The 57,197-nt window shown below is 56.8% G+C and carries 54 protein-coding genes and 1 tRNA gene (1 of these 55 running past the window's edge); 24 read left to right on the forward strand and 31 right to left on the reverse strand.

The window, feature by feature from the left end:
• From C5687_RS00005 to C5687_RS00015, 3 genes are all read right to left on the reverse strand, one after another.
• Positions 1–2,922, reverse strand: a 2,922-nt coding sequence (locus C5687_RS00005) for a PAAR domain-containing protein (RefSeq protein WP_104556184.1), incomplete at its 3' end; no start/stop codon positions are given.
• Between the two features lie 17 nt (positions 2,923–2,939).
• Positions 2,940–3,377 (reverse strand): DcrB-related protein, encoded by a 438-nt coding sequence (locus C5687_RS00010; protein ID WP_104556185.1) that lies wholly within the window; start codon positions 3,375–3,377, stop codon positions 2,940–2,942.
• Between the two features lie 117 nt (positions 3,378–3,494).
• Positions 3,495–4,385, reverse strand: a complete 891-nt coding sequence (locus C5687_RS00015; protein ID WP_104556186.1) for an oxidoreductase — start codon at positions 4,383–4,385, stop codon at positions 3,495–3,497.
• A gap of 105 nt (positions 4,386–4,490) precedes the next feature.
• Here C5687_RS00015 and C5687_RS00020 point away from each other — a divergent pair, with 105 nt between their 5' ends.
• Positions 4,491–5,612, forward strand: coding sequence for a YbdK family carboxylate-amine ligase (locus tag C5687_RS00020; RefSeq protein ID WP_104556187.1), 1,122 nt, complete (start codon positions 4,491–4,493; stop codon positions 5,610–5,612).
• 121 nt (positions 5,613–5,733) lie between these two features.
• On the forward strand, positions 5,734–5,982 hold the full coding sequence (locus tag C5687_RS00025) for a DUF1158 domain-containing protein (RefSeq protein WP_025759543.1): 249 nt from the start codon (positions 5,734–5,736) through the stop codon (positions 5,980–5,982).
• Between the two features lie 50 nt (positions 5,983–6,032).
• Here the strand turns inward: C5687_RS00025 and C5687_RS00030 are convergent, their stop codons facing one another.
• Positions 6,033–6,374, reverse strand: a complete 342-nt coding sequence (locus C5687_RS00030; RefSeq protein ID WP_010428317.1) for a RamA family antibiotic efflux transcriptional regulator — start codon at positions 6,372–6,374, stop codon at positions 6,033–6,035.
• Positions 6,375–6,406: 32 nt separating this feature from the next.
• Positions 6,407–7,510 carry an MBL fold metallo-hydrolase gene (locus tag C5687_RS00035; protein ID WP_104556188.1) on the reverse strand — a complete coding sequence of 368 codons (1,104 nt, stop codon included), beginning with the start codon at positions 7,508–7,510 and terminating at the stop codon, positions 6,407–6,409.
• A 190-nt stretch (positions 7,511–7,700) separates the two neighbouring features.
• On the opposite strand from C5687_RS00035, the gene C5687_RS00040 reads away from it, so the two are divergent.
• The 3 genes from C5687_RS00040 (at position 7,701) to nfsB (ending at position 9,423) form a co-directional block, all read left to right on the forward strand.
• The gene (locus C5687_RS00040) at positions 7,701–8,291 is read left to right on the forward strand and encodes a TetR/AcrR family transcriptional regulator (RefSeq protein ID WP_047957941.1); all 591 of its coding nucleotides are present in this window, start codon (positions 7,701–7,703) and stop codon (positions 8,289–8,291) included.
• The gene (locus C5687_RS00045) at positions 8,281–8,649 is read left to right on the forward strand and encodes an MmcQ/YjbR family DNA-binding protein (protein ID WP_025759537.1); all 369 of its coding nucleotides are present in this window, start codon (positions 8,281–8,283) and stop codon (positions 8,647–8,649) included. The genes C5687_RS00040 and C5687_RS00045 overlap by 11 nt, the downstream gene beginning before the upstream one ends.
• Before the next feature lie 120 nt (positions 8,650–8,769).
• The gene (nfsB, locus tag C5687_RS00050; RefSeq protein WP_095441112.1) at positions 8,770–9,423 is read left to right on the forward strand and encodes an oxygen-insensitive NAD(P)H nitroreductase; all 654 of its coding nucleotides are present in this window, start codon (positions 8,770–8,772) and stop codon (positions 9,421–9,423) included.
• A gap of 27 nt (positions 9,424–9,450) precedes the next feature.
• On the opposite strand, the gene C5687_RS00055 is transcribed toward nfsB, so the two are convergent.
• Together C5687_RS00055 and C5687_RS00060 are read right to left on the reverse strand one after the other, a co-directional pair.
• Positions 9,451–10,053, reverse strand: a complete 603-nt coding sequence (locus C5687_RS00055; RefSeq protein ID WP_045286098.1) for a hypothetical protein — start codon at positions 10,051–10,053, stop codon at positions 9,451–9,453.
• Between the two features lie 153 nt (positions 10,054–10,206).
• Positions 10,207–11,076: a helix-turn-helix transcriptional regulator gene (locus tag C5687_RS00060; protein WP_025759533.1), complete on the reverse strand. Its 870-nt coding sequence runs from the start codon at positions 11,074–11,076 to the stop codon at positions 10,207–10,209.
• A 107-nt stretch (positions 11,077–11,183) separates the two neighbouring features.
• On the opposite strand from C5687_RS00060, the gene C5687_RS00065 reads away from it, so the two are divergent.
• The gene (locus C5687_RS00065; RefSeq protein ID WP_104556189.1) at positions 11,184–12,620 is read left to right on the forward strand and encodes an MFS transporter; all 1,437 of its coding nucleotides are present in this window, start codon (positions 11,184–11,186) and stop codon (positions 12,618–12,620) included.
• Between the two features lie 64 nt (positions 12,621–12,684).
• Entirely contained in the window at positions 12,685–13,929 is a 1,245-nt protein-coding gene (locus C5687_RS00070) for a mechanosensitive ion channel family protein (protein ID WP_104556190.1), read from the forward strand.
• Here the strand turns inward: C5687_RS00070 and C5687_RS00075 are convergent, their stop codons facing one another.
• The 11 genes from C5687_RS00075 to C5687_RS00125 form a co-directional block, all read right to left on the reverse strand.
• Positions 13,930–14,901, reverse strand: a complete 972-nt coding sequence (locus C5687_RS00075; RefSeq protein ID WP_095441115.1) for a LacI family DNA-binding transcriptional regulator — start codon at positions 14,899–14,901, stop codon at positions 13,930–13,932. It abuts the gene before it with no gap.
• A gap of 75 nt (positions 14,902–14,976) precedes the next feature.
• Positions 14,977–16,119 carry a Gfo/Idh/MocA family protein gene (locus tag C5687_RS00080; RefSeq protein ID WP_104556191.1) on the reverse strand — a complete coding sequence of 381 codons (1,143 nt, stop codon included), beginning with the start codon at positions 16,117–16,119 and terminating at the stop codon, positions 14,977–14,979.
• Positions 16,112–17,137: a sugar phosphate isomerase/epimerase family protein gene (locus C5687_RS00085; RefSeq protein ID WP_104556192.1), complete on the reverse strand. Its 1,026-nt coding sequence runs from the start codon at positions 17,135–17,137 to the stop codon at positions 16,112–16,114. Before C5687_RS00085 ends, C5687_RS00080 begins: the two co-directional genes overlap by 8 nt.
• A 15-nt stretch (positions 17,138–17,152) precedes the next feature.
• Complete coding sequence (locus C5687_RS00090) at positions 17,153–18,391, reverse strand: MFS transporter (RefSeq protein WP_104556193.1); 1,239 nt, start codon at positions 18,389–18,391, stop codon at positions 17,153–17,155.
• Positions 18,392–18,620: 229 nt separating this feature from the next.
• Positions 18,621–20,009 (reverse strand): phenylalanine transporter, encoded by a 1,389-nt coding sequence (pheP, locus tag C5687_RS00095; RefSeq protein WP_025759524.1) that lies wholly within the window; start codon positions 20,007–20,009, stop codon positions 18,621–18,623.
• A gap of 102 nt (positions 20,010–20,111) precedes the next feature.
• A complete protein-coding gene (locus tag C5687_RS00100) occupies positions 20,112–22,085 on the reverse strand; it encodes a PhoX family protein (RefSeq protein ID WP_104556194.1) in 1,974 nt (657 codons plus the stop codon).
• A gap of 127 nt (positions 22,086–22,212) precedes the next feature.
• Positions 22,213–24,399: a TonB-dependent receptor gene (locus C5687_RS00105; protein ID WP_104556195.1), complete on the reverse strand. Its 2,187-nt coding sequence runs from the start codon at positions 24,397–24,399 to the stop codon at positions 22,213–22,215.
• A gap of 184 nt (positions 24,400–24,583) precedes the next feature.
• A complete protein-coding gene (gene yahO, locus C5687_RS00110) occupies positions 24,584–24,859 on the reverse strand; it encodes a DUF1471 family periplasmic protein YahO (protein WP_025759522.1) in 276 nt (91 codons plus the stop codon).
• A 150-nt stretch (positions 24,860–25,009) separates the two neighbouring features.
• On the reverse strand, positions 25,010–26,041 hold the full coding sequence (locus tag C5687_RS00115) for an ABC transporter ATP-binding protein (protein ID WP_104556196.1): 1,032 nt from the start codon (positions 26,039–26,041) through the stop codon (positions 25,010–25,012).
• Position 26,042: 1 nt separating this feature from the next.
• Positions 26,043–27,617 (reverse strand): ABC transporter permease, encoded by a 1,575-nt coding sequence (locus C5687_RS00120; RefSeq protein WP_162299933.1) that lies wholly within the window; start codon positions 27,615–27,617, stop codon positions 26,043–26,045.
• A gap of 25 nt (positions 27,618–27,642) precedes the next feature.
• On the reverse strand, positions 27,643–28,659 hold the full coding sequence (locus C5687_RS00125) for an iron ABC transporter substrate-binding protein (protein WP_104556198.1): 1,017 nt from the start codon (positions 28,657–28,659) through the stop codon (positions 27,643–27,645).
• 595 nt (positions 28,660–29,254) lie between these two features.
• On the opposite strand from C5687_RS00125, the gene C5687_RS00130 reads away from it, so the two are divergent.
• Both C5687_RS00130 and C5687_RS00135 read left to right on the forward strand, forming a co-directional pair.
• Entirely contained in the window at positions 29,255–29,563 is a 309-nt protein-coding gene (locus C5687_RS00130) for an RNase A-like domain-containing protein (protein ID WP_238380441.1), read from the forward strand.
• 3 nt (positions 29,564–29,566) lie between these two features.
• Complete coding sequence (locus tag C5687_RS00135; RefSeq protein WP_045286112.1) at positions 29,567–29,863, forward strand: contact-dependent growth inhibition system immunity protein; 297 nt, start codon at positions 29,567–29,569, stop codon at positions 29,861–29,863.
• An 88-nt stretch (positions 29,864–29,951) separates the two neighbouring features.
• Here the strand turns inward: C5687_RS00135 and C5687_RS24540 are convergent, their stop codons facing one another.
• On the reverse strand, positions 29,952–30,134 hold the full coding sequence (locus C5687_RS24540) for a hypothetical protein (protein WP_142977830.1): 183 nt from the start codon (positions 30,132–30,134) through the stop codon (positions 29,952–29,954).
• Positions 30,135–30,251: 117 nt separating this feature from the next.
• Positions 30,252–31,250 (reverse strand): aldo/keto reductase, encoded by a 999-nt coding sequence (locus tag C5687_RS00140; RefSeq protein ID WP_104556199.1) that lies wholly within the window; start codon positions 31,248–31,250, stop codon positions 30,252–30,254.
• 100 nt (positions 31,251–31,350) lie between these two features.
• Here C5687_RS00140 and C5687_RS00145 point away from each other — a divergent pair, with 100 nt between their 5' ends.
• A complete protein-coding gene (locus tag C5687_RS00145) occupies positions 31,351–32,262 on the forward strand; it encodes a LysR family transcriptional regulator (protein ID WP_045286113.1) in 912 nt (303 codons plus the stop codon).
• 2 nt (positions 32,263–32,264) lie between these two features.
• Here C5687_RS00145 and C5687_RS00150 read toward each other — a convergent pair.
• Positions 32,265–32,341: transfer RNA gene (locus tag C5687_RS00150), tRNA-Arg, on the reverse strand.
• A 279-nt stretch (positions 32,342–32,620) separates the two neighbouring features.
• Here C5687_RS00150 and C5687_RS00155 point away from each other — a divergent pair.
• The 3 genes from C5687_RS00155 (at position 32,621) to fimZ (ending at position 35,503) form a co-directional block, all read left to right on the forward strand.
• Complete coding sequence (locus C5687_RS00155) at positions 32,621–33,319, forward strand: EAL domain-containing protein (RefSeq protein WP_104556200.1); 699 nt, start codon at positions 32,621–32,623, stop codon at positions 33,317–33,319.
• 24 nt (positions 33,320–33,343) lie between these two features.
• Positions 33,344–34,060, forward strand: a complete 717-nt coding sequence (locus C5687_RS00160; protein ID WP_025756110.1) for a helix-turn-helix transcriptional regulator — start codon at positions 33,344–33,346, stop codon at positions 34,058–34,060.
• A gap of 810 nt (positions 34,061–34,870) precedes the next feature.
• Positions 34,871–35,503 (forward strand): fimbria biosynthesis transcriptional regulator FimZ, encoded by a 633-nt coding sequence (gene fimZ, locus C5687_RS00165; protein WP_025756111.1) that lies wholly within the window; start codon positions 34,871–34,873, stop codon positions 35,501–35,503.
• 51 nt (positions 35,504–35,554) lie between these two features.
• Here the strand turns inward: fimZ and sfmF are convergent, their stop codons facing one another.
• The 6 genes from sfmF to fimA all read right to left on the reverse strand — a co-directional run bounded on the left by sfmF (position 35,555) and on the right by fimA (position 41,590).
• Complete coding sequence (gene sfmF / locus C5687_RS00170; protein ID WP_025756112.1) at positions 35,555–36,079, reverse strand: fimbria assembly protein; 525 nt, start codon at positions 36,077–36,079, stop codon at positions 35,555–35,557.
• A gap of 9 nt (positions 36,080–36,088) precedes the next feature.
• Positions 36,089–37,093: a type 1 fimbria D-mannose specific adhesin FimH gene (gene fimH, locus C5687_RS00175; RefSeq protein WP_025756113.1), complete on the reverse strand. Its 1,005-nt coding sequence runs from the start codon at positions 37,091–37,093 to the stop codon at positions 36,089–36,091.
• A 13-nt stretch (positions 37,094–37,106) separates the two neighbouring features.
• On the reverse strand, positions 37,107–39,671 hold the full coding sequence (locus C5687_RS00180; RefSeq protein WP_104556201.1) for a fimbrial biogenesis usher protein: 2,565 nt from the start codon (positions 39,669–39,671) through the stop codon (positions 37,107–37,109).
• Between the two features lie 14 nt (positions 39,672–39,685).
• The gene (gene fimC, locus C5687_RS00185; RefSeq protein ID WP_045286673.1) at positions 39,686–40,378 is read right to left on the reverse strand and encodes a type 1 fimbria chaperone FimC; all 693 of its coding nucleotides are present in this window, start codon (positions 40,376–40,378) and stop codon (positions 39,686–39,688) included.
• A gap of 34 nt (positions 40,379–40,412) precedes the next feature.
• Entirely contained in the window at positions 40,413–40,958 is a 546-nt protein-coding gene (gene fimI / locus C5687_RS00190; protein ID WP_104556202.1) for a type 1 fimbrial protein subunit FimI, read from the reverse strand.
• Between the two features lie 68 nt (positions 40,959–41,026).
• Complete coding sequence (gene fimA / locus C5687_RS00195) at positions 41,027–41,590, reverse strand: type 1 fimbrial major subunit FimA (protein ID WP_025756117.1); 564 nt, start codon at positions 41,588–41,590, stop codon at positions 41,027–41,029.
• A gap of 310 nt (positions 41,591–41,900) precedes the next feature.
• Between fimA and folD the strand changes: the two genes are divergently transcribed.
• The 5 genes from folD to C5687_RS00220 all read left to right on the forward strand — a co-directional run bounded on the left by folD (position 41,901) and on the right by C5687_RS00220 (position 46,404).
• Positions 41,901–42,767, forward strand: coding sequence for a bifunctional methylenetetrahydrofolate dehydrogenase/methenyltetrahydrofolate cyclohydrolase FolD (gene folD, locus C5687_RS00200; RefSeq protein ID WP_047957921.1), 867 nt, complete (start codon positions 41,901–41,903; stop codon positions 42,765–42,767).
• 1 nt (position 42,768) lies between these two features.
• Positions 42,769–42,981 (forward strand): ribosome-associated protein YbcJ, encoded by a 213-nt coding sequence (gene ybcJ, locus C5687_RS00205; protein WP_045286674.1) that lies wholly within the window; start codon positions 42,769–42,771, stop codon positions 42,979–42,981.
• A 228-nt stretch (positions 42,982–43,209) separates the two neighbouring features.
• A complete protein-coding gene (locus C5687_RS00210; protein ID WP_025756120.1) occupies positions 43,210–44,709 on the forward strand; it encodes a PTS transporter subunit EIIC in 1,500 nt (499 codons plus the stop codon).
• An 83-nt stretch (positions 44,710–44,792) separates the two neighbouring features.
• Positions 44,793–45,809, forward strand: coding sequence for a Mal regulon transcriptional regulator MalI (gene malI, locus C5687_RS00215; protein ID WP_104556203.1), 1,017 nt, complete (start codon positions 44,793–44,795; stop codon positions 45,807–45,809).
• A gap of 73 nt (positions 45,810–45,882) precedes the next feature.
• The gene (locus C5687_RS00220) at positions 45,883–46,404 is read left to right on the forward strand and encodes a metal-dependent hydrolase (RefSeq protein ID WP_095452321.1); all 522 of its coding nucleotides are present in this window, start codon (positions 45,883–45,885) and stop codon (positions 46,402–46,404) included.
• A 92-nt stretch (positions 46,405–46,496) separates the two neighbouring features.
• On the opposite strand, the gene cysS is transcribed toward C5687_RS00220, so the two are convergent.
• Positions 46,497–47,882, reverse strand: coding sequence for a cysteine--tRNA ligase (gene cysS / locus C5687_RS00225; RefSeq protein WP_045286676.1), 1,386 nt, complete (start codon positions 47,880–47,882; stop codon positions 46,497–46,499).
• 174 nt (positions 47,883–48,056) lie between these two features.
• Here cysS and ppiB point away from each other — a divergent pair, with 174 nt between their 5' ends.
• The 5 genes from ppiB to mnmH all read left to right on the forward strand — a co-directional run bounded on the left by ppiB (position 48,057) and on the right by mnmH (position 52,125).
• Positions 48,057–48,551 (forward strand): peptidylprolyl isomerase B, encoded by a 495-nt coding sequence (ppiB, locus tag C5687_RS00230; RefSeq protein WP_025756124.1) that lies wholly within the window; start codon positions 48,057–48,059, stop codon positions 48,549–48,551.
• Positions 48,552–48,554: 3 nt separating this feature from the next.
• Positions 48,555–49,277, forward strand: a complete 723-nt coding sequence (gene lpxH / locus C5687_RS00235; RefSeq protein ID WP_059386526.1) for a UDP-2,3-diacylglucosamine diphosphatase — start codon at positions 48,555–48,557, stop codon at positions 49,275–49,277.
• Between the two features lie 119 nt (positions 49,278–49,396).
• Entirely contained in the window at positions 49,397–49,906 is a 510-nt protein-coding gene (gene purE / locus C5687_RS00245; RefSeq protein WP_025756126.1) for a 5-(carboxyamino)imidazole ribonucleotide mutase, read from the forward strand.
• A complete protein-coding gene (purK, locus tag C5687_RS00250; RefSeq protein WP_047957918.1) occupies positions 49,903–50,970 on the forward strand; it encodes a 5-(carboxyamino)imidazole ribonucleotide synthase in 1,068 nt (355 codons plus the stop codon). The genes purE and purK overlap by 4 nt, the downstream gene beginning before the upstream one ends.
• A gap of 84 nt (positions 50,971–51,054) precedes the next feature.
• Positions 51,055–52,125: a tRNA 2-selenouridine(34) synthase MnmH gene (gene mnmH / locus C5687_RS00255; protein ID WP_104556204.1), complete on the forward strand. Its 1,071-nt coding sequence runs from the start codon at positions 51,055–51,057 to the stop codon at positions 52,123–52,125.
• A gap of 125 nt (positions 52,126–52,250) precedes the next feature.
• Here mnmH and C5687_RS00260 read toward each other — a convergent pair whose 3' ends face one another.
• The 3 genes from C5687_RS00260 to ybbA form a co-directional block, all read right to left on the reverse strand.
• Entirely contained in the window at positions 52,251–53,396 is a 1,146-nt protein-coding gene (locus C5687_RS00260; protein WP_104556205.1) for a porin, read from the reverse strand.
• Positions 53,397–53,579: 183 nt separating this feature from the next.
• Positions 53,580–55,994 (reverse strand): putative ABC transporter permease subunit YbbP, encoded by a 2,415-nt coding sequence (gene ybbP / locus C5687_RS00265; RefSeq protein WP_104556206.1) that lies wholly within the window; start codon positions 55,992–55,994, stop codon positions 53,580–53,582.
• Positions 55,991–56,677 carry a putative ABC transporter ATP-binding protein YbbA gene (gene ybbA / locus C5687_RS00270; RefSeq protein ID WP_104556254.1) on the reverse strand — a complete coding sequence of 229 codons (687 nt, stop codon included), beginning with the start codon at positions 56,675–56,677 and terminating at the stop codon, positions 55,991–55,993. Before ybbA ends, ybbP begins: the two co-directional genes overlap by 4 nt.
• Between ybbA and tesA the strand changes: the two genes are divergently transcribed.
• Positions 56,645–57,197, forward strand: partial view of a multifunctional acyl-CoA thioesterase I/protease I/lysophospholipase L1 gene (gene tesA / locus C5687_RS00275; RefSeq protein ID WP_142977831.1) — the 5' portion only. Its footprint extends 74 nt past the window's final position; only the first 553 of its 627 coding nucleotides appear in the window; its start codon is at positions 56,645–56,647; its stop codon lies off the right edge, out of view. The two genes, ybbA and tesA, sit on opposite strands and share 33 nt — an antisense overlap.

The raw sequence follows: 57,197 nt of genomic DNA on the forward strand, positions 1-57,197 counted from the left end.
GAGGCGTTCCAGTAGCGCCTGCTCCGGCAGGGTCACGTCCGTACTTAGCTCACTGCGCTGCAGGGTGCGTCTGCCGAGGCTGTCATACTGACGGAGCTGCTCGCGCGCGCCCTGGGTGCGGCGCACCTCGCGGTGCAGACGGTCGCGGGTGAACTCAGTCACCAGCTGCTGCCCGAAGCGGATGGCGCTGACGTGGCCGGAGCCGTAGTGCAGCCACGCCAGCTTTTGCTCGCCGGGCAGGGTCAGGCCGGTCAGGTTGCTCAGGGCATCCCATTCGTAGCCCACCTTGCCGTTAATGCCGGATTCGCTCAGCACGCGCCCGGCGTCATCGTGGCGGTAAGCGATCTCATCGCTTTCGATACCCAGGGCAACGCCTTCGGCGGTTGGCGTGCGGCGGATGCGGGTAATCTGGCCGCTCAGGTCGCGGAAATAGCGGTACTCCGCGTGGCGCTGAGTGCGCCCGATCAGCAGCCCGCTGTCGTCATAGCTGAACTGCTGGACGCGACGGGCGATGCCGCCGTCGGCGGCAGGTCGGCCGTTTTCTTCGAGCGCGCAGAGGAACCCTCGCGCGTCCCATTCCATATGGCGCACGGTCTCGTCCGGGCGCGTTTCGCTGAGCGGGCGGCCCACGGCGTCGTAGGTGAAGCGGTATTCCGCCCCGTTGCCGTTATCGAGTCGCAGCAGGTTACCGCGCGGGTCGTAGCGCCACTGGCGCACGCGGCCAATACGGTCGGTGAGGCTGACCGGGAGGCCGAGCGCGTTATAGGCCCAGGTCACTTCACTTTCCAGCGGGTCGCGCCAGCCCGTGAGCTGGCCGCGTTCGTTCCACACCAGCGACTCGCGGCTGCCGTCCGGATGGATCACAGCGCTCAGCAGCCCGGCGCGGCTCCACTCCCGGCGCGTGATGTTCCCTTCCGCATCCTCGCTGGCAACCAGTTGCCCGAAACGGTCGTAGGTGAAGCGGGTGATGCTGCCGGAGCAGTCGGTGCGCTGCGTCAGCAGCCCCTGGTGGTTCCAGACCAGACGCACCACGCCGCCGATGGCGTCGGTGATGCTCTCCGGCAGGTTTTCTTCATCGTCGGGATAGCGATACGCGGTGGTGCTACCGGCCGGATCGGTTTCCGCCAGCAGGCGACCGCGAAGGTCGTAGATGGCCTGCGATGAGGTGCCGTCCGGGTATACCGTGCGGGTGATGCGGTCGGTCAGGCGATGCCAGTGATACTCCGTGCGGCGGCCCGCCGGGTCCGTCTCGCTGGTCATGCGACCGTATTTGTCCCACGTGCTGCGGCGCATCGCCCCGCCCGGCAGAATAACGTCGCAGAGCTCGCCGTCGCGGTAGACAAACGTCGTCTGGCGACCGTCGTAATCCGTGAAGCGGGCAACGTTGTCGTCGTCATCCACCAGCCAGTGCGCCTGCGCGCCATCTTCGCGGGTCGCACGGCGGGTGCCGTTTTCAAAATCGTATTCGAACGTCAGCTGTTCGCCGCCGCTGTGGCGGAAGCCGACCACGCGCGGCAGGCCGTCAATCTCCCGCCAGCGGTATTCGCTCAGCAGGCCGTTGGCGTCCTCGTGGGCGCTCATCAGCCCGTCCTGCCAGCTAAAGCGTCGGCGCACGCTACCGCCCCGGCCGGTCACACAGACCAGCTGGCGCTGTTCATCATAATCGTAACTGACCAGACAGATCTCGTCATCCAGCCAGGCGCCGAGGAGCCTGTCACGATCGTAGCGGCAGACCACGCGCTGGCCCGCGCTGTCGGTCAGGGCATGCAGGGTATTATCCGCATTCCACTCGAAGAGGATATCGTTGCCGCAGGGTTCAGAGATGCGCTGGAGCAGCGACGGGGCATCTTCCTTAAGCGGCGCATAGTGCCAGCGCTCGCCGCTGACGTCATACACCGACCAGCTGTCGTCCTGGTGATGTTCAAGCCAGTTCTTTTCACTTTCGCAGTAGGAGCGCAGCCCTTTCGGCACCTTCGGGAAGGCGACGTAATCGCCGGACGGCGCGCGCCACACCAGGCCGTCCTGATACGCCTCCAGGCGGCTTTCCCAGAACAGGCTCCAGCCGCGGCCCAGCACGCTGTCGCCGGGGTTGCCGCTGCGCCAGTAGCGCTGCCAGCGCACTGGCAGACGGGAAGGCAGGACGAAGTCCAGCTCGTCATCCCCGCTGAGAAACTTCTGTCCGCTGACGATATCCACCGGGCGGGCGATAATCCCCGCGGCCGCCACGCCGGTCATCAGCGTGCCGGCGCGACAGGCGATACGGGCCAGCTTGTTGATGCCGGGGATTTTGCCCAGCAGCTTAGAGAGCGCCCCGACTTTGCCAGCGGCCCCGCCCCAGCCGCCGATAAGCCCGGCGAACAGCAGGGTCAGATCGGAGACTTTATAGAGCCACTCGGGCACTTCAGACTGAATGGGCAGGGTTTGCTGCGGGTCGCCGCCGATAATGACGTTATTCGAACCGGTCATGACCTTCGCGTCGCAGGTGGTGCGATCCCCGATGCGGGAGGCTGGCTGGCTGTTAATGGAGACGCGCTTGGAGCCTTCGGCCATCTGCTGCGAGCCGTCGTCAGAACAGTCGACGGTGCTATCGGTGGCAAGCGCGGCGGGTTTACCGTTGATAAACACGTTCGGGGAGCCGGAGGTGATGACGCCTTTCTTCGTCATGCTGGATGCCCCGGCGTCCGCGATGCTGTCCCGGGCGGCGGTCGCCAGCTCCCCGGTGTAATACCCCACGGCCAGGCTGGCGCCGACGAGCAGGACGCCCACGCCAAGACAGGATGCGCCGAGACCGGCAATAAACATGGCCCCCGCCAGAATGCCCCCGGCGGCGGCAATCAGGCCACCGACAATCGTTCCGGCAATCATCCCGGCCAGCGCACCGGAGTGGCCGATATCATCACCTACGCGTGCTGCTTCAAACATAACAACGGTCCCTGAAGTTAATGGTGGAAGCGGAAGCTCCTGAGAAGTTCGCCAAACAGCGCGCTGTCGGCATCGCCCGGCGTGCGGGTGCAGGTCATGGTGAAGACCAGGACTTTATCGCTGTTGGTATTAAAGACGGCCTGCTGCTGCCAGATGCGTTTCCCGTCGCGCAGGTAGCTGGCATGGACAATTTCACCCTGTGAAAGGTTGTCGCCAAGCGTAGCGGCGCTGCGCTCACCCTGCTTCCAGGCCTTGATGTGTTTTGCCATCAGCGCGAGCTGGCGATCGATATACGCGGCAAGCGCTTCGCCGGGATTGAGGGCATCGCGGGAGATGTTGAACGCCGGCGCATCCGCTGAAGGCGGCGCGAATACGTTGACGGTACGATCCTGATAACCCTCAGGAAAGGTGATCTGTCCTTCACTGAACAGGCACTGCGAATGTTGTTCTGACATTGAGCGGGTCCCACCACATTTTTTCAGAAGCGGTAAGTTTCGCATATGTGTTTAAGGCTGACTATCCCCAGATTATTGCCACACGCCAGCCCTCACCGAATGCAAAAACAGCGGCCGTTAGCCCGGCCCCTCGCTCCCCGCCGCCAGCAGCGGGACCACCACGTCACTGATGGGCACCGCAATACCGTGTTTGCGGCCGTAGCGCTGGATCACGCCGTTGCGGATATCCCACTCCAGCGGGCGATCCGCCTGGCGGTCGGCGAGGATCGAGGTGCCCAAATCCGCGGGCGCACGCTGGAAGTTCGCCAGGATCTCTTGTGCGACCTCATCCTCCAGCGTCGCCCCTTCGGCGCGGGCGACGGCAAGGCCTTCGCGTAGATAGGCCAGCGAAAGTTCGCTGACATCCTCGCGTCTGAACATGCCGGCGCGGCGGTTAGCCAGCACCATCAGCCCGGCAACGGCGTTTTGCAGCAGCTTGCGCCAGGCCACCGTTGAGAAGTCTGCCGAGAGTTCAACCGCGCAGCGTGTCCCCTGCAACGCATCCACCACCCGTTTTGCCTGCGGCACGTCCGGCAGAGTCAGTCGCGGCCTGGCGCGCAGCCATACGGAGGCATCCGGCTCGCGCTGGGCCGGGAACCAGACCACCGACGGCAGCACCGTGGCGCCGTTGACCCACGGCTCAAGCTGGGCTTTTTGCTCAACGCCGTTTTGCAGGGCGCAGACAACCGTGTTTTCATCACACAGCGCGCGCAGCCACCCGGCGCTGTCGGCATTTTGCGTCGTTTTTACCGCCACAAACACCAGATCGGCCGGGCGCGCGATGACGCTCGGATCGGTTAATACCGGACCGGGCACAACCGTTTCCCCCTCATCGTCGCGCAAGCGCAGTTCAGGATGCGCGGTGCGTCCGCACAGCAGCGGCGTGCGGCCCGCCTCATGCAGCACCGCGGCAATGGTGGTACCAATTGCGCCAGGACCCAGCAGCGCAATCACTGGATTGTCAGACATGGTGAACTCCCCTTTTCGCTAAGCCTGCTAACAGTTATACCACCCTGAAAAGTGAGCGCCACGTCGTTGTCTATACTCATCACTCTACAGACAACGGAGTGCGCCATGCCTTTACCTGATTTCAAATCCTCTGAACCTTTTACCCTTGGCATCGAACTGGAACTGCAGGTGGTTAATCCGCCAGGCTACGATCTGAGCCAGGACTCCTCCGCGCTTATTGCCGCCGTCAAAGACGACATTAAAGGCGGGGAAGTGAAGCACGATATCACCGAAAGCATGCTCGAAATCGCTACCGGCGTGTGTCAGAACATCGACCAGGCGGCGGCGCAGTTCTCGATGATGCAGCAGAGCATCCTGCGCGCGGCGGCGGAGCAGCACATCCAGATTTGCGGCGGCGGGACGCATCCGTTCCAGAAGTGGCAGCGTCAGGAGGTGTGCGACGACGAGCGCTATAACATCACGCTGGAGCGCTTTGGCTATCTGATTTTGCAGGCCACGGTGTTCGGCCAGCACGTGCATGTCGGCTGTCGGACCGGGGATGACGCCATCTACCTGCTGCACGGCCTGTCGCGCTTTGTGCCGCACTTTATCGCCCTGGCGGCGGCATCGCCGTACATGCAGGGCACGGACACGAAATTTGCCTCGTCGCGGCTCAATATCTTTTCGGGTTTTCCGGATAACGGTCAGATGCCGTGGGTCAACAGCTGGCAGGAGTTCGAAGGGCTGTTCCGACGCCTGAGTTCCACGAGCATGATCGACAGCATTAAAGATCTGCACTGGGACATTCGCCCCAGCCCGCATTTTGGCACCGTGGAGGTGCGGGTGATGGATACGCCGCTGACCCTCGGCCACGCGATTAATATCGCCGGGCTGATTCAGGCGACATCCCACTGGCTGCTGACCACGCGGCCTTATAAGCATCAGGAAAAGGATTTTCTGCTCTATCGCTTTAACCGTTTCCAGGCCTGTCGCTATGGGCTGGAAGGTATTCTGACGGATGTGCATACCGGCGAGCATAAAACCGTGGCGAAGGATATCGCCTGGCTGCTGGAGCAGGTTGCGCCGTCGGCCGAGAAGCTCGGCGCGGCAAGCGCAATCAATGAAATTGCTCTGCTGTTAAAGCAGGGCAAGAGCGAGGCGCAGCGCATGCGCGACTTTATCGCCGACGGCGGATCGCTTATTTCACTGGTGCAGAAACACTGCGAGCTGTGGGCGACGAGTCCGTAAGCGACCAGACTGCGGACCATACACCCCAAAGGGGCGAGGGAGAAACCGGGTGACGGGTTTAAATTGCTTAACGTGCCGGGATGCCGGACAATGACATTTTTAACTGACGATTAACATTACGATGAAACACCCGTTAGAATCGCTGCTCACGGCAGGCGGCATTTTATTGCTGGCCCTGCTTTCGTGTCTGCTGCTCCCTGCGCCCTCGCTTGGGCTGGTGCTGGCGCAGAAGCTGGTGACCACCTTTCATATGGTCGACCTTAACCAGCTTTACACCATTCTGTTCTGCGTGTGGTTTTTACTGCTCGGGGCGATCGAATTCTTCGTGTTGCGTTTCGTCTGGCGCCGCTGGTTTTCACTGGCGTCGTAAGCAAAAAAGCCGGGTGGCGGCTACGCCTTACCCGGCCTACACACGACAGGTTAATGTGTCTGGCTATGGTTCTCTTTGCGGTACGCGCCAGGCGGCTGGTTGAAGGTGCGGGTGAAGATGCGGGTAAACGTCTGCTGCGAATCAAACCCGTAACGCAGGCAGATATCGTATACCCGGGCGTCGGATTCACGCAGATCGCGCGCCGCCAGCAGCAGCTTGCGTTCACGGATATAGCGTCCCAGACTCTCCCCTTTGTACTGCATAAACAACCGCTGCAGATGCCATTTCGAGTAGCCCGCGTGACGGGCAATCTCTTCTATACGTAATGGCTGGTGCAGGTTGTCGTCGATCCATTCGACGATAGTGTCGATGACTTGAGCGGAAATGGTCATACTGCTCTCCCCCTCTGCTTCTCGCTTAAACATTATTCCCACCACGTACGGAATGTTTGCGTGGTGTCACTCACCCGGACGGGCTCGCCCAGTTCCGGTGTCAGCAGCCGATAATTTTGATCCTTGCTGGCGTTGGCCAGCTGGATCAGCGGGTCGTTCCAGGCGTGTTTCGCCAGCACGAAGCGTCCGTTATGTCCGGGCACCACGGCTTTGGCGCCAAGATCTGCCGACGCCTGCGCTGTCTCCTCCGGCAGCATGTGGATGTACTTCCAGTCCTGGTCGTACTGACCGTTTTCCATGATGGCCAGGTCAACCTCGCCAAACTGCTCGCCGATGGCCTTAAAGTGCGGGCCGTAACCGGAATCACCGCTGTAGTAAACCTTCTGTTCCGGCGTGACGAACATAAAGCTACCCCACAGGGTGCGATCGCGTTTGATACCCCGCCCGGAGAAGTGACGCGCCGGCAGAACGTGCACCGTCAGCTCATCGCTGATGCGCACCGACTGGTTCCAGTCGCGCTCGTCGATAATCTCGGGGTTCATTCCCCAGTAACGCAGGTGGGAACCCACGCCCAGCGGCGTGACCACGCGCTTCACCTTTGGCAGCAGCGCCCTGATGGTGGCGTAATCCAGATGATCGTAGTGATCATGCGAAATAATCAGCAGGTCGATCTCCGGCATGCTTTCTGCCCGCCACGGATACTCGCCGGCAAACGCTTTATTGAGGAACGAGAACGGTGCGGCATAGTTGCCGAGTACCGGGTCAATCAAAATGCGTTTGCCCGCCAGCTGCAGGTACCACGAGGAGTGGCCAAGCCACACCAGGGTGTCCTGCTCCAGCGGCAGGCTCGCAAGATCGGTTTTTACCAGCGGCAGCGGCCGGGCCGGGCGTGCGTTATCGGTTGTTTTGGTCAGGAAATCCCACATCGCGACCAGCATATTTTTGTCGCCGTTATACCCCGGCGTCGGCAGCGTGTTGTGGAATTTCCCCTCACGATACTGGGGAGAGGCCTCCACTGCTGTCAGTTGCTCACCCTGCGGCGGCTGGCCAAATCCGGCATTCAGAACACACGGTAAACTCGCAGCTGAAGCTAAAATCATGATTAACACCACGCAGATGAAGAGAGGTTTTTTCATATCCTGACCCGAAAACGCGCCCCATCCGATAGTTTGCGCGGGGTAAACTTGATTATGAGTGAGTAAGCACTCATTATAGATGTGATGAGAAAGTCGTCAAGACGTTTTCGATCTTTGACATTCCGCGTTGCAGCGGGTCAAAGCACGTGTTTCAATCAGGGTTTTTATCATTGACAGGGGGAAAAATTTAGTGGCACGTCCGAAGAGTGAAGATAAAAAACAGGCCTTACTGGAAGCCGCAACGGTGGCATTTGCACAGTCAGGTATTGCCGCCTCAACGGCGCTCATTGCCCGTAAGGCGGGTGTCGCCGAAGGCACCCTGTTCCGCTACTTTGCTACAAAAGACGATCTGCTGAATGCCCTCTACCTGCACCTGAAGCAGGATCTCTGCCAGACCATGCTGGCGAACCTCGATCGCACCATCACGCTGCCAAAAGAACATACCCGCAATATCTGGAACAGCTATGTGGACTGGGGAATTCGTAACCCGGTTGCCCATGCGGCTATCCGCCAGATTGGCGTCAGTGAAAAGCTGAGCGCCGAAACGGAACACGCGGTGAAAGAGATGTTCCCAGAGCTGCATGAACTTTGCCGTCGCTCGGTGCGTCAGGTGTTTATGTCTGATGAGTTCAAAACGTTCGGCGATGCGCTGTTCTTATCGCTGGCCGAATCCACGATGGAATTTGCCACCCGCGATCCTTCCCGCGCCGTCGAATTTAAAGCGCTCGGCTTTGAGGTGATGTGGCGCGGGCTTGCCCAGGAAGAGAGCGATGGAGAGTAAATCCTTGCAGGAGCACGCCAAACGCGTGGCGCTGGAGTTGCCCTTTACCGAACACTGTTGGCCGTTTGGGCCAGAATTTGACGTGTTTAAAGTGGGCGGAAAAATTTTTATGATTGTGGCGGTCGCGCACGGGCGGCCGCACGTCAGCCTGAAGTCAGACCCGGAAAAATCGCTGTTAAATCAGCAGATCTATCGCGGCGTTGAACCGGGCTATCACCTCAACAAAAAGCACTGGATCTCCCTCTACGGTACGGACGACGTCACGCCAGAGCTGGTGACTGACCTGATTACGGATTCCTGGCATCTGGTGGTGGATAAACTGCCAAAAAAAGACCAGAAGTGGATCAGGCCGGCCTGATTGTTCGTCTGAGACGAACAGATTAAGCGCTCGAAATGCACTTATCTTTTTCCACGTCCCGCTGTAATCTGCTCATCTTTCGCGCCCGCACGCGGGCGAATTTCATCACCAGGAGTTGTTATGGATATCATTTCTGTCGCCCTGAAACGCCACTCCACTAAGGCGTTCGACCCAGCCAAAAAACTGACCGCTGAAGAAGCGGAAAAAATCAAAACCCTGCTGCAGTACAGCCCGTCCAGCACCAACTCCCAGCCGTGGCACTTTATTGTGGCCAGCACCGAGGAAGGAAAAGCGCGCGTGGCGAAATCTGCCGCGGGTACCTATGTGTTCAACGAACGCAAAATGCTCGATGCTTCTCACGTGGTGGTGTTCTGCGCGAAAACCGCGATGGATGACGCCTGGCTGGAACGCGTTGTGGATCAGGAAGAGGCTGATGGTCGCTTTGCCACGCCGGAAGCGAAAGCAGCCAATAACAAAGGCCGTCACTACTTTGCCGATATGCACCGCGTGGATCTGAAAGATGACGACCAGTGGATGGCGAAACAGGTTTACCTGAACGTCGGTAACTTCCTGCTGGGCGTGGCTGCGCTGGGCCTGGACGCGGTACCGATTGAAGGTTTCGACGCGGCGATCCTCGACGCAGAGTTTGGTCTGAAAGAAAAAGGCTTCACCAGCCTGGTGGTGGTGCCGGTTGGACACCACAGCGTGGAAGATTTCAACGCCACGCTGCCAAAATCTCGCCTGCCGCTGAGCACGATTGTGACAGAGTGCTAATTAACACGGGCCGCGCTATGCGGCCCGTTACGCTTTACTGATGACTAACCTGCGATGTGGATGGACATCGCGATCGTATCCCCAGGCAAACGCAATCCAGCGCTCTTCCAGCTCGGCGTATGAACTCACCGGTGTTAAATGCCACTCTTCTCCTACCGTACCGTCCGCCACGCTTATCCGATAATTCATGCTGAACGCCCAGTCGATCATGCGTAACCAAAACCGCTGACCGTCTCCGGTTTGCTCACTGTCAGACACAACAATGTCGTATTCGCTTAACACCCATTGAAAGAAGGATTGTGGTAATCCACTGATGACACGCTGATGGACAGCGCGCGGCGTACGCCAGACCATAACCTGTGTCGCTGCGCCGTGAGGAAACGTAATTTCTTTATGGAACGTTAACTTCACCGCATACGCGGTATAAGGTTTTCCATCGTCGGTGGTCACGAGACGGTATTCATCGCCGTAGCGCGATTTTAACAGGCGATATCCCTCAGGCAGCATAAATCCGGGCAGATGAAAATCCACCGTGCCTCGCGCAAGAAACGCTTCAGTATGTTCGACGTTTCGGGAGATAAGGCCTAATTTTTGGCTGAAATCTGCGGAATCAATCATCAGTGGCGACATGGGTGGTTTCTCATGGCGTGAGTATAGACGACTTAACACCTCATCGAAATGATGTCGATTCAGTCGATTGGTTTAAGTTAACCCCCACATTACACCGGTCTCCTCCACTCAGCAGATTCGGCTCTTATTCCCTGAAAGCCTCTCGCAAAAAACTTATTTACCCTGCGCCGCCAGCCATTCCATTGCCCGCTCCCCCGCCTCATCCACCGGCAGATACACCAGCAGCCGTGACCCGTTTCGCGGCGCGGAGTACCAGTACATCTGCTGCAGCGTAAAGTCCCCCAGCTCCGGATGGGTAAACAACTTGAGCTGGTTCTCTACGCCGCGCACGTCGTTGCGCTGGTGCCACAACGTTTTAAACTCCTCCGACACTGCAAAGAAGCGCGCCAGTTTGGCCTCCCACAGCGGATCGCCCCGGTGTTCGGCCATCGCCGCGCGGAAGTAGGAGACAAAGATGGGCAGCACATCGTCGCGTCTGCCAAGACGTGCGCGCCACGCCGGATGGGTGAGAAACAGGTAAATGCAGTTGCGGTCTTCCGGCGGAATGTCATTGAAATCGACGCCCATCAGATGTCCGAAGCTGTCATTCCACGCCACGATGTCGAAGTTCGGTTTCTGAATGCTGGCGGGTTTCGGCATCAGCGTATCCAGCAGGCGGCGCGTGCCTTCACTGATACCCTCGCAACAGACCGCCTGCGGCGCTTCACCCGGCGGCAGCCCTGCCAGCACAAACAGGTGCCGGGCTTCGGTCGGGGTACACTGCAGCGCTTTTGCAATAGCGGCCATCACCGCGCTGGAGGGATTGACGTCCCGCCCCTGCTCCAGCCAGGTGTACCAGGTCACCCCCACGTCCGCGAGCATTGCCACCTCTTCCCGGCGCAGACCCGGCGTACGGCGTCGACCGCTGCGCGGCAGGCCAAGACGCTGTGGATCGAGGCTTTCACGACGGGCACGTAAAAATGCCCCCAGCTGTTTTCGGGTGTCATCCTGATGTGAGGCGACGGGTTCAGACATCAAGGCCATAAATCCCCCTGCATGGTAGTGCCAATACCAGTATAAGCAAGAACTGGTACCCGTTTATCAGATGGTTGATGCTACGACCATCTGTTGAATGACGCAATGGAGTTACCATGAATACGTCAGTAGTTTCACCGGGTCGCGCTGGCCTGATATTGCTGTTAACCGGCCAGATGCTGCCGATGATAGATACCTCAATCACCAACGTGGCGCTGGACGCCATCACCCATTCACTGCATGCGACCGCCACCGAGCTGGAGCTGATTGTCGCCCTCTACGGCGTGGCCTTTGCCGTTTGCCTCGCCCTCGGCAGCAAGCTCGGGGATAACTTTGGCCGCCGTCGCCTGTTTATGTGGGGCGTGGCAGGCTTTGGCCTGGCCTCGCTGCTGTGCGGGATGGCGGGGAATATTGAACAGCTGCTGGCAGCACGCATTGTTCAGGGCGCGGGGGCCGCGCTTATCATGCCGCAAATTCTTGCCACGCTGCACGTCACGCTGAAAGGCACCGCCCACGCCAAAGCTATCAGCCTGTTTGGCGGTATCGGCGGGATTGCGTTTATCGTCGGGCAGATGGGCGGCGGCTGGCTGGTGTCGGCGGATATCGCCGGGCTGGGCTGGCGTAACGCCTTTTTTATCAACGTCCCGATTTGTCTGGTGGTGCTGGCGCTGAGCCGCCGTTTCGTGCCGGAAACCCGTCGCGAGACGCCTTCGCGCATTGACTGGGCGGGCACTGTCCTGCTGGCGATCATTCTCTGCTGCCTGCTGTTCCCGATGGCGCTTGGCCCCCAGTGGCACTGGTCCTGGCCGCTGAAGGCCGCACTGTTTGCCATTCTCCCGCTGGGCTATCTGATGGTATTGAATGCCCGTAAAAAGGAGCACGAGAATGCCCATCCGCTGATCCCGCCGCGCCTGCTTTCGCTTCGCAGCGTTCGCTTTGGCGTCCTGATTGCGATGCTCTTTTTCAGCGTCTGGTCCGGGTTTATGTTCTGTATGGCGCTCACCATGCAAACCGGTCTGGGGATGGCGCCGTGGCAATCGGGGAACAGCTTTATCGCCCTGGGCGTGACCTACTTTATTTCCGCGTGGTTCGCGCCGCGTCTGATTGCCCGCTACAGCACCAGCACCATTCTGCTGACGGGCCTGGCGATCCAGATTACCGGCCTGCTGGCGCTGATGGCGACGTTCCACCTGTGGGGCATGAATAACACCGCGCTGACGCTGGCGCCCGCCACCGGTCTGGTGGGCTACGGGCAGGCGCTGATCGTAAACAGCTTCTACCGTATCGGGATGCGCGATATTCAGCCTGACGATGCGGGGGCGGCGAGCGCCATTTTGAGCACGCTGCAGCAGGCCGCGCTGGGGCTGGGTCCGGCCATTTTTGGGGCGATTTTGCTGCACGCGCTGCAACACCATCACGGGGATTACACTCAGGCGATTAATGTCTTCCTGGCTGTGGAAACTGTCATGATGATCGTTCTGGGGCTGGCAACGTTACGTATGCGCCATCGCCTGTCTCTGCCCGTGGGGAAAACCTGCCAGGCCACCAAATAAGCCGCGAATTTGCATAATAGATCCGCAGCCGCCATTATGGGGCTGCATCAATACAGGAGACGTTATGCAGGAATTAATTGCTCAGGTAGAAGAGTTAGGGATCGAAATTACCCCCACCACATCATTAGTCATCATCTTTGGTATTATTTTTCTTACCGCCATTATCATTCATTTTATTCTGCACAAAGTTGTCTTGCGGGCCTTTGAGAAGCGTGCGCAGGCCAGCAGCCATTTGTGGCTGCAGATCATCACCCAGAATAAATTATTTCACCGTCTGGCCTTTACCCTTCAGGGGATAATCGTTAACGTCCAGGCGGTACTGTGGCTGCAAAAAGGCAGCGAAGCGGCGGAAATATTAACCACCTGCGCAAAGCTGTGGATGATGGTGTATGCCCTCCTCGCCTTCTTCTCGCTGCTGGACGTGATTTTCAATCTGTCGCAGAAAATGGCCACCGCGTCGCAGCTGCCGCTGAAGGGGATCTTCCAGGGCATCAAGCTGGTGAGCGCCATTCTGGTGGGGATCTTAATTATCTCCCTGCTCATCGGTCAGTCTCCGGCGATTCTGATCAGCGGTCTGGGGGCCATGGCGGCGGTATTAATGCTGGTGTTTAAGGACCCTATCCTGGGTCTGGTGGCGGGTATTCAGCTCTCGGCCAACGACATGCTCAAGCTCGGCGACTGGCTGGAGATGCCGAAATACGGCGCCAACGGCACGGTGACGGACATCGGGCTGACCACCGTTAAGGTGCGCAACTTCGATAATACGATTACGACCATTCCGACGTGGGCGCTGGTTTCCGACGCCTTTATCAACTGGAGCGGCATGTCCGCCTCCGGTGGGCGACGCATTAAGCGCAGCCTGAATATTGATACCACCAGCATTCATTTTCTCGACGAGCAGGAACAGCAGAAACTTATTCAGGCGAAGCTGCTGAAGCCCTATCTGGCCGCGCGTCATGAGGAGATTAACCTGTGGAATCAGCAGAACGGTGAAGGGGAATCGATATTAAACCTGCGCAAGATGACCAATATCGGCACCTTCCGCGCTTACCTGAATGAATATCTGCGCAACCACCCACGGATTCGCAAAGATATGACATTAATGGTGCGCCAGCTCGCGCCGGATGCTAACGGCCTGCCGATTGAAATATATGCCTTCACCAATACGGTGGTCTGGGCAGAATATGAAGAGATTCAGGCCGACATCTTCGACCATATTTTCGCGGTAGTGGATGAATTTGGTCTGCGTATACACCAGTCACCGACCGGGAACGATATTCGCTCGCTGGCAGGCGCTGTCGCCAGATAATCAGGTGCTGGCGCGGGAAATAAAGCGCCAGTCCATCATCACTCTTTCCGTGGGCGCATCCGGGTTGTCGATCTTATTTAAGAGCAGATCGACCGCCTTGCGCCCGATATTGCGCGACGGCTGTTCGATGGTCGTCAGCGAAATCATGTCCGCCAGCTCAGTGCCATCAAAACCGACGACTGCAATATCCTCCGGCACGCGCAGCCCCGCCTGCTGAATAGCGCGCAAGGCCCCTGCCGCCAGGGTGTCGGAAACGGCAAATACCGCGTCCGGCGGATTTTCCTTCAGCAGATTTTGCATGGCGGCCATTCCGGCGCGGGAGCTGAGATCGCTTGCGTACTCAACCGCCTGATACGCCAGGTCTTTAAGGTGGATCACGCTCTTGTAGCCGCGCTCGCGCAGCCGGGCGTATTTATAGCTGAGGTCGTGGTTGATCATGGCAATGCGCTTGCGGCCACCTTCAGCAAGCTGGCTGACGGCGTGCTGCGACGCATCGACGTCGTTAATCCCCACGCAGGAAACCGTCCCGGCATCGGCGTATTCGGCGCACTGCACCCAGGGGGCAGAACCTATCAGCGCGGCCAGTTCCGGCAGCTTCGAAAAGGCGTCCATAGTGATAATGCCGTCGACGATTTTGCCGGAAAGCAGGCTCAAGCCCGAGCGGGAGCGTTCGATATCAGAGCCAGAGTTGCAGAGCAGAATGCGGTAGCCGTTTTTCTCGGCCTCTTCTTCGATGCCTTTCACCACCTCGGCGCAGAACGGGTTGGCAATGTTCGAGACCATCACCAGGATCATATAGCTGCGGGCCGTGCGCAGCTGGCGCGCCAGCAGATTGGGCTGGTAGTTACTCTCTTTAATCGCCTGCAGGACGCGATCGCGGTTTTTTGCTTTCACGGTATCGCTGTTGTTGAGCACCCGGGAAACCGTCGCCACGGAGACCCCGGCCAGCTGAGCGATTTTCTGAATTGACATAGCGACGACACATCCTGCGGTTAGCGTTTTGTGCAGGCTACCATAAATTTGTTGCCCGGCGAACCGGGCAACGCGTCATTGCGCCACGCGAACCCAGCGCTGTTGCTGGTGGCTTTTTACTATTGCATCAATGATATACATCACGTTCGCGCCATCATGGAAGGTGGCAAACGCAGGCCGTTCCGGCATTGCGCCCGTCTGCACGGCACGGTAGAACTGCGCCATCATGTTTTTGAAGGCATCCGGCCAGCCTTCAATATGCCCGCCGGGGAAATGGGCGCTGTCGGCCACATCAGGGTTCATCAGGCTCGGATCGTCGCTGAGCGTCTGGTTTGCCTGTGCGCGATGGCCGATCCACAGCTGCTGAGGGCTCTCCTGATCCCACGCCACCGACCGCTCGCTGCCGTTGATCTCAAACGTCAGGCGGTTTTTGCGCCCGGCGCTCACCTGCGAGACGCTAAAGCTGCCCTTGCTGCCGTCGTCAAAGCGGAACAGCACCGATCCGAAGTCTTCGGTGGTGACCGGCTTGTCCTCATAGCGGGCGTGCTCCTCGTGCACGAAGGTCTGATTTCCGGCCACGCTAGCCTTGCGCGTCGGCCAGACGATAGCGAGGTCGGCCATCACCTCGGTGATGCGGCGGCCGGTGACAAACTGCACCGTGTCGCACCAGTGGGAGCCGATATCCGCCACCGCGCGCGACGCCCCGCCCAGCGCGGCATCCACCCGCCAGTTGTAGTCGGTTTCGAGCAGCATCCAGTCCTGCAGATAGCTGCCGTGCGCGGCAAATACCCGTCCGACGCTGCCCGCGCGTAGCATGCTCGCGGCCTGTCGCACCATCGCAAACTGGCGATAGACAAAGCTGACGCCGTGTACCACACCCGCCTGCTCTGCCAGCACCACCAGTTCGCGGGCCTCGTCCGGGGTCATGCACAGCGGCTTCTCGGAAAAGACGTGCTTTCCCGCGCGCAGGATCTGGCGGTTAATCTCTGCGTGCAGGTGATTTGGCGTGCAGTTGTGCACCACGTGCAGATCGGGATGTGCGAGTAACGCATCCACGCTGCCGTAGGCGTGCGGGACGTTAAGCCGACGCGCTTTTTCCTGCGCCTGCGCCAGCGAGCTGTCGCACAGCGCGACGACCTGCACAAAACCCAGGCGCCTGAGCGCCTCGATATGCGCCGGGCCGATAAACCCGCTGCCGATAATGCCGACGTTAATCATGGCTGCCTCCTGCCGCGAAATCGTCAAACGCGCGCCCGGAGACCGGGATAATGTGGCGGCGGATAAACTCGCTGCCTTCGCGGGCACCGGTATCGCCATCTTTCAGGCAGCACTCCCACTCCAGTACCGCCCAGCCGTCGTAGTCGTACTGCGTCAGTTTGCTGAAAATGCCCCTGAAGTCGATCTGCCCGTCGCCCAGCGAACGGAAGCGGCCGGCACGGTTGATCCACGGCTGATAGCCGCCATACACCCCGCTCCGCGCGCTGGCGCGGTATTCGGCATCCTTCACGTGGAATGCTTTGATGCGCGCGTGATAGATGTCGATAAAAGCCAGGTAGTCCATCTGCTGCAGCAGCATATGGCTCGGGTCGTAGAGAATGTTGCAGCGCGGGTGGTTATCCACCAGCGCCAGAAAACGCTCAAACGTCACCCCGTCGTGCAGGTCTTCCCCCGGATGCAGCTCAAAACAGACGTCTACGCCCTGTTCATCGAAGGTATCCAGAATCGGTCGCCAGCGGGCTGCCAGCGCCGCGAACGCCTCCTGGAAACGCTGCTCGTTATGCGGCGGCCACGGGTAAAAAAACGGCCAGGCCAGCGAGCCGGAGAACGTTGCGTGCGCTTTCAGACCCAGTCTGGCGGAGGCGATCGCCGCCTGCTTCAGTTTCTCCGTGGCCCACGCCCGGCGGGCCGCATCGTTACCGCGCACGGACGCGGGCGCGAAATGGTCAAACGCGTCGTTGTAAGCCGGGTTAACCGCCACAAGCTGCCCTTCAAGATGGGTCGATAGCTCGCTGATGACAAGCCCGTGTGCGGCCAGCTTAGCGGTGACGTCATCGCAGTAGGCCTGGCTCTCTGCGGCTTTCTCTACATCAAAAATGTGCGGATGATTGCAGGGGATCTGCACCGCTTTATAGCCCTTATCTGCCGCCCACCCTGCCAGGCCGTCGAGCGAGTTAAACGGGGCCTCTTCGCCAATAAACTGCGACAGAAAAATACCGGGTCCTTTCATCGTCCTCATACCACCTCCAGAACGTTACGCCTTGTCATCGTCATAGCTGAACGTGAGAAGGAAAATAAGCGCGATCGCCGCGGCGGCCACCGCCGGGATCCACCAGAATGTCACCCACGCCTGCGGCACGGTATGACCCGCCACCAGGCGGTTGTAGAGCGCCCCGGAAATCTGCGAGCCGAGCAGCATCCCGATACCGTAGGTGAACATCACAATCATGCTCTGCGCCTGGCCTTTTACTTTTTCGCCCGCCACGCGGTCGGTGTAGATAAAGCCCACCACAAAGAAGAAGTCATAGCACACGCCGTGCAGCAGAATGCCAATGTACAGCAGGAAACGTCCCTCTTCGCTCACGCCGAGGGCAAACATGGCGTAACGCACGAACCACGCCAGCATGCCGATCAGCAGCATAACTTTCACGCCCAGGCGGCGGAACAGCAGCGGGATCACCAGCATGAAGACGATCTCCGACATCTGCCCGAACGACATCGCAGTGCTGACATCAGCAATCCCTGCGTCTGCCAGATAAGACGCGGTATAGGCGTAGTAGGTACCGAGCGGCACAGAAATCAGCATCGCGCAGACGGAAAAGACGAAGAAGTGACGGGTTTTAAGCAGCGCGAAGGCATCCGCGCAGAACAGATCGCGCACCTTAACCGGCAGCCCTTTAGCGGGGGCTGGCGTGTGCGGCAACGTCAGGCTATAGAGGGCCAGCAGCACGGAGCTGGCCGCCGCCACCTGGAAGATGGTGACGCTTGCCGCCACACCGGTAACGCCAATAAATATCCCCGCCGCAATCCAGCCGATCGTGCCGAATACGCGAACCACCGGGAAGGTTTTATCGACGTTTGCCAGGCTGTGAAACGCAATGTTGTTGGTCAGCGCAAGGGTTGGCATGTAGCAGAGCGTGTAGCCAAACAGCAGGCCGATCAGCAGCGCACCGTTTTCAGCAATCAGCGCGCCCGGCACAAACCACAAGATCGCCGCCCCGGCGAGATGCATCACCGCCATGACCTTTTGCGAGGCAAAGAAGCGATCCACCAGCATGCCAAGCACAAACGGCGACAGAATAGAGGCGATTGGCCCGGCAGAGAACGCATCACCAATCAGCAAAGACATGTTGTGCTGGGTCATCACCAGACCCAGCGTGACCGACCAGCTGCCCCAGATAAAAAACTGCAGAAACATCATCAGCGACAGCCGCGGCACCAGCAGCCGGTGCTGCGCTATCGCCTTTCCACTACTTTCAGTTGTTGACACCATGACGAGCCCCACCCTCAAAAAGTAATCGATTACAAAACAGTTCAGGTAAAAAGTAATCGATTACAAAACAAAGATCCTGTGGATCGTAGAAGATTTGGGAGGGGGGTCACGATAAAGGTAGAGTGGTGCTTTGTAGGCCCGGTAAGCGTAGCGCCACCGGGCTTGAAGACGGGTGCGGTCTGGTGCCCTCACCCCGGCCCTCTCCCACAGGGAGAGGGAGAAAACCGTGCTACTTTTTCCGCGAGAGCTTGAACGCGATAAACAGGAATACGACCCACACCGGCAGCAGCAGCGCGGACAGGCGCATCGCATCCATGGTGCACATCAGCACCAGAATCAGCCCGAGGAAGGCGATACAGAGGTAGTTGCCCGCCGGGTAGAGCAGAGCCTTAAACTGCGTCTCACGCCCCTTGCGGCGCATGGCGGCGCGAAAGCGCAGGTGCGCCAGGCAGATCATGATCCAGTTCAGTAGCAGCGTGGCGACAACCAGCGCCATCAGCAAACCAAAGGCAGATTTCGGCAGCAGGTAGTTAATCAGCACCACTAGCGAGGTAATGGCCCCTGAGAGCAGCAGAGAGTTGACCGGCACGCCACGGCGGCTGACGCGGGTGAGGAACTTCGGCGCATTGCCCTGCACGGAGAGACCAAACAGCATACGGCTGTTGGAGTAAACGCCACTGTTATACACCGACAGCGAGGCCACCAGGATAACGAAATTCAGCGCCGAGGCTACCACGTTGCTGTTCAGATCGTGGAATATCATCACAAACGGGCTGCTGTCAGATTTCACTTCCACCCAGGGATAAAGCGCCAGCAGCACGACCAGCGAACCGATGTAAAACAGCAGAATACGGTACACCACCTGGTTGACCGCTTTCGGAATGCTTTTATGCGGATCGCGCGCTTCAGCGGCAGTGATCCCAATCAGCTCCAACCCGCCGAACGAGAACATAATGACCGCCAGGGAGAGGATCAGCCCCTTCCAGCCCGTGGCCAGGAAGCCGCCGTGCTGCCAGAGGTTGTCGATGGTTGCTCGCTCGCCGCCGTGACCGGAGAACAGCAGCCACAGGCCAAAGCCGATCATCCCGATAATCGCCAGCACCTTAATCAGCGCGAACCAGAATTCGGTTTCACCATACAGGCGTACGTTTACGAGGTTGACGGCGTTGATGATAATAAAGAAGGCAGCGGCCCAGACCCACGTCGGGACATCGGGCAGCCAGTACTGCATATAGATGCCTGCGGCGGTCAGTTCGGCCATTCCCACCAGCACAAACATCACCCAGTAGTTCCATCCGGAGAGGAAGCCTGCGAACGGGCCCCAGTATTTATACGCAAAGTGTGCGAAGGAGCCTGAAACCGGCTCTTCAACGACCATCTCGCCAAGCTGGCGCATGATCAGGAAGGCGATAATGCCGGCAATGCCGTAACCGAGCAGCACCGCCGGACCGGCCATCTGAATGGCAGGGCCGATGCCGAGAAACAGCCCGGTACCGATTGCGCCGCCAAGGGCAATTAACTGAATATGTCGATTTTGCAAACCACGTTGCAGCGTCGGATTCTGTTCCGACGAAGCTTCAGCGCTACCGTTGCCTGAAGCGGATGACGCGTCTTTCACGTCCTACCCCTGTCTCTTTTTTAGAAGGGGCACGTTTTAACACTTCATGCTGGCGGTAGCAAGTTTAACGCCGGGGCACGTTATGCACCCGGCGATGAAAGGTTATGAGCCGATGATCCCGCCATCCGCTTTGGTGATCACCACCGTTGAGGAACGCGGGCGTCCGCTCGGGTTTGCATCTGGCCAGTTTGAGACGGCACGCGGATTGGCCGGGTCGGTAATATCATCCCCGCCCTCCCCCGGATGTTGAATATTAATGAACAGCGTCCGGTTGTCCGGCGTAAACGCAATCCCGGTGATTTCGCACCCGCGCGGTCCGGTCAGGAAACGGCGGTACTCATTGGTGCCCGGAATGGTGGCTACCATCTGGTTATTGCCCATCCCCTCGTAGGCTTTCTTGTTAATGGTGCTTGAAGAGACGTCGGTCTGGATCCACAGTACCCCCTGGTGATCGAACGACAGGCCATCGGGGCTGCCGAAGGCCGCCCCCTGCATCGAACCTTTGGCCTTCGGATCGTCACTGTCGGTACGCCCGGCCATCACCAGAATATCCCACTTAAAGCGTGTGGCGGCAGGATCGGCCCCCTCTTCGTGCCAGTGCATAATATGACCAAACACGTTATTAGCGCGCGGGTTAGCGGCATCAACCGGCGCCTTACCCTCTTTCCCGCGATCGCTGTTGTTGGTGAGTGTACAGTAGACGCTGCCGCTGGCGTGCGGGTCGACCGCTATCCACTCAGGGCGATCCATTTTCGTTGCCCCCACCACGTCAGCCGCGAGGCGGGTTTTAATCAGCAGATCGCCCTGGTTTTCAAAACCGTGGTCTTGATCCAGACCATTTTGCCCGAAGATCAGCGGCAGCCAGTCGCCGCTGCCCTCCTCGTTGAAGCGGGCAACGTACAGCGTACCGGACGTCAGCAGCTGCATATTGGCTTCACGGTTTGCAGGATCGTATTTTTTGTCCGAGACAAATTTATAGATGTACTCAAACTTCTGGTCATCTCCCATATAGACCACCACGCGGTTATCGGCGGCGAGCGTGACGGCGGCGCCTTCATGCTTGAAGCGGCCCAGGGCGGTGTGTTTACGCGGCGTGGAGGCCGGGTCGTAAGGATCAATCTCCACGACCCAGCCGAAGCGGTTGGGTTCATTGGGGGTTTTATCGACGTTAAACCGCTCATCCACTTCGTTCCAGCGGTAGGAGTCATCGCTGTCGCTGATGCCGTAGCGTTTTTCCAGCGGGTTGAGATCGGCTTTTTTAACAAAAATATCCGACCAGTTCTCCTCGCAGGTGAGATAGGTGCCCCACGGCGTATGTCCGTTGGCGCAGTTTTGCATGGTGCCCAGCACGCGCTCCCCTTGCGGATCGGCGGCGGTTTTCATTAAGTCCTGATGCCGTGCCGGACCGGTAAGCGCCATCGGGGTATTAACGGTAATACGGCGGGCATAAGAAGACGGGCGAACGACCTGCCAGTCGCTGCCCGTTTTTTTGACTTCCACCACCGACACGCCCATCGCGTTCTGCCCCTTACGGGCTTTATCGAGACTCCAGTTCGCCGTGCCGTCGGTAAACAACATCCCGTTGTCGATGTATTCATGGTTCAGCGCCAACAGGCCATGCGCCGGGTTTTGCTCCCCTTGCGGCAGACTAAACCACGCCATACCGTCGTGGTGCATGCCCGCCTGCACGGCCTGTTCGTCCGTGGTATTGCTGGCGTCCGGCTTAAACGCCGGCATGTTATCTTTGATACCCGTCGGGTCGCCCCAGCGATAAAACGGTTGGGCAATATAGCCTTCCGGCACCCTGACCGTATCCTCCGTAGAGACGTCGATGCTGGTAAAGCCCAGGGAAACCGCTTTTGCCAGCGCGGAAGGCTTCGCTACTGCGGCAATGGCGTTTTCGGGTTTGATCAGAAAGGGGAATGAAACGGCAGCGCCCGCCACGGCACCCATCTGTAAAAAACGGCGGCGGGAGAGAAACACCTGTGCAACCTCGGAGAATACCGGGTTAGCGCTGCGGTTATTGATTTCGTCGCGATGTTCTTTTTTAAATACGGATTTCAGAGGTCTGCCCATAGCGGCTTCCTGTCATTGGCCAAGAGATAAGGAGTTGGCGACCAGTCTAAGAAGCTTTTATTACAATTTTATAACACGATGAGGGCGGTGTGGGGCGTCCCTGCCCCGGATAACGAGGGTGGAACGCTTAGAACGTGTAGCCAACCGAGACTTTAAAGGTGCGCGGCTCGCCCTGCGTAATATAGGTACCGGAATCGTCCACGCTGGCCCAGTAGTTTTCATTGGTCACGTTGTCGATGCCTGCACGTACCGTCATCTGGTTTTCGTTGTGATTTACCGCGAAGCGATAGCGCATCCCCAGATCCAGCGTGGTGTAACTGTCGAGCTTTTTGCTGTTCGCGAGGTCGGCATACTGCGTGCCGGAGTGGTTTACGCGGGCGGTGGCAGTCAGCCCCTCGATCGGCTTGATGTCATATTCCGCGCCCAGCACGGCGTAAAAGTTCGGGACACCAATGGCATCGTTACCCTGGTTGAGACCATTGTTGGTTTTGGTCAGCTCCGCCTGCAGCCAGGTGGCGCTGGCGTTGAGGCGCATCCCCAGCATCGGCTCGCCGAAGACATTCAGCTCCACGCCGCGGTTGCGCTGCTCGGCGTCCAGGCCGTAATGCTTCGTCTGGCTGTCGAGAATAGCGGAAGGCATTTTGATTTCGAACAGCGCCAGAGACCCGCCCACGCGACCGAAATCGGCCTTCACGCCCACTTCGTTCTGTTTAGAGTGAACAATACCGGTGCTCTGCCCGTAGTTAATGGCGGTGTCAGGGGCGTTTTTACCCGGCTGCAGCGCTTCGGTATGGTTAGCATAAAGAGAGATCTGCTCCCACGGCTTGTAGACCACGCCGTAGGTTGGCATCCAGCGGCTGCCGTCGAAGCCATCGGCATCGTTTTCCGCGCCGGTCACTTTGTTATACCCGCGAATGACCACTTTCTGATGACGTGCCCCGGCGGTAAACAGCAGCCTGTCGTCCAGCACGCCCAGGGTATCGCTCAGCAGCCAGCCCTGCGTGCGGGTGCGCCCGCTGGTCAGCGGATCGCTGTATTTGCCGCCCAGGCCGTTGAAGTTTGAGCTGTCCGGCATATCAACCCCGGTGTTGTGGTAGATATTGGTGGTCGGGTTGTCTGCCGCCGCGGACATTTTCCACGCGATTTTTTCGTTTTTGGTCATCGCGGAGTAACCCACGTTCACCTTGTGCGACACGAAGCCGGTCGTAAAGTGACCGCGGATCCCCGCCATCCCACTGACGGAATCGCTGATGCGATTGGTATCAAGGCGGCTGACCGTGGCCTTTCCGCTTTTGTCCAGCAGCTTCGGTGCGCTGTAGGTCCCTTCTTCATGAGCGTGCTGCGCGCCGAGTCCGGTATACGCCGTCCAACTGTCGGTGATGTCGTATTCGCTGCGCCACATCCCGAATTCGTTCTCGATGTTGCTGTAGGCCCACTTCTGGGAAATGTTGCGATCGTTTTTCGGTGGCTCCGGCACAAAATCCACCGCCGAAATATTGACGCTGGTCGGGCTGCCGTGGAAGGTTTTCTTCTGGTAGCCGAGATCCAGCGAGGTGCGGAAGTTGTCACCTTTGTAATCCAGACCGGTGGAGAGCAGCGTGGTGCGGCGGCGGTCATTCGGTACGCCGGTTTCCCCTTCACGATGGATCAGATTCACCCGCGCGCCAAACTGGTCGTTGTCGCCGTAGCGACGGCCCGCATCCAGCGTGGTGCCAACCTGGGAATCCGAGGTGTAGTCAACGCCGACTTTCGCCTGCGGGAGTTCGCCCGCGTGTTTTGGCTCAAGGTTGATCATCCCGCCCACGCCGGAGCTTGCCGCGCCGTTCATCAGGGCGTTTGCCCCTTTGAAGATCTCAATCCGCTCGACCATCTGCGCATCCACCACCTGACGCGGCAGAACGCCGGACAGCCCGCCAAAGGTCATATCATCGCCGTCAAACTTCAGGCCGCGGATGCGGTAAGTTTCCGCGCTGTTGCCATACCCCTGAACGTATTGCACGCCAGCGTCATTGGCGACCACATCGGCAATGGTTTTCGCCTGCTGATCGTCCACCAGCTTTGCGGTGTAGCTGATGATATTAAAGGGTACGTCCATGGCATTCTGCTCGCCGAGCATCCCCATACGCCCGCCGTTCGCCACTTGTCCGTCGAGGAAGGCCGGCACAAGCTGGTCGCCGCCGGGGGTAAAGTCGCTGGCTGGTGCCGACTGCACAACGAGAGTCTCTTCTTTTTGATTATCCGCCGCGTAAGCGGAATGTGTCGCCGCACCGACGGCGAGTGCCAGCAGCGTTTTGTGTAATCTGGTGTTGTTCATCGTTAACCCATTTGAAAGTGCGCGCAAAAATGACCCGTGAGCGGGCCTTAGAATCTATTGGTTGCAATGCAAATGAGAACTATACGCATTATCTATGCGTTAGCAAGTGTAACCGCGTTCATACGGGAGGCGTGGTCAGCGATGAGGGGAATAGCCACCCCGTTTCGGGGTGGCTGCAGTGACATTACTTTTTCTTGTAAATATTGGCCGTACCGTGAATTTTATTGTTGGTGTTCCCGGAGGTGAGCACCAGGACATCAGCGCCTTGCTTATCGGCTTTCTCGATCAGTTCTTTTTTAGCATCATCGATAGAGACTTCACCTGAGGTGTTTACCGTACCGATTTTCTGATATTGAGACTCAACTTTCTTAAACTCCTCCTTCGTCAGAAGCTCAGCAGCGAAGGCATGAGTTGTAAAGAAAAACGCAGTTCCCAACAAAACAGCAATTGTCTTTTTCATAACCTTTTTTCCTTGAGATTAATCAGCAACAACGAAAAGCCCCACTCATTATGGTGAGGTTTTATGAGCATGGTAGATAAACTCAGGTAATGCCATAGGTCATGGAAAATTCTTTTATAACAACCCGTTGCATGAAATTACTAACGAATATTAAGAATATTCAAATACCCGCGCAGTGCCAGCAATATCAATGCGTACCGCGGTGCCAGGGTTCCATCCTGGCTGGCTTACGGTTTTCAGAACCACGGGTTGTTGCTCCCCGGCTAACGCAAGGGTGAGCGTCGACAACTGGCCGGTAAAGTCCACATCAAGAATCGAGATCGGGCTTTCATGCGCGACACATGCCGTCACGCGCAGCTGCTCAGGACGCAACATCACGCGGCCCTGCCCTGTTGCTTGTGTGTTGTCCGTCGGCACCTCACCCAGCGCGCACACGGCATAACCGGCAGCAAGCTGAGCAGGCAGGATCACGGCATCGCCAAGAAACAGCGCCGTCTCTTCGTCAACGGGACGGGTGTAGACCTCATAAGGGGTCCCCACCTGCGTGAAACGCCCGGCGCGCATTACGGCCACCTGTGTGGCAAAGGAGAGCGCTTCGTTCTGATCGTGGGTGACCAGAATCGAAGCCACGCCTGCTTCCGCCAGCAGATCGGCCGTGGCTTTACGCGTCGTGGCGCGCAGGCCGGTATCCAGCGCTGAGAACGGCTCGTCCAGCAACATCAGTGAAGGACGCTGGGCCAGCGCACGCGCCAGCGCCACGCGCTGCTGCTGTCCGCCGGAAATCTCATGCGGCCAGTGCGTCGCAAGCTGCCTGTCCAGAGAGACCATCTCCATCAGCGCCTCAATGCGCTGGCGTTTCTCGTAGCGGGTGCCTTCCAGCCCCCAGGCGATGTTATCTGCCACGTTAAGGTGCGGGAACAGCGCCCCTTCCTGAGGAACAAAACCGATCCGGCGCAGGTGGGCGGGCACAAAACGGTTTTCATCGAACAGCGTTTTTCCCTGCATGACAATGCGCCCGGTATCTGGCGTTTCAAACCCGGCAAGGATCCGCAGCAGCGTGGTTTTACCCGACCCGGATGGCCCGACGATCGCCGTCCTGCTTCCCGGCGCAACGCTCAGGTTCAGGCTGTCGAGCACCTGCGCATCAGCGAACGATTTAGAAATGGCGGTTAATTCAAGCATGTCATAGCCCTGCAATTTTTTTCGACTGCATATAGAGAATGGCGGTCAGCGGGAGGGAAATCAGGATCATCAGCATCGCGTAAGGCGCGGCTGCAACATAGTCAATTTCGCTGGTCAGCGCCCAGAATCCGGTGGAGAGCGTGCGCGTGCCCAGTGGAGAGAGCAACAGGGTGGCGGTCAATTCATTGCTGACGCCGAGGAACACCAGCGCGGCACCCGCCGCCGCACCCGGCGCGGCCAGCCGCATCGTGACACTCCAGAGCGCCTTCGCGGGCGTGCTGCCAAGACTGCGCGCCACGTTCTCCAGCTCAACCGGTGCCTGGGCAATCCCCGCCCGCAGGTTAATGAGCGCCCGTGGCATAAACATCAGCAGGTAGGCAAGGAAGAGGGTAACTTCCGTCTGGTAAATGGGACGGGCGTAATGAATGGTGACGGTGACCAGCGCAAGCGCCGTGACAATCCCCGGCAGCGAGCTGGTGATATAGATACACCCTTCCAGCATCCGGAAGATGCGGCGCGGATAGCGGATCCCGAGCCACGCAATGGGGATCACGCACGCCGTGGTCAGCAGGGCTCCGCCCACGCCGAGCATCAGCGTCTGGCGCAGCGAGTGCCAGAGATCTGCGCTCAGCCAGTTTTGAACGCCGCCGAGCCAAATCCAGCGACACAGAACAATTAACGGTACACCCAGCGCCAGCACGATCAACATGATGAAAAACAGCTGACCCAGCGCGGCGGCTGCAGGCTTCAGCGGCCAGCGCTTCTGTTCACGGGCGGCCCCGGCACCGATGCGCGCGTAACGTGCTTTTCCGCGCGTCACGCCTTCCAGCACTAAAATAGCCAGGCAGCACAGGGCCAGCACGCCCGCCAGCATGTTAGCGGCCGGGCCACTGAAGGTAGACTGAAACTGGTCATAAATGGCCGTCGTGAAGGTGTCGAAGCGAATCATCACGTACAGGCCATATTCCGCCAGCAGATGCAGCGCCACCAGCAGCGCACCGCCGCAGATAGCGAGTTTGAGCTGCGGTAGCACCACGCGGAAAAAGACCCGCCAGGGCGGGGTACCGAGTGACGCAGCCACGTCTTCGAGTGTCGGGTCCAGGCGACGCAGCACCGCCGCAACCGGCATATAGATAAACGGATAGTAGGCAAGGACAGAGAGGAACACGCCCGCAGAGAGCCCGTGCATGGACGGGACAACGCTCACCCAGGCATAGCTTTGCACAAACGCGGGGATGGCCAGCGGGGCGACCGCCAGTGCGGACCAAATCCCCCGCCCGGCAAGCTGCGTGCGCTCGGTGAGCCAGGCGATGGCCACGCCCGTCACGATGCAAAGTGGAACCGCAAGGGCCGTCAGCCACAGCGTGTTGCTGAGCAGCTCAGCCACACGCGGGCGGAAGACCAGCGCCTTTATGGTTTCCCAGCCCGTCTCAATGCCAATGGCAATGATAAAGCCCAAAGGCAGAAGCGCCATTAATGAAAACAACACAGCTAACGCAACCATCGGCAGTGCAGGACGCCTGCGGGCAGGCTCCTGCACTCTGTTTTTTCCGATGTCGAGACTCAAACCAGACATAACACCTTCACTTCACTTTCAGTGATCACAGCAGGCCGGCTTGCGTCATCAGCTCGATAACTTTTTTACTGTTGAGCGTTGAAGGTTCTACTTTCGGGGCATCAAGATCTTTCAGCGGAACCAGTTTCGGGTTTGAGGCCGCGTTCACGCCCACGGCGTATTCAAAGGCATTATTGGTACGCAGACTTTCCTGCCCTTCTTTACCGGTAATGTATTTAATGAAGGCCTGCGCCTGCGCTTTATGTTTGCTGGACGCCAGCACACCACCGCCAGAGAGGCTAACAAACGCGCCCGGATCCTGGTGTTTGAAGTAATAGAGTTGGGTGTTTTTGCTGTTTTCGCCCGTTTTGGACTGATCGACAAAGCGGTAGTAGTGATAGATCACGCCGCCATCGATCTGGCCGGCATTGACCGCTTTCATCACAGTGCTGTTGCCTTTATAGGCCACGAAATTGGTTTTCATCGCCTTGAGCCATTCCAGCGTGGCCTGCTCGCCTTTCAGCGCCAGCATTGCGCTCACGATGGCCTGGAAATCCGCACCTGATGGTGATGCCGCCCAGCGGCCTTTCCACTCGGGTTTCGCCAGGTCCATCAGCGACTTAGGCAGCTGCTGTTCGCTCAGTTTTGCCGGGTTATAGACAAAAACCGTGCTGCGGGCCGCGATGCCGATCCAGCGACCGTGCGCCGGACGATATTCTGCCGGCACCTGCTTCAGGGTCTCTGCGTCCAGCGGCGCAAACAGGTTGGCATTATCCACCAGCACCATTGACGGAGAGTTCTCGGTCAGGAATACGTCCGCCGGGGATGCGCTGCCCTCCTGAACCAGCTGGTTACCCAACTCGCTGTCATCGCCGTTACGCAAAGTCACTTTGATGCCGGTTTCTTTGGTAAAACCGTCAACCCACGACTTCACCAGGTTTTCATGCTGCGCGTTGTAGACAACGATACCTTCGCTGTTATCGGCAGCAACCGATTGTGTGGAAAGGAAAAGTGAGGAAGACAACAAGGCAAGCGAGAAGCAGGACAGCAGGCGAGAATTCATGAACATATCCTTAATAGACCAACGGGAGTAACCACTCATAGCTTTGTGGGAAAGGATTAAAGCATACAACAACGCTAATGATAATTAGTATCAATCAAGTTTAAGCGTAAAAGTGTAAAATTTCATTTTCGCTGGGTTTGAAGTGATAAAAATCCAGATTTAAAAATCGGATTAATGAAAGATTAAGAAAACATTAAGCCAAAGCCTAATAAAAGATAATTAGCACTCTATTTATTAAGTGGTTATTTAAAAGAAAACGAACGCTTCGCGGGTTTCACTCCCGCCAATACGCATCGTGACGCAGTCTGTGCTAAACCGCTCAAGCTCTTCACGGTAAATAGGGTCTGCAGAACCTGATGGTGTGCACGATGAATACCTCCCTCCTCGAAAAGAACAATGCCGTAAAGAAATTCCCGCATTTGCGCAACGCACTAATACTTTTTATCATTGAGGCATAAAATAGTCGGAGCATTAGTATTAGTGAAGGATTACAGGTAGTTATGTCTCCGGTTCAGATGGCTGCCGTGTTATCAGATAACACAGTAACTGAAGCGGAGACACTGCAGAATCGTTTGTTGGGTTAAGTGAAGCAGACATCAGAACAAGATTAGCCAACAGACCCACACTTTCTGGAAATAGTACTTTTTATAACAAACACATAGCTGAGGATGTCATTTCCCGCGCGCTAAAATTTAATGCGTCTTACATAAGGAACTGGGCCAAAACGGCGAGATCTGGTTCAAAATTGAACATCGATTTTTTTGCAGGCAAGGAAATTGGCTTTGGCATTGAGTATGCTACTGGCCCTATAATCAAATCGCATAAATTGCGTGTTGTACTTGAACTTCAGTTTTATAACAACAAACCGTACTATGTACTGACTGCTTTCCCGGTGCTGAGATAAATCATGATTAATAAATTTCTGGATCATCTAATGGCTGCGTACTTTAACCAGGATTATGATTTGTTTGGCGAGACCATCGAAGAGGTGATGGAAGAATATTTGAAGTGCGAAGGACCAGAACATGCAAAGGGTCTGATTGAGGATTGCAATAATTTTATCAACAGAAATGAAGATGTGGAGCTTGAGTTTCTCAATTTGTATAGGTTCGATTTTGACCCATCTTTATGGGGTATAACTGCAAAGCAGTTCCTCACGATGATATCCGCGCAGGCTTGCCGTTATCTTGATGCAGAAAAGTAAGGGCCTTGTCAGGCCCTTTCTATGTGAATTATTCATTTCAGGTTTAATATGCCGGATAACTAAACAATCGAAGCCTTTATCAAACGAATTAATGTTTTTGCTCTGGAGCAATTAATAATTCTCTAAGGTTTTTGATATATTCAACATACTGGGGGTGAGGTTCACAATCCCCATACATCGCAAAAATGTATGATGCATTATCATTAAGCCATTGTTCAGTGTCATCATGAAAACGTTGAACATAAGTCTCATTTGGAACAATTATGCTCATGCTATTCATTACTTCAAGAGTAGTATCAGGCAACCGCCACCTATTTATTATTGCGATATTTAATGCACAGATTAACCACTCTCCCGCCAGCGAAGCGGGAGAATTTAATGCGGGGCGTTATTTATCGATTAAATTAAAATCACTCTGGTTATATCTTTGTCCCTGGATATTCTCAGGCGTAAAGATATGATCAACGATCTTAATATCAGAATCGGAAAGGTTAAGGCTGACCGCACCTGCATTATCCTGTAAATGCGCTATTTTTCGGGCCCCCGGAATGGGAACAATATCCTCTCCTTTGCACATCACCCATGCCAGTGCCAGTTGTGCAAGAGAACAATGGTATTTATCCGCTATATCCTGCAGCTGATCGAGCAGCAGTTGGTTTTTCCGCATCGCTGCTTTCTGGAAGCGAGGCAGGTTGCGCCGAAAATCATCCTCGCCAAAGCCTGAATTGTCTGTAATTTTTCCGGTTAAAAAACCGCGCCCCAACGGGCTATAGGGTACAAACCCAACGCCTAACTCGCGGCAAGCGTTGAGAATGCCTTTCTCCGGCTCGCGAGTCCAGAGCGAATACTCAGTCTGGACGGCGGTAATGGGATAAATTTTGCAGGCCCGGCGTAACGTGTCGGCTGATACTTCTGAAAGTCCGATATGGCGAATTTTCCCTTCCTTGATTAAATCAGCCATTGTTCCCACGACGTCTTCAACAGGGACTGCCGGGTCGACGCGGTGCTGATAAAGCAGATCGATAGTATCAATATTGAGACGTTTAAGTGAGCCTTCCACCGCTTCGCGAATATGTTCAGGCCGGCTGTCAACGCCTGCCATACGCTCAAGCCCCTGCCCGGAGGCAAGGATGCGAAAACCAAATTTAGTCGCAATCTGTACCTTATCGCGAATGCCTTTAATCGCTTTTCCAACCAGGATTTCATTATCATAAGGGCCGTAGACTTCTGCGGAATCAAGGAAGGTGACGCCCAAATCCACCGCAGCACGAATGGTATTGATCGCCTCGGATTCTTCGGCGCCACCATAGGCAAAACTCATCCCCATACAACCCAATCCCAGTGCTGACACCTGAAATTTTTCTTTTCCCAGATAACGTGTTTTCATCTTATATTCCTCTTTTGATAAATCGCAGGAAATATATACTTCCATTATTCGCGCATAACAATTAGTATATTTTTAATGCAGTATTCCATGGAAATTAACAATGAAAAACGCGCCAGAATTGCAACATATAGAAATATTACTTCTTATTGTAAAACATGGGAGTTTTCGTAAAGCCGCAAAAGAATTAAATGTTTCAGCGCCGACATTAACGGTTACCATAAATAATCTTGAAGAAAAACTTGGGGTTAGACTTTTAAATCGTTCCACCCGGAGCTTGTCTTTGACCGCTGTCGGTAAAGCGTTTCTTGATGACGTGACGCCAGTCCTGAATGACTACAGGCGCGTCATTGATAATCTTAACGACCATAAGGAACAACCAGAGGGCGTCATCAGAATCAACTTACCCCGGATCGTGCTTGATCTCTTTTTTCAAAGCCATTTCGTTAAGTTTAAAAATGATTACCCGGGTATTAACCTGGCGTTATTCACCACAGACAAAAAAATAAACATTATCGATGCGGGTTTCGATGTCGGTATACGTTATACACAAGATGTTCCTAAGGATATGGTTGCGATTCCATTTGGAGGCAAGATGACTCTTATTCCTGTTGCCAGCCCTGAATTTTTGGAAAAAGCAGGACAGCCTGGCTCCCCAAAAGATCTGGTAAAATTCAGGTGTATAAATCGCTGCTTTCCTGATGGTCAGCTATACCGCTGGGAGTTTATCGATCCACAAGGGGAAAAAATGGAGGTATCTGTTAATGGCGATTTGGTTGTAGATTCAGACGCGGCAATGATTCAGGCTGCTGAAGTTGGGTTAGGGATTGCGTTTGTTTATGAGGGGCTGGTTAAGGATAAAATTAGCGACAACAAGCTTGTCCGTTTGCTAGCGGATTATACCTATCCCGCTGATAATTTTTGTATTTACTACCCGAGCCGAAAACATCTGCCAGCACCGCTGAGAACCTTCATAGCGTGGGTAATCTCGATGAATAAAAACGTGCGGAGATGAAATGGCACGCCCTGTAGGATTCGAACCTACGACCTACGGCTTAGAAGGCCGTTGCTCTATCCAACTGAGCTAAGGGCGCACTGAGAAGAGTGAACTTCGCGGCGGTGAAACGCGAAGAATTATACGGTCAATGGCAGGTGAGTCAATGCCTTTTCCGTTTTCTCCCCTGATTAGGGCTAGCTGATTGTAAATATGACTGTTTTTTCTCCATTCCCCCGCCTTTCTCCCGTACACTTTCCTGCTGCGAAAAGGCTTAGTTGCATTTAAGTAACGCCTGCTGTTTTCCTGAACGTCAGCTCGTCACACTAGAGAGAGGTAACCCGGCCGCCTGGAGGCTGACAGACAACAGGACAATGGAGTGACAGCGCATAACCTGATCGATACGCCCCCCCGGTTAGAATACATCTCTCAGGAGATCGTCGGCATCAAGCTTGAGCCCATCGTCGCCCTCCGCTCCATGCACCAGGTGGGGGTGGAGGTCCTCAGTGTCCTCAGTGAATCACGGTACAGTGAGGGCTTTTTCGGCGATCGGTCTGCAGAGTGGTCGATATCGCTGCTTGAAGCACAGCTTGCCGCGTTAAAAAATACGCCGCGCGGTCATAACCTTTTTATTAATCTGCCGATAACCGTCCTGACAGAGTCTGCGCCTTTTCAGCGGCTTATCAGGCTGCCTGGCGCGCCGCTCCATATTGAGATTGTCGACCCCGCAATGTTTCTGGCGCTGTCTGCGGCACAGAAGCAGCGCGTCATTGAGAATCTGATGCAGCTCAGAAACCGGGGGCACGCTGTCTGGCTGGATGACGTAGATGAGATTCTGGTGCAGTCGTTTTTATCCAGCCGGCTTCCGTTAAGCGGCATCAAAATAGATAAGGAAGCATTCTGGCGTTTACGCGACACCCCTGCGCTGAGGCAACTGGTTTCCCGCTGCTTTCAGCTTGCCGGGCATGTGCTTATCGAAGGTATTGAGACTGAACGCGATCGTACCTGGGCACTGGAGGCAGGCGCCGATCTTGGCCAGGGATATTACTGGCCGTCCTGGACATGGCCGGAGGATTAAAACGCCATTTCCAGGAGGGAGGCCATGCGAATGACAGTGCGCCGTTACCGGCGGCGGCGTACAGGAAGTGATGCACTGGGATTTACGCGCTCACCTTTTACTCCCCCCTTTTTCGACCGGCTCGAGTTTTTGAGCCAGTCCATCAGCCAGCCCCGCAAAACAGATGCCCCGTTTATCATTCTGGTGACGGAAGATCACTTCCTGCGCACCGGTTTTCTCAACGGGCAGTTTCCCCTGAGCAGCTGCTGCGACTACGCCACGCTGGACGACGCCCTTGTCGCCCAGACACAGTGGCCATCAGCCCGTCTGGTCGTCGATATCGAAAGCCGCTCCACGGGCCTTCTGGATAAACTGGATCAGCTGCGAAGGCATAGCCTGTTTCCGCCTTTCCTTACCCCCTGGCTGTTAGTCCGGGCCGATAACTACGATACCCGTCTCTTCTGCAAAGCGGCGGGCCCTTTTCATGTGCTCGAACGCCAGCTGAACGCCACAGCCCTCCAGCATAGCCTGCTGAATACCAGCCCCCCTCAGGGCTCCGACAAAGAGTGGTTCTCCCGCAACGAATGGCCAATCCTGCAGGAACTCTCCCGGGGCAAGACGCTACGTCAGATTGCCCTTATGCAGAACCGTCCCTATAGCCGCATTATCTATCGTCTCAGCTGTATTCTGCTGAAACTGGGGCTGAGCCATCGCCAGGAATTGCTTCACCTTCTTAATAACCTCTCAGACTGCACGTTTTAACCCACGCGCTAACCCCTTATTTCCTAAAGCGCTTTAGGAATTTACTTACCATTAACGTTGCAAAAATGTTAATTTTTAACATTAAATTCGAAATTACAACTATTCCTAATTTATGGGCGCAAACCTTGTGAAATGCCACAAATTGAAGGAATTACAGTACTTTCCTCCATCCGTTAAGTGAATGGAGAAAGCGTTAACAGGATGATAATGATGTAAAAACAAGCAGCTTAGCGGCGGCGCCCTGGAGTAAGAAGCGAAGCAGGTAGCATGTTCTCCTGTGCAACAGAGGCGTTTATCCGGGTTAACCCGGGTACTTTCAGATGAAGGTTTGACGGCCCGTGAGGTCAATTTTTCACCTCATCATCGCGGGTTCGTCCTCTGAAATGACGCGCGTTTTTGTTAACAATAAATTAACACAAAGAGATATCTGTTATTTTTTGTTATTACATAAAGATGAAAATATGCGGTAAATGGGATAACAGGATATTTCCGCTAATTTTAAAAAAATAGCGATTCAGATCCAGAAGATAATATAAACCAATACCCTGCGATTAATTTACAGGGTTTTCGGAAAAAACTTACACGGTATAATAAGAAGCGTATCAAATATGAATAAGAAATACCTTTTTGCCAACACCATCCAAATGAGATGACCGCGCTGAGGCATAGTTCTTTTCACTACGTCAACAAGGATGCTTTCGCTCTTTCCAGGGAAATACTACGGTATAGGGATCTGCACTTTTATCCTTCCGGCATTTCGAGAGTTTTACAAACTCTGCATAACGCTTTTAACAATCTGAGGCATTAAAAATGAAACCGGCATCCGTTATCATTATGGACGAACATCCTATCGTCAGAATGTCGATAGAAGTCCTGCTACAGAAAAATAAGAATATCGTCGTCAAGCTGAAGTCTGGCGATAGCCATGAAGTCCTTGACTGTATCCGCAATCACCCTATCGATCTGGTGATCCTTGACATTGAACTCACGGGCACGGATGCCTTTGCTTTGCTAAAGAGAATCAGGAACTTAAACAAGGACATCAAGGTTCTGTTCCTCTCGTCTAAATCTGAGTCATTTTACGCAGGTCGCGCCATTCGCGCCGGAGCAAATGGTTTTGTCAGTAAACGAAAAGATTTGGGTGAGATCTACAACGCAGTAGAAATGATCCTGATGGGCTATTCATTTTTCCCGTCAGAAACGCTGAACTTTATTAATCATCTGGGTTCGGGGAAAGGAATGGCAGCAGATATGCCATTATCGAATCGTGAGGTCACGGTATTACGTTATCTGGCGAATGGATTATCCAATAAGGAAATTGCTGAACAGCTACTATTAAGCAACAAGACCATTAGTGCGCACAAATCCAATATTTATTCCAAGCTGGGTGTACAGAGCATCGTGGAATTAATTGATTACGCCAAAGCGCACGAACTGCTATAACCTGAATTCACTCCCTGCAGCTTATCTGAGCTTCAGGGAGTGCGGTCAGTGTTAATTATAATTAATCATGAAGGTCGCATCCGCATCAGCCCGACCGGGCTGAGGGTTATCTGCAGTGGCGATATAATTGGCATAAAACGACAATGTCGCATTCCCCAGCGCGTCAACCGGGACCGACTGGCTGGCCTGCTGGAGAGCCAGACGCGTTTTATCCGCATCCCTGATCTCAACCGCGACATGACTTGCCGTACTGGCGTCATTCAGCGCCAGCAAACCGTTATTGCTCCCGTCGGCTTTTCCCGAAAACGTAATCGAGGCTGCACCCGGCGGACAGCCAGTCAGCTTCAGGGTAAACGGCATAGGCTGCGTACGGCTCCCGGTGGTGCTGAGCTGTTTGGTGGGCCAGGTGCCCAGCGTGACGGTTTTGTCGCTGTCGCTGCCCTCCGCAACGCAGGTAAAATCGACAATATTGCCGGACATCTGAATATTGATCTCGCCCAATGCTGTCGCTGACCACGCGTTGGTCTGAAACATCACCAGCGCCAGCGCAGTAACATGTCCTTTCCAGTTCCGCATCTCTCCCCCTTAATCGTAATCCACGCGGAGATAGCCGCGAGAGGTGAACCGGCCTTCTGCGGGTTTATTCCCGGTAATGCTTACCGGCCAGACGCGGATCCCCACCTGCGCCTGTGCACTATCATCCAGGCGGAACGGAATTTTGCTGTTCAGGTTGTTAGGCGTCAGAGGCGTGCCGCTATCGTTCGCCACCACAAATCCCAGATCGGGGTTATCGGAAACCAGCGCATTGCCAGCGATTTTTTCCGCCTCGATACGCATCGTCAGATACGCATTGGCCTCCACGTTCGTACACTTAATGGCAATGGTTTTACTTTGTGGCGAGACTTTCTGGGGACGGTTTCCGGCACCCGCCTGGCTGAACAACGACGCGCCGATATCGCCAAAATCGAACTCCACCACCTGCCCGGCATTTATCGCGCAGCTTTGTGGCACCTGAATGGTACCGCTATAGCTGATGGTATACACCGGCGTATTCAGGGAGTCAGATGGCGTGGTGGTCACATATACGGTGAACATGGTCCGTTTCGGGATCACCACCATGTTGATGAACCGTCGGGTGACTCTCAGGCGAAAGACCAGCTTTGAGTCGGTAACCGGAAACGCCTTGTTCTTTGGAACGTTAGGGTGCTCCCCCATCTGGATGTAGTTCGCCGGCGGATAGAACGTCCCCGCGAAGTCATCGTGGATCTGCATCGCGCCATCAAGATAGTCATTGAGCTTCACATACTTGTAGCTATCAATCACCGTCGTTATCGGCAAACTGGTGACGTAGCTACGCATGGTGGACTTGCCTGTCGTCCCTCTGGGACATATGGCATTCACGCCGACCAGCCCGGACTTTTGCGCCAGGGTCACAATCTGCCCAGGCTTGTTATTGGAGCTGTTAAAAACGTTTGAGAGATCGTAGGAGATATCCTTCGCCACCCCATTGGCGTTCTGACAAATCGTTGCCCAGGCGGGCATCGCGCTGCACAGCAGCGCAAAGCTCATTACGTTGCGTAAAATGCGCATCTTTGGATCCCCGTTAACGATCACAGCTGGCCCCCGCCATGGTAATGGCCTGGTTCTGACTTTCAGGCGATAAGCGATAGTGAGCGCGACATTGGGACTGCGCCCCGTCGCCCCACTGGATCAGCAGTTCGCCTTCCAGCGGCAGCCCACTCAGGTAAATCTGCCCGTCATCCCCTACCATGCTGGTCACCCCGCTTTGCGTTTCGCGGACCACCGCGCCAAACGGCACGGGCTGGTTGCCGCGCGTCACCGTCAGCAGAGCGCGCACGCCGATGCGGGTATCAAAGCTGGCGCGCACCAGCGCGCCTTTGGTCGGCACCACGCTGCTCACGTTATTTTCGATATCGGTGTTGTTACTCATGGTGTTGGTATCCAGCGCCACGCGGTTATAGCGGTAGACGGTGGCATACGGCATCACCGCATAGCCTCGCCAGTCGGTTTTCACGCCGGTCTGGTTCTCGACGCTGACGCCGGATGCCCCCGGGGCTTTGATCAGCACGTTGGTGTCACCCAGCGGCTGGCTGAAGGTCACGCCGTCAGCATGGCCGACCACCCCGCCGGAGAGCTGCCAGTTGAGATCGTGCTGATCGCGGCTGTAGTTGTAGCCCACGCCCAGCGTGCCGTAGGTCGCCTGCCAGTTGGCGCTGGCGCTTCCGCTTGAACCATTGGTGCTGGTGTGTCCCTGGGTCACGCTGTAGTTCAGGTTGCGATCCTCCAGCAACGTTCCGCTGACCCCGGTTTGCCAGCTCGTGTCGCCATCGCTGTTTCGACTGGCGGATGCCGTGGCGTAGGCCCTGTCGATGGCGCTGTCCCGGCGATAACCCTGACGGGTAAAGAGGCTGAACGGCACGGAGACGTTAAACGAGGCGATCCGGTCGGTACCGTCGATCCCGACGGATTTGTTCCACGACCACGAAACGGAGTAGTTGATCCCCTTCACGCCCCCCGCGTACCCCAGCTGATACCAGAGGTTCGACTCGTCCGTTCCCCAGTAGGTTTGCTCGCTGCCGGAGATATACACCGAGCCGTAATCTCCCAGCGACTGAGAAACGTTGAGCTGGAAGCGGCCTTTTTTATTCCACGTCAGGTTGTGGTAACTCTGCACGTCCGGCACATCGTTATCGTCCTGGCTTTCGGCATACTGATAGCCTTCCATTGAGCGCCAGGCGACATCGTCCAGGGTATAAAACCCTTTTGTGGAGTAGCGGTAGCCCAGCAGCTGGAAGTTGGTGCCGAAGCCGTTAAGGGATTTCGCGTAGAGGAAGCGCAGAGACTGCCCCTCATGTTTGCTGTCGTCCGCAAGCTGGCTGCGGGCATGGGTAATATCGAGCGAGACCGCTCCCCAGTCACCGAGGTTTTTACCGGCCCCGATGGCCACCGCGGTATAGCGTGACGCGAGCTGCGTGCCGCCGTAGAGCGTGTAGCCGTTGGCAAGGCCGGTAATCAGGGTGCCCTGGGTGAAGAACGGCGTATCCTGGTCGCTGTTGCCGCTGCGGTAATCCCCGGCCACCAGGTCATACTTCCAGCGCCCTTCACGCTGCAGGAGCGGCACGGTGGAGTACGGCACGGTATAACGCTGCTGGGTGCCGTCTTTCTCTTCGACCGTCACCTCAAGGTCACCGCTTGAGGAGGTCGGGTTGAGATCGCTAATGGCAAATGCGCCCGGCTGCACGTAGCTTTGATAGATCACGTAGCCGTTCTGACGCACCACCACTTTGGCGGGCGTCCGGGCAATCCCGCGCACGGTAGGTGCGTAGCCCTGCAGGCTGTCCGGGTACATGCTGTCAGACGAGAAAAGCCGCCCGCCACGAAAACCGACGCTGTCAAAAACGTCATTCCCGGTATTGCTGTCGCCCAGCACCAGTTCACTTTTCAGCGGGATAACGGTGCGCTGCGCCCAGGTGCCAATGTTCTGCCACTCGTTGTGGCGCTGCCCGTTGGTCTGCGTGTAGCGCCAGGCGCCGTTATTTCGTAAACGCCAGGCGCCGTAGTTCAGGCCGCTCTGCAGGTTCAGGTAGTAGCTGTCGTCTTCGCTTCCCCGGTTGCCCGTGAAGCTGTAGTTCACCAGGGCCGCGGGGATGCCTTCATCCCATTGTTCAGGTGGGATGTAGCCCCGGGCGCTGTTCTGCAACGCCACCTGCGGCAGGCTGACGTTCAGACGCTGCGAGGCAAAGTTAAATACCGTTTCGCTGCCGGGTATGGCCGTGGTCAACGGCACGCAGGTCTCGCCCTGCACCTTAGCCAGCTCAGGAAACGCCGCCACATTCACGCCGAAGCGATCGAGCATCGCGCGCGTAATACACGCCGACAACCCGCCCGCTACCGGCGGCGCGTCCCCGGCCTGCTCAAAACGCACGTCCTGGGTGCCGATAAACTCATCGTTACGCCAGATATCCACGCGATAAACGCCGGGTGCCTGCTGGTGCCCTTGTTCAAAACGCGACAAATCCGCCACGCTGGCGGCGTCGTCGGAGAGAAAGGCCGGGTTGAAGTAACTTTCGCTCCAGCCAGCCTGTGGCCAGAGCGCCGCCATCAGCGCCAGCGCAACCGGGCAGTAACGTCTCTGGTGGTTTTTCATCGCCCTGACTCTGCTCACAGGTTAACGCTACGCGCCGGTGTGATGGCACCGTAGTCATTCACGCTCTGCCAGGAGAGCGTGCCGCCGGCACCGGCTGGCAACACCTGCTGCGCCGCGCTTTTTGGCGCCACCATCAGGTTATCCAGCGGCTTGCCCCCCAGCTTCAGATTGACCAGGGTGATGTAATACGGTGAAGCGTTGCTGACTTTAAGATGGTTACCCGCACGCTCAAACCGCAGCTGGGAAAGCGCCTCTTCCGGCTGCATCGCCAGGTTGTTCGGGCGCACAAACAGCTTGATGCGCGAGAGGATCGCCAGCTGCAGCACGTTATTGTTTTCCGTTTTCGCTTTGTTCACTGACGGGATCGCCTTCACGTTCATGTAAAAGAGCGATTCGCGGTCGGCAGGCAGCGCAGGCCCGGCATAAATAATACGCAGCGTGTTTTCACTGTCCGGCTCACTCACAAACAATGGCGGAGTGACGGCAAAGGTTTTTTCTTTTTGCCCGTTTGCATTTTCGATCCACGCGTTAATTAAATAGCGTTCTTGTTTATTGCTGTTGGTGATCGCCAGCGATGTTTGCTTCGCATCGGCCGGGTAAATAACGCGGGTGGCCCCCAGCGCAATACCGCCGGACGCATTCGCGCATGCAGAAACCATCATTAAAATAAACGCTAAAAAAAGTCCTGGTTTAATTCGGGTATTCATTACAACCGTACCTTTAATAATGTGTTCGCAGGTGTCAGGGATAAATCAACGTAAACCAGACATCCGACTGAATTTTGCCTGGCTCGAGGTGTTCGGAAATTGCCCGATAGCGGGCGCTAAAATGGAACGTGAGCTCACGGGTATCGACCGGCAGCCAACTGACGGCCGGAGCATTAGGGATAATCTGACGCTGCTGTTCGTCAAAGAGCGCCAGGCCCACGCCGCTGCTGACAGGTGTCTCACCTGGCCGCGATGTTGCCAGAAAAACCTGCGGATCTTCTGCGGGCGTGACGCCCTGAAACTGAATCCCCACGGTGCGCGAGACATCAACGCTGCAGTCCAGCAGCCGCACGGTAAAAGGCACGTTCACCGTAGAAAAACTGCCCACACCGGAAAATGAGTTGGTTCGGTACTGCCCCATGTCGATGCGCATTTTCTGGCTGTCCGGCGCCACAGCGCAGCCGCCGTTCACCAGCTCACCTCTGAGATGCACTTTGCCCCCGTCGATCACCACGGTATGCGCCGATACCGGGCCAGCCATCGCAAGGGTTAACAGCAGTAGTGTTCCAGTCCTTGTCATCCTTCGTTCCTGGCTTTAGCGTATGACGGGCCTCGTCCGTGAGGCCTGAACATCCCTGTGCGGAGGAATTACTCGTATTTCATTACGAAGGTGGCGTCAGCGTTCGCCTGGCCTGGCTCGGTGGTTGCAGCCGTTGACTTATAACGCGCGGTGAATTTCAGGGTGTTAGTCCCTTCGATCAGGGTCTGCGCAGCAGAGAAGGTGGCACCGTCTGGCGTCAGAACGCTGGATTTGCTGTCGAGGATCTCGATACCTACGCCTTTCGCGGTGTTGTCGTTGCTACCGGAGCTCACGGCCAGCAGGGTTTTGTCAGTTGGGTCGATCTGACCGGTGAACGCAACGGCTGCGGTTTTGGCCACCAGCGGATCGCAGTCGTTCAGTTCGATGCTGAATGGAATATTAGAGGTGGTGTCGCCCACTTTAGTGAATTTCGCGGTACGATACTGACCCAGATTAACGGTCTGCTCGGAAGAATCCGTATTTACTGAACAAGCAGCGTTAACCAGCTCACCTTTAAAATGTACGGTACCGCCATTTACGGAAACCGGGGTAACAGGATCTGCTGCATTTGCGGCACCCGCTACCAGGGCAAATGTGGCAATAACAGTAGAAGCAATGTTGCTGAGTTTCATGTCTATTCCTTTAAAATGTAAATAACCCTTCCCGCGAATAATCGGGAATAAGAAATACGTTCAATTGATGAATTGAAAGCTTATTTCGGAGGAGACAAAGTAGCTCAGGAAGTGTTTTTTAAATATGTCAAAACGCTGCCATTTCGCCAGGTCACATCCTAATCCCGCCTAAGAAATTGACCATCCCTTAAGAAGGGTTTTTACGCCCCACAGATGAAAACTCGTAAAGGGTGACTGACAGCGGCGCTCGCTTCTGACAAAATACAGGCCATCCCCCCTTTCAAACGTTACAGACGGAATCTTCTCTCTGATGGCAGCAAAGATTATTGACGGTAAAACGATTGCGCAGCAGGTGCGCTCTGAGGTCGCGGAAAAAGTGAAGGCGCGTAAAGCGGCCGGAAAGCGCGCCCCCGGGCTGGCCGTTGTGCTGGTTGGTAGCAACCCGGCATCGCAGATTTATGTCGGCAGCAAACGCAAAGCGTGTGAAGAGGTGGGCTTCGTCTCCCGCTCTTACGATTTGCCAGAAACCACCACCGAAGCAGAACTGCTGGAACTGATTGACACCCTGAATGCCGATAAAGAGATCGACGGTATTCTGGTTCAGCTGCCGCTGCCTGCAGGCATCGACAACGTGAAGGTGCTGGAGCGTATCGCGCCGGATAAAGACGTTGACGGTTTCCACCCGTACAACGTCGGCCGTCTGTGCCAGCGCGCGCCGCGTCTGCGTCCGTGCACGCCGCGTGGTATCGTGACGCTGCTGGAGCGTTATAACATCGACACCTACGGTCTGAACGCTGTGGTTATCGGCGCGTCCAACATCGTGGGCCGTCCGATGAGCATGGAGCTGCTGCTGGCCGGCTGCACCACCACCGTGACCCACCGCTTTACCAAAAACCTGCGTCACCACGTCGAGAACGCCGATCTGCTGATCGTCGCCGTCGGTAAGCCGGGCTTTATTCCAGGCGAATGGATTAAAGAGGGGGCGATTGTCGTGGACGTCGGGATTAACCGTCTGGAAAACGGCAAGGTGGTCGGCGACGTGGTCTATGAAGACGCCGCGGCTCGCGCCTCTTACATCACGCCGGTACCGGGCGGCGTAGGCCCGATGACCGTAGCAACCCTGATTCAGAATACGTTGCAGGCATGCGAAGAATATCACGACGTAGAGGACGCGTAAGATGGCGACTTTTTCATTAGGTAAACATCCGCACGTTGAGCTGTGCGATCTGCTGAAGCTGGAAGGCTGGAGCGAAAGCGGCGCGCAGGCCAAAATCGCCATTGCCGACGGGCTGGTGTTAGTGGACGGCGCGGTGGAAACCCGCAAACGCTGCAAAATTGTCGCGGGCCAGACCGTGAGCTTTGAAGGACAGAGCGTGACCGTTACGGCCTGAGTCCCCTCACCCTGACCCTCTCCCCAAAGGGGAGAGGGGATAAAAATCCCCTCATACCCATCACGGTTATTTATCGATCCACTTCAAATAATCACTATTTCCTCTGTTGAAAAGTGAAAATTCAGTTGCGCGTTTTTCACGCTTTGCCCACGATAAGTAGAACGTTCTACTAAAACGTTCTACTTACAATAACAGCGCCAAAAAAGCGCTACTCGGGGGGACATCAGCATGAGTCTGATATCAGGGTTTGTTAAATCGCTGTCTAAGTTATCGATGATTGGTCGCGCCTTAATGCTGCCAATTTCACTGCTTCCCGCTGCGGGCCTGCTGCTGGCTTTCGGCGATAAGTTTCATCTGCCGCTGATGATGAACGCGGGCGGGGTTATCTTTGATAACCTGCCGATGCTGTTTGCCATCGGCTCTGCCGTGGGTCTGGCGTCGGAGTCTGGTATTGCGGCGCTGTCTGCGGCCGTTTCGGTGTTTGTCACCAATATCACCATCAGCACCGTGCTGAGCATCACGCCGGAAATGGCCTCTCAGGGCGGAAAGTATGCCATGGTCGTCGGCATCCCGACGCTGCAGATGGGCGTCTTCGGTGGCCTGATCTGCGGTATTCTCGCCGCCTGGTGCTATAACCGCTTCCACACCATGCAGTTGCCGGAGTTCCTGGGCTTCTTCTCCGGTAAGCGCTTCGTGGCGATTGCAACGGCGTTCCTTTCATTCCTGATGGGGCTGCTGCTGCCGTACGTCTGGCAGCATATTCAGGCCGGTATCGACGCGCTCTCAGTGGTGGTTAACGGCGATAATCAGGCAGCGTCGACCTTTATCTTCGGTCTGGTGGAACGCGCGCTGATCCCGCTCGGTCTGCACCATATCTGGTACCCGTCTTTCTGGTATTCGTTTGGGGATTACACCACCCAGGCAGGCCAGGTCATCCACGGCGATCAGACCATCTGGTTCAAGATGCTGGAAGAAGGGGTGAAATCCTTCAGCAGCGACACCTACCAGAACGCCGGTAAGTTCATGCAGGGTGAATTCCCGCTGATGCTGTTCGCGCTGCCCGCCGCATGCCTGGCGATGTACCACGAAGCGCACACTAAAAATAAGAAAATCGCGGCCGGTATTCTGTTCTCCGCGGCGCTCACCTGCTTCCTGACGGGGATCACTGAACCGGTTGAGTTTACCTTTATCTTCGTGGCGCCGATCCTGTACGTCTTTAACGCCATCATGGCAGGTCTGGCCTACATGACCATGTATCTGCTGCATGCGCATATCGCCAAGTCGTTCTCCGCGGGCTTTATCGACTACCTGTCATTTGGGATCCTGCCGTCATTTAACGGCTACCAGACTAACTTCCTGAATGCCATTATCATCGGTATTCCAATGGGCCTGATCTATTACTTCACGTTCCGCTTTGTGATCCGCCGTTTCGACGTGAAAACGCCGGGCCGCACTGAGGTCACCGCCAATGCGGATGAGAAGTCAGATTCCGAGCTCGCAACCGAGATCATTACCCTGCTGGGCGGCGCGCATAACATCGACTCTGTCGGCTCCTGTATCACCCGCCTGCGCCTGGAAGTGGCAAAAAGTGAGGCGGTAGACCGGGACGGGTTGAACGGACTCGGCGCGCGCGGCGTGGTCTTCGTCGGCGACAACGGTATTCAGGTGATTTTCGGTGCCAGAGCACAGTTTATCGCCCAGACCATGTCCACCATGATCGGCAAATAATAAGATGCCTCAACGACGCGTCTCCTGTACGCTGGGAGACGAGTCGTATCTGGCTGATAATCGGTTAATTTCAGGGAGCGGTTTTGAAGAAAGTCAGCATTATTGATGTCGCCAGGCACGCGGGCGTGTCGGTCTCAACCGTCTCGCTGGTGCTGCGCCAGAAAGGGAAAATCTCAGAGGCAACGATCGAGAAGGTCAACGCTGCCATCAATACGCTGGGCTATGTTCATAACGTCGCCGCAGCCAATCTTCGCGCCAACACCTCCAACCTGATCGGCCTGATCCTCCGTGACTTTAGCGACAGCTTTTCCATCAAGGTGATGGCAAGCATTGTTCAGGAGCTGGAGAAACAGGGGTATATGGTTTTTCTCGGCCAGCCGCTGAACGATCGGGAGCATTTAGAGCGTACCCTGCTCTCCTTTAAGCAACAGGGCGTGGCGGGCGTGATCTATCTCGCGTCCGATACGCGCGCCTCCACCCTGCCGGAGCAGATTCGCCAGTGTCCGCTGCCGCTGGTGGTGGTCTCGCAGTCTCTGCTGGATGAAAAATGTAACCTGGTGATGCGCGATAACCGCCAGGCGGCGAGCCTTGCCGCGCGCTATCTTATCGAACGTGGTCACCGCAACATCGCCTACATTGGCGGGCGTGAAGGCTGTCTTATCCGCGAACAGCGCCTGCTCGGATTTCGCAGCGCGATGATGCAAAACGGACTGGTCTGGCGCGACGAAAGCTACCCCGCCTGTAGCGATGACACACAGGCCGCGGCCATCGCCACCCGTCAGTTGCTGGAGAAAAACAACACCATCACCGCCCTGCTCTGCCACTCGCCGGATGCGATGATCGGTTCCATCTCCGGTATTCATCAGGTTGGACGTACGGTGGGTAAAGATGTGTTTCTGACGCAGCAGGTCGCGCTGGTCGGTTTCGAAGATATGCTGCACGTTAACCTCACCTCGCCGTCGTTTACCTATGTCTCCTCCGCCAGCGACGAGACCGGGCGTCAGGCTGCGGGGCTTATTATCCGCAAGCTGAAAGAGCCGACGCTGCAAACGCAGCGCATTACCCTCTCCGGGCAACTTATAGCCCGGGAATCGGCGTAAAATCAGAATTTAGCACAGGTCAACTGCCGCGAAATGGCTGCTACAGTTCCATGATTTGCCATGGATAAATACGATGCCTACCGTTATTACTCACGCTGCTGTTCCGCTTTGCCTGGGCTTAGGTCTCGGTACCCGGGTCATTCCTCCCCGCCTGCTGTTTGCCGGAATTGTCCTCGCCATGCTGCCGGATGCCGACGTGCTGGCGTTCAGGTTCGGCGTCGCGTACGGCAACGTTTTCGGGCATCGCGGCTTTACCCATTCTCTGCTGTTTGCCTTTGTGGTGCCGATACTGTGCGTCCTGATCGGCCGACGATGGTTCAGGGCAAGCCTTGCGCGGTGCTGGCTGTTTTTAACCGTGTCATTGCTGTCGCACAGCCTGCTGGACGCCATTACGACAGGCGGAAAAGGCGTCGGCTGGCTGTGGCCGTGGTCAGATGAACGCTTCTTTGCGCCGTGGCAGGTGATTAAGGTCGCGCCGTTTGCCCTGTCACGCTATACCACGCCGTACGGGCATCAGGTGATCATCTCTGAGTTGCTGTGGGTGTGGTTGCCGGGGGTGGTGCTGATGGGGATGTTGTGGTGGAAGAGGAGGTAAAAGCAAAACGGCAACTCACGTTGCCGTTTTTAGTGTTTGCACCCTCTCCCTGTGGGAGAGGGCTGGGGTGAGGGCATCAGCGCGCACCAGACTTACTTACGACGCCAGGTGGTCCCCTGCGGGCCGTCTTCCAGAATAATGCCCATTTCGGTCAGACGGTTACGCGCCGCATCTGCTGCCGCCCAGTCTTTCGCCTGACGCGCTTCCAGACGCGCCTTGATCAACGCTTCAATCTCCGCCACTTCGCCGTCATCCGCCTGCGCACCGCTTTGCAGGAACACGTCCGGCTCCTGCTCCAGCAGGCCAAGCACGGAGGAGAGCTTACGCAGGTGAGACGCCAGCGCATTCGCTGCCGCCATGTCTTCTGACTTCAGACGGTTCACTTCGCGCGCCATATCGAACAGCACGGAGTACGCTTCCGGAGTATTGAAGTCGTCGTTCATCACTTCAATAAAGCGTGCTTCGAACGCCTCGCCGCCAGCTGCCGCCACGGATTTGTCAGTCCCGCGCAGCGCGGTGTACAGACGCTCCAGCGCAGAACGCGCCTGCTTGAGGTTCTCTTCGCTGTAGTTCAGCTGGCTGCGATAGTGGCCGGACATCAGGAAGTAACGCACGGTTTCCGCGTCGTAATATTTCAGCACGTCACGCACGGTGAAGAAGTTGCCCAGCGATTTAGACATCTTCTCGCGGTCAACCATCACCATTCCGGAGTGCATCCAGTAGTTCACGTACTCGCCGCCGTGGGCGCAGGTGGACTGCGCGATTTCATTTTCGTGGTGCGGGAACATCAGATCCGAACCGCCGCCGTGGATGTCGAAGTGTTTGCCCAGCTGTTTGCAGTTCATCGCCGAGCACTCAATGTGCCAGCCCGGACGTCCTTCGCCCCAAGGTGATGGCCAGCTTGGTTCGCCCTCTTTGGACATCTTCCACAGCACGAAGTCCATCGGGTTGCGCTTCACGTCAACCACGTCAACGCGGGCACCGGCCTGCAGCTGGTCCAGGTCCTGACGGGAAAGCGAACCGTAAGTCGGGTCAGTCGGCACCGAGAACATCACGTCACCATTGTCCGCCACATAGGCGTGACCGCGCGCAATCAGCTTTTCCGTGATCTCGATAATTTCGTGAATATGGTGGGTCGCGCGCGGCTCGCTGTCCGGGCGCTGAATATTTAAGGCGTCGAAGTCTTTGTGCATCTCGGCGATCATACGATCGACCAGCGCGACAAAGCTTTCGCCGTTCTCATTAGCACGCTTAATGATTTTATCGTCGATGTCGGTGATGTTACGCACGTACTTCAGTTTGTACCCGAGAAAACGCAGGTAGCGCGAAACCACATCGAAGGCGACAAAGGTGCGACCATGGCCAATGTGACAGAGATCGTAAACCGTAATTCCACACACGTACATGCCGACTTCCCCGGCATGGATAGGTTTAAATTCCTCTTTTTGGCGCGTCATTGTATTAAAGATTTTTAACATCGAAGATTCCATGTAAACACGTGTGTGGTTGAAAACCGGCTATTCTACCCGTAATTCAAACCTGAAGCAGCACACAATGCAAGGTGATCGCATCCTGTGGTTATGCTATAACAAGCTCCTATATATGACCCGAACGCGGGTCGACGTACCACAATAACGGAACAGGATGCACAAATGGTTACTTTCCACACTAATCATGGCGATATCGTAATCAAAACCTTTGATGACAAAGCGCCTGAAACAGTTAAAAACTTCCTGGACTACTGCCGCGAAGGTTTCTACAACAACACCATCTTCCACCGTGTGATCAACGGCTTTATGATCCAGGGCGGCGGTTTCGAACCTGGCATGCATCAGAAAGCCACCAAAGAGCCGATCAAAAACGAAGCGAACAATGGCCTGAAAAACACCCGTGGCACGCTGGCGATGGCCCGTACTCAGGCGCCTCACTCTGCGACCGCACAGTTCTTCATCAACGTGGCTGACAACGACTTCCTGAACTTCTCCGGCGAAAGCCTGCAGGGTTGGGGCTACTGCGTCTTCGCAGAAGTGGTTGAAGGGATGGACGTGGTTGACAAGATCAAAGCCGTTTCTACCGGCCGCAGCGGCATGCATCAGGACGTTCCGAAAGAAGACGTTGTGATTACAAGCGTGACCGTCAGCGAGTAATTCGTGGCGACACTCTTTATTGCAGATTTGCATCTGCAAACAGAAGAACCGGCGATCACCGCCGGTTTTCTGCGTTTTTTAGCGGGTGAAGCCCGACATGCGGATGCGCTGTACATCCTCGGCGACCTCTTTGAAGCCTGGATTGGCGACGATGACCCGAACCCGCTACACCGTGAAATGGCGGCGGCCATCAAGGCGCTGGTGGATTCTGGCGTCCCCTGCTACTTCATCCACGGTAACCGTGATTTCCTGCTCGGCAAGCGCTACGCCCGCGAAAGCGGCATGACGCTGCTGCCGGAAGAGCAGGTGCTCAACCTCTACGGCCGCAAGGTGCTGATCATGCACGGCGATACGCTCTGCACCGACGATACTGGCTATCAGGCGTTTCGCGCCAAAGTTCACACCCCGTGGATCCAAACGCTGTTCCTTGCCCTGCCGTTATTCATCCGCAACCGCATCGCCGCCAAAATGCGTGCAGGCAGTAAGGCCGCCAACAGCAGCAAATCCATGACCATCATGGACGTTAACCCGCAGGCGGTGGTGAACGTGATGGAAAAGCACCGCGTCCAGTGGCTGATCCACGGTCACACCCATCGTCCTGACGTGCATTCACTTATTGCCAACGGCGAGCCCGCCCACCGAGTGGTATTAGGTGCGTGGCACAGCGAAGGGTCTATGGTTAAAGTCACCCCGGAAGGTGTGGAGTTGATCGCTTTCCCGTTTTAACCGCTTCTCGTCTTTTTGCCCATTTCTCAGCCACGCAACCGTTTTCCTTGCACGTATAACATGCTATTCTCTGTGCCCTCGAAAGCAGTGTGTTTCGCACCACAGGAGTTTTAAGACGCATGTCTTCCCGCAATAATCCGGCGCGTGTCGCCATCGTGATGGGGTCCAAAAGCGACTGGGCTACCATGCAGTTCGCCGCCGAAATCTTTGACATCCTGAATGTTCCGCACCATGTAGAAGTGGTCTCCGCGCACCGTACACCAGATAAACTGTTCAGCTTCGCCGAAAGCGCCGAAGAGAACGGTTATGAGGTGATCATTGCCGGTGCGGGCGGCGCAGCACATCTGCCGGGCATGATTGCCGCCAAAACCCTGGTGCCGGTACTGGGCGTTCCCGTACAAAGCGCCGCGCTGAGTGGTGTCGACAGCCTCTACTCCATCGTCCAGATGCCGCGTGGTATTCCTGTCGGCACGCTGGCGATTGGCAAAGCGGGTGCCGCCAACGCCGCCCTGCTGGCCGCGCAGATTCTGGCGACGCACGACAGCGCGTTGCATCAGCGTCTGGCGGACTGGCGTAAAGCTCAGACTGATGAGGTGCTCGACAATCCGGACCCGCGGGGTGCGGCATGAAGCAGGTTTGCGTCCTCGGTAACGGTCAGCTAGGCCGGATGCTGCGCCAGGCAGGTGAACCGCTGGGTATTGCCGTCTGGCCCGTCGGGCTGGATGCGGAACCTGAAGCCGTCCCGTTCCACCAGAGCGTGATTACCGCCGAGATCGAACGCTGGCCGGAGACGGCGCTGACTCGCGAACTGGCGCGTCATAACGCCTTTGTTAACCGCGATGTGTTCCCGATTATTGCCGACCGCCTGACGCAAAAGCAGCTGTTCGACAAGCTCGGCCTGCCGACCGCGCCGTGGCAGCTGCTGTCCGATAAAAGCGAGTGGAATGATGTCTTCGCGATGCTGGGTGAACTGGCGATCGTGAAGCGCCGCGTGGGTGGCTACGATGGCCGCGGCCAGTGGCGTCTGCGCGCGAACGACACCGCCGAGCTGCCGGATGAGTGCTACGGCGAGTGCATCGTTGAACAGGGCATTAACTTCAGCGGTGAAGTGTCGCTGGTTGGCGCGCGCGGGCATGATGGCCGTACGGTCTTTTACCCGCTGACGCATAACCTGCATCAGGACGGTATTCTGCGCACCAGCGTCGCCTTCCCGCACGCCAGTGCTGACCAGCAGGCGCAGGCGGAAGAGATGCTCTCTGCCATCATGCACGAACTCGGTTATGTGGGCGTCATGGCGATGGAGTGTTTTGTCACGCCGTCTGGTCTGCTGATTAACGAACTCGCGCCGCGCGTGCATAACAGCGGCCACTGGACGCAAAACGGTGCCTCCATCAGCCAGTTCGAACTGCATCTGCGCGCCATCACTGACCTGCCGCTGCCGCAGCCAGTGGTAAACAGCCCGTCGGTGATGATCAACCTGATCGGCACCGATCTGAACTATGACTGGCTGAAGCTGCCGCTGGTGCATCTGCACTGGTACGACAAAGAGGTTCGTCCGGGTCGTAAAGTGGGTCACCTGAACCTGAACGACAGCGACGCAGGCCGCCTGAGCGCCAGCCTGGAAGCCCTGATCCCTCTCCTGCCGCCGGAATACGCGAGCGGCATTGTCTGGGCGCAATCAAAGCTCAGGTAAGACATCCCCGCCGGGGAGTTGACCTTCCCCTTCCCCGGCGTACAATTCCCGCCCATTGCTGCTCAGTTTTCTTCTGGAAAAACCATGAACGATGGAACGGACTATCGCGCGATCCTCGCGTCTGATACCCCTTTAATCGACGTTCGCGCGCCGATCGAATTTGCCCAGGGCGCGATGCCTGCCGCCCTTAACCTGCCATTGATGAACGACGACGAACGCGCCGCCGTAGGCACCTGCTATAAACGCCAGGGGCCCGAGGCCGCGCTGGCGCTTGGCCATAGTCTGGTGCATGGCGACACGCGTGAGGCCCGTATCAACGCCTGGCGCGACGCAAGCCTGGCCCATCCTGAGGGTTTTCTCTGCTGCGCGCGCGGTGGCCAGCGCTCACATATCTCGCAGGCCTGGCTGAAAGAGGCGGGTATCGATTACCCGCTGATCCGCGGCGGCTATAAGGCCCTGCGTCAGACGGCGATTCAGGTGACCCTCGAGCAGTCACAAAAACCGATGGTGCTCATCGGCGGCTGTACCGGAAACGGTAAAACGCTGCTGGTGAAACAGCACGCGCAGGGAATCGATCTGGAAGGACTGGCGCACCATCGCGGTTCATCCTTTGGCCGCACGCTAACGCCGCAACTTTCCCAGGCAAGCTTCGAAAATTACCTTGCGGTCGAGCTGCTGAAAAAAGACGCTGCGCGCTGGGTGCTGGAAGATGAAGGCAGGATGATTGGCTCTAACCATCTGCCGGAATGCCTGCGCGACCGCATGGCTGAAGCCCCTGTTGTCGTGGTAGAGGACCCGTTCGATATTCGGCTTGAGCGCCTGCGCGAAGAGTATTTCGATCATATGTGGGCGGACTTTTCAGCCGCATACGGCGAGGAGGCGGGCTGGAAAGAATACAGTGAATATCTGCACCACGGCCTGTTCGCCATCCGCCGCCGTCTGGGGTTGCAGCGGTACGCGGAATTCACCGCCTTACTGGACGCCGCGCTTGTCGAACAACAACGTACTGGCAGCACTGACGCGCACTTCAGCTGGCTTGTGCCGCTGTTAAAGGACTATTACGACCCGATGTACGGCTATCAGCTGGAGAAGAAAGCGGAGAAGATTGTCTATCGCGGGACGTACGAAGAGATTGCTGAGTGGCTTGATCGCTGAAAAATAAAGCCGGGTGGCGAGGTAAAAGCAAAACGGCAACCAGGGTTGCCGTTTTTAATGTTTGTCCCCTCTCCCTGTGGGAGAGGGTCAGGGTGAGGGCATCAGACCGCACCCTACATGACGACTCAGAAGTCGTAACGCAGACGCACCAGGTTCATGTCGCCCAGGTTGTCGGTGCTGGAGGTGAACACGTGTTCGTAATCCACGCGGAAACCATAATCCAGCTGGAAGCTGATACCCACGCCGTTATCGATGCGCTGGTAGTTACGGCCGTTCACGTACTCAATACGGTCGCCCATGAAGTAAGGCTGGATGGATTTAACCGCATACTGACCGATTGGGAATTTGTACCCTGCGAAGTATTCAATACCCCACGCGTCACCGGCGAAGTAGTCATTCACAGACACTTTTTTGGTGGTCAGGAAGTTCTGATACCAGCCGCCGCCTGCGGAGAAGGTCCAGTTATCCGGCGTCCAGCTCAGCGCGGTACCGAGGATGTTCTGGTCATAGGTTTTGCTGTCGCCGTTGTCCGGGTTACGCATGTCCGCACGGGTGTAGTTCCACGCGGCGCCCCAGGTCAGATCGGTGGTCAGGTGGTAATCCAGACCCAGTGAACCGCCGCCTTTACGCTTGTAGCGCAGGCCATTGCCCGGCAGGTATTCGCTGTCTTCAAACAGGTAAGATGCATAGATGTCGGCATCACCCACGGTTTTCTTATATTTCAGCATCTGACGTGAACGATAAGAACCATCGTAGTCGCCGTTGATCCCGTTACCTGGCGCCTGAGCGATCATGTCGTAGTCCCAGATATCGGTTTTCGCGCCAACCACATCATAGTAAACGCTGTTCTGTTGACCGAAGGTCAGCGTACCCCAGGTGTCGCTCTTTAGACCGGTGTAGAGCATACGACGCGTGGTGTCGTGCGCACCTTCGGCGTAGTGGTGATCCCAGTTAAACTGCGCGGGAATATTCACACCCAGCTCGTAGTAGCTGATCCAGCTGATGTCATCAAACAGGTAGTAATCAGCCGCGAAACGGAAACGGGTGCCGCCGTCAAAGCCGTTACGCTTGTAGCTGTTTTTACCGTCGTCGCCGGTCATGTTCTGGAACTGAGGACGGATGCTGCCGCCAACGGTAAAGTTCAGGCGGCTCAGCGGGTTACCCGCCTGAGGATCCTGTTTAAGAACGGTGATTTCCGCCTGAGAAGCGAAGGAGGTCAATACCACTGCCGCGCCGATCGTTACCGCCAGCGCTGATTTTTTTATAGTCATTATTTTTCCTTAATAGACACGCTGCTAAATATTTAGCTGGTGAATATTAACTGGAAATAATCGGGCTGTGTGGTCGGTTTTTTAATGTTTTGTGCTACTAAATGAGTGGGTATTATCACTTTGTGCTATTTAAACATTGCGTGCCGGCATTAAAATCCGACACGCAATTATCACTGAGCTAAATCAACTGGCAAACTGACGGAACAGGGCTTTGCCCTTTAACAGCCGCGTGCCGAGCCAGCCGCCGCAGAGGGAAAGCAGCACCGCACCACAGAGAGGCAGGGTCAACCAGAGACGCCAGTCAGGCTCCCACGGGAAGTCAAAGACCTTTGTCTGCAACACCGCCAGGGCCGTCTCAGCGCCAATGGCCGCCACCAGACCGGCCACCAGCCCCAGCAGGGCGAACTCGCTCCAGAGCGTCATCCGCAGCAGCCGCTTACCGGCCCCCAGCGTTCGGTAAACCACCAGTTCCTGATGACGCTGGCGCATGCCCACCTGCACCTGGGCCAGCAGCAACAGCACGCCGCAAATCGTCACCAGCACCACCATCACCTCCAGCGCGCGGCTCACCTGCTCCAGCACCTGCCCTACCTGCTTCAGGATCGCCCCAATATCCAGCAGGCTGACCGTCGGAAACTCCCGGTTTAGCTGGGTGAGCATGCCGTTGCCCTTTTCCCAGCGGAAGCTGGTGAGCCAGCTCTGCGGCTGTCCGTCCAGCGCTCCCGGCGGGAAGATGAAGAAGAAGTTAGGCCGCAGGCTCTCCCAGTCCACTTTACGCAGGCTGGTCACCTTCGCGGTAAAATCCTGGGTATCGCCGGTAAAGGTGACGCTGTCTCCCGGCTTCACGTTCAGGCGCGTCGCCAGCCCCTCTTCCATCGACACCTCTCCCGCTTTTGGCGGCCAGGTGCCGGCCGTAATCGGGTTATGATCGGGCCGTTTTTCCTGCCACGTCAGGTTGAGCTCGCGGTTAAGCGACTCGTCCTTGTTCCCTTCCGTTGGCACGCCGTTGATCTGCGTGAGCCGCGCGCGAACGATGGGATAGAACGCCTCCGGGATGATATGGTGCTCAGACAGGAACGCCTTCAGCGGCGTGACCTGCTCAGGGGCGATATTGATCAGGAAATAGTTCGGGCTTTCCGGCGGGAGCTGCTGCTGCCAGCGGTCGAGCAGATCGCCACGCAGCACGAGCAGCAGGGCCAGCAGCATAAACGACAGCGAAAAGGCCGACAGCTGGCTCAGCGTTGACCACGGCTGATGCAGCAGACGGTTCACCGCCAGGCGCACGGGCAGGGATTTTACCGTCAGCCTTTTCAGGACGTTGAGCAGTATCCAGCCCAGCACGCCGCAGAGCAGCGCCAGAACCACCGCCCCGGCCAGCACGGCCCACAGCAGCGTGCTGCCCCCCATCAGCCAGGCCAGCAGCCCCACCGCCACCGCCATAATCACCGGCAGGTAGAACTTCAGCGGCCAGACGTTCGCCACCACATCGTTGCGGAGTACGCGCAGCGGCTGCGTCGCGAGCAGCAGGCGGTACGGTCGTAGCCCCACCAGCACCGAGATCACCGTCATCGCGCCCATCGCCCACAGCCAAGGCCAGAGGCTGGCCGGCGGCAATGCGGCCGGGAGTACCGGCTTCAGCATTACCATCAGCAGTTTTTCAAACAGCAGCCCCATTATCCCACCGGTCAGCGCGGACAGCATCAGCAGCATCAGCCACTGGCCGACAATCAGTTTGCGCAGTTGCTTGCGCCCAGCGCCGAGCGTTTTGAGGATCGCCACCAGGTCGTAGCGGCTGCGGCAGTAGTGCCCCATCGCAACAGCGACCGCCGCCACCGCCAGCAGCAGGGTCAACAGTGCCGACAGCAGCAGGAACTGCTGGGAACGCTCCAGAGATTTACCGAGCGCCCCCTCGTCCTGCTCCAGCCCGTACCAGCGGTGCTCCGGTTTGAGCTGCGGCAGAAGCCATTTTTCATAGTCATTAAGCTCGGCAGGCGTGCCGCCAAACTTGTAGCGCCAGGTGACGCGGCTGCCCGGCTGGACCGCATGGGTTGCCGCGACATCCGCGGTGTTCATCAGCAGGCGTGGCGCAAGCTGGAAGGGGTTAAAGCCAGAGTCTGGCTCCTGCACCACTTCCCCGGCGATTTTCAGTGTGGCATCGCCGACGTCGATGCTGTCGCCGGTTTTCAGATTCAGGAGCGCCATCAGCCGGGGAGCCAGCAGTACCGTACCGGGCGCAGGCTTCAGCCCGGGCGGGCTGGTCTGCAGTTCGCCGTACATCGGGTAGATCTCATCGACGGCCTTAACGCTCGCCAGCTGTGGCGTGTCGCCCGCGAAGGTCATCGTCTGGAAGCTTAGCTGTTCTCCCACCGTCAGTCCCCGCCTGCGCGCTTCGTCAATCCAGCCCGGCGGAACGGCGCGCGAACTTTGCAGCGCCCGGTCTCCCGCCATAAACTCCCGGCTCTGCTGGCTGAGCCCTTTTTCCATCCGGTCGCTGACGCTGCCGAGCGCCAGCACGCAGGCCACCGCCAGGCTTAGCGCCAGCCAGACAATCAGCAGCGAGGGGGAACGCCACTCGCGCCAGAACCAGCGGGTAATCATGTCTCCTCCTGAAGCATACCGTTCACCAGCCGCAGGCGCCGGTCGCAGCGGGCGGCAAGCTGGGGATCGTGGGTCACGAGGATCAGCGTAGTGCCGTGTTCGCGGTTGAGCGAAAACAGCAGGTCGGCAATCCGGTCGCCGGTTTTACGGTCAAGGTTACCGGTGGGCTCATCGGCAAACAGCACTTCAGGGCGGCCGTTAAACGCCCGCGCCAGCGCCACGCGCTGCTGCTCGCCACCGGAAAGCTGCGCGGGAAGATGGTCGAGACGTTTCCCCAGCCCGAGCTGTTCCAGCAGCGACTTCGCGTGAGCCCGGCTGTCACGGCTGTTTTCCCCGCGCAGAAGCGCCGGGAGTTCGACGTTTTCCAGCGCGTTGAGGGTGGGGATCAACATGAAGGACTGAAAGACAAAACCCACGTGACGCGCGCGCAGCGCGGCGCGCGCCTCTTCATCAAGCTGATGCAGCGGCTGCCCGACAAGATGGACCTCACCGCTGCTGCCGTCGTCCAGACCGGCCAAAATCGCCAGCAGGGTGGACTTACCGGAACCCGATTCGCCAATCAGCGCGATGGTTTCAGCGCGTTTGACAACGAGTTCAACTCCAGTAAGGATGGAAAGCTCGTGTTCCCCCTGACCGACGGACTTCTTAAGATGATGAACTTCAACACTGTTTTCCGCTGGCATTTGCCCTTCCTGTTTTTGATTCTGATGACCTTCCGCGCGGCGGCAGCGGACACGTTACTGGTTCTTGGTGACAGCCTGAGCGCAGGCTATCGTATGGCGGCCAGCGCGGCCTGGCCCGCCCTGCTCAATGACAAATGGCAGAGCAAAACGACGGTTATCAACGCCAGCATCAGCGGTGATACCTCGCAGCAGGGTTTATCGCGCCTGCCTGCGCTACTCAAACAGCATCAGCCGCGCTGGGTGCTGGTTGAGCTTGGCGGCAATGATGGCTTACGCGGTTTCCAGCCTCAGCAAACGGAACACACCCTGCGCACCATTTTGCAGGACATCCGGGCGGCAAACGCCCAGCCCCTGCTGATGCAAATTCGCCTGCCCGCCAACTACGGTCGTCGGTATAATGAGGCCTTTAGCGCGATCTACCCTAAGCTTGCCAAAGAGTTTGATATTCCGCTGCTGCCATTTTTCATGGAAGAGGTCTATCTCAAACCCCAGTGGATGCAGGACGACGGGATCCACCCCA

It is taken from the genome of Enterobacter sichuanensis, assembly GCF_002939185.1.
Classification (GTDB): Bacteria; Pseudomonadota; Gammaproteobacteria; order Enterobacterales; family Enterobacteriaceae; genus Enterobacter; species Enterobacter sichuanensis.

Excerpts from the sequence above, each read along its gene's own strand:
- C5687_RS00010 (WP_104556185.1), bottom strand. The coding sequence starts at position 3,377 with ATGTCAGAACAACATTCGCAGTGCCTGTTCAGTGAAGGACAGATCACC.
- C5687_RS00015 (WP_104556186.1), bottom strand. The coding sequence starts at position 4,385 with ATGTCTGACAATCCAGTGATTGCGCTGCTGGGTCCTGGCGCAATTGGT.
- C5687_RS00020 (WP_104556187.1), top strand. The coding sequence starts at position 4,491 with ATGCCTTTACCTGATTTCAAATCCTCTGAACCTTTTACCCTTGGCATC.
- C5687_RS00025 (WP_025759543.1), top strand. The coding sequence starts at position 5,734 with ATGAAACACCCGTTAGAATCGCTGCTCACGGCAGGCGGCATTTTATTG.
- C5687_RS00030 (WP_010428317.1), bottom strand. The coding sequence starts at position 6,374 with ATGACCATTTCCGCTCAAGTCATCGACACTATCGTCGAATGGATCGAC.
- C5687_RS00035 (WP_104556188.1), bottom strand. The coding sequence starts at position 7,510 with ATGAAAAAACCTCTCTTCATCTGCGTGGTGTTAATCATGATTTTAGCT.
- C5687_RS00045 (WP_025759537.1), top strand. The coding sequence starts at position 8,281 with ATGGAGAGTAAATCCTTGCAGGAGCACGCCAAACGCGTGGCGCTGGAG.
- nfsB (WP_095441112.1), top strand. The coding sequence starts at position 8,770 with ATGGATATCATTTCTGTCGCCCTGAAACGCCACTCCACTAAGGCGTTC.
- C5687_RS00055 (WP_045286098.1), bottom strand. The coding sequence starts at position 10,053 with ATGTCGCCACTGATGATTGATTCCGCAGATTTCAGCCAAAAATTAGGC.
- C5687_RS00060 (WP_025759533.1), bottom strand. The coding sequence starts at position 11,076 with ATGGCCTTGATGTCTGAACCCGTCGCCTCACATCAGGATGACACCCGA.
- C5687_RS00065 (WP_104556189.1), top strand. The coding sequence starts at position 11,184 with ATGAATACGTCAGTAGTTTCACCGGGTCGCGCTGGCCTGATATTGCTG.
- C5687_RS00070 (WP_104556190.1), top strand. The coding sequence starts at position 12,685 with ATGCAGGAATTAATTGCTCAGGTAGAAGAGTTAGGGATCGAAATTACC.
- C5687_RS00075 (WP_095441115.1), bottom strand. The coding sequence starts at position 14,901 with ATGTCAATTCAGAAAATCGCTCAGCTGGCCGGGGTCTCCGTGGCGACG.
- C5687_RS00080 (WP_104556191.1), bottom strand. The coding sequence starts at position 16,119 with ATGATTAACGTCGGCATTATCGGCAGCGGGTTTATCGGCCCGGCGCAT.
- C5687_RS00085 (WP_104556192.1), bottom strand. The coding sequence starts at position 17,137 with ATGAGGACGATGAAAGGACCCGGTATTTTTCTGTCGCAGTTTATTGGC.
- C5687_RS00090 (WP_104556193.1), bottom strand. The coding sequence starts at position 18,391 with ATGGTGTCAACAACTGAAAGTAGTGGAAAGGCGATAGCGCAGCACCGG.
- C5687_RS00100 (WP_104556194.1), bottom strand. The coding sequence starts at position 22,085 with ATGGGCAGACCTCTGAAATCCGTATTTAAAAAAGAACATCGCGACGAA.
- C5687_RS00105 (WP_104556195.1), bottom strand. The coding sequence starts at position 24,399 with ATGAACAACACCAGATTACACAAAACGCTGCTGGCACTCGCCGTCGGT.
- yahO (WP_025759522.1), bottom strand. The coding sequence starts at position 24,859 with ATGAAAAAGACAATTGCTGTTTTGTTGGGAACTGCGTTTTTCTTTACA.
- C5687_RS00115 (WP_104556196.1), bottom strand. The coding sequence starts at position 26,041 with ATGCTTGAATTAACCGCCATTTCTAAATCGTTCGCTGATGCGCAGGTG.
- C5687_RS00120 (WP_162299933.1), bottom strand. The coding sequence starts at position 27,617 with ATGTCTGGTTTGAGTCTCGACATCGGAAAAAACAGAGTGCAGGAGCCT.
- C5687_RS00125 (WP_104556198.1), bottom strand. The coding sequence starts at position 28,659 with ATGAATTCTCGCCTGCTGTCCTGCTTCTCGCTTGCCTTGTTGTCTTCC.
- C5687_RS00135 (WP_045286112.1), top strand. The coding sequence starts at position 29,567 with ATGATTAATAAATTTCTGGATCATCTAATGGCTGCGTACTTTAACCAG.
- C5687_RS24540 (WP_142977830.1), bottom strand. The coding sequence starts at position 30,134 with ATGAGCATAATTGTTCCAAATGAGACTTATGTTCAACGTTTTCATGAT.
- C5687_RS00140 (WP_104556199.1), bottom strand. The coding sequence starts at position 31,250 with ATGAAAACACGTTATCTGGGAAAAGAAAAATTTCAGGTGTCAGCACTG.
- C5687_RS00145 (WP_045286113.1), top strand. The coding sequence starts at position 31,351 with ATGAAAAACGCGCCAGAATTGCAACATATAGAAATATTACTTCTTATT.
- C5687_RS00160 (WP_025756110.1), top strand. The coding sequence starts at position 33,344 with ATGCGAATGACAGTGCGCCGTTACCGGCGGCGGCGTACAGGAAGTGAT.
- fimZ (WP_025756111.1), top strand. The coding sequence starts at position 34,871 with ATGAAACCGGCATCCGTTATCATTATGGACGAACATCCTATCGTCAGA.
- sfmF (WP_025756112.1), bottom strand. The coding sequence starts at position 36,079 with ATGCGGAACTGGAAAGGACATGTTACTGCGCTGGCGCTGGTGATGTTT.
- fimH (WP_025756113.1), bottom strand. The coding sequence starts at position 37,093 with ATGCGCATTTTACGCAACGTAATGAGCTTTGCGCTGCTGTGCAGCGCG.
- C5687_RS00180 (WP_104556201.1), bottom strand. The coding sequence starts at position 39,671 with ATGAAAAACCACCAGAGACGTTACTGCCCGGTTGCGCTGGCGCTGATG.
- fimC (WP_045286673.1), bottom strand. The coding sequence starts at position 40,378 with ATGAATACCCGAATTAAACCAGGACTTTTTTTAGCGTTTATTTTAATG.
- fimI (WP_104556202.1), bottom strand. The coding sequence starts at position 40,958 with ATGACAAGGACTGGAACACTACTGCTGTTAACCCTTGCGATGGCTGGC.
- fimA (WP_025756117.1), bottom strand. The coding sequence starts at position 41,590 with ATGAAACTCAGCAACATTGCTTCTACTGTTATTGCCACATTTGCCCTG.
- folD (WP_047957921.1), top strand. The coding sequence starts at position 41,901 with ATGGCAGCAAAGATTATTGACGGTAAAACGATTGCGCAGCAGGTGCGC.
- ybcJ (WP_045286674.1), top strand. The coding sequence starts at position 42,769 with ATGGCGACTTTTTCATTAGGTAAACATCCGCACGTTGAGCTGTGCGAT.
- C5687_RS00210 (WP_025756120.1), top strand. The coding sequence starts at position 43,210 with ATGAGTCTGATATCAGGGTTTGTTAAATCGCTGTCTAAGTTATCGATG.
- C5687_RS00220 (WP_095452321.1), top strand. The coding sequence starts at position 45,883 with ATGCCTACCGTTATTACTCACGCTGCTGTTCCGCTTTGCCTGGGCTTA.
- cysS (WP_045286676.1), bottom strand. The coding sequence starts at position 47,882 with ATGTTAAAAATCTTTAATACAATGACGCGCCAAAAAGAGGAATTTAAA.
- ppiB (WP_025756124.1), top strand. The coding sequence starts at position 48,057 with ATGGTTACTTTCCACACTAATCATGGCGATATCGTAATCAAAACCTTT.
- purE (WP_025756126.1), top strand. The coding sequence starts at position 49,397 with ATGTCTTCCCGCAATAATCCGGCGCGTGTCGCCATCGTGATGGGGTCC.
- purK (WP_047957918.1), top strand. The coding sequence starts at position 49,903 with ATGAAGCAGGTTTGCGTCCTCGGTAACGGTCAGCTAGGCCGGATGCTG.
- mnmH (WP_104556204.1), top strand. The coding sequence starts at position 51,055 with ATGAACGATGGAACGGACTATCGCGCGATCCTCGCGTCTGATACCCCT.
- C5687_RS00260 (WP_104556205.1), bottom strand. The coding sequence starts at position 53,396 with ATGACTATAAAAAAATCAGCGCTGGCGGTAACGATCGGCGCGGCAGTG.
- ybbP (WP_104556206.1), bottom strand. The coding sequence starts at position 55,994 with ATGATTACCCGCTGGTTCTGGCGCGAGTGGCGTTCCCCCTCGCTGCTG.
- ybbA (WP_104556254.1), bottom strand. The coding sequence starts at position 56,677 with ATGCCAGCGGAAAACAGTGTTGAAGTTCATCATCTTAAGAAGTCCGTC.